Annotated in this window: 61 protein-coding genes and 1 riboswitch (2 of these 62 running past the window's edge); of the genes, 25 read left to right on the forward strand and 36 right to left on the reverse strand. The window is 71.1% G+C overall.

All coding sequences use genetic code 11. The annotated features are described in order from the left end of the window. The 3 genes in view from gcvP to gcvT are tightly spaced (at most 5 nt apart) and all read right to left on the reverse strand, a layout consistent with a single transcriptional unit that may run on beyond the window. On the reverse strand, window positions 1-477 hold the start of the coding sequence (gene gcvP, locus DEI89_RS06855; RefSeq protein ID WP_110903295.1) for an aminomethyl-transferring glycine dehydrogenase. The gene continues 2463 nt to the left of window position 1, outside the view; the window shows 477 of its 2940 coding nt (coding positions 1-477); it begins with the start codon at window positions 475-477; its stop codon lies beyond the left edge, outside the window. Beyond that, window positions 474-851: a glycine cleavage system protein GcvH gene (gene gcvH, locus DEI89_RS06860; protein ID WP_110903296.1), complete on the reverse strand. Its 378-nt coding sequence runs from the start codon at window positions 849-851 to the stop codon at window positions 474-476. Before gcvH ends, gcvP begins: the two co-directional genes overlap by 4 nt. A 5-nt stretch (window positions 852-856) precedes the next feature. Next, window positions 857-1981, reverse strand: a complete 1125-nt coding sequence (gcvT, locus tag DEI89_RS06865) for a glycine cleavage system aminomethyltransferase GcvT (RefSeq protein WP_110903297.1) — start codon at window positions 1979-1981, stop codon at window positions 857-859. Window positions 1982-2159: 178 nt separating this feature from the next. Then, window positions 2160-2267, reverse strand: a riboswitch (glycine riboswitch). Window positions 2268-2382: 115 nt separating this feature from the next. On the opposite strand from gcvT, the gene DEI89_RS06870 reads away from it, so the two are divergent. The 4 genes from DEI89_RS06870 (at window position 2383) to DEI89_RS06885 (ending at window position 4337) form a co-directional block, all read left to right on the forward strand. Next, the gene (locus DEI89_RS06870; protein ID WP_110903298.1) at window positions 2383-2757 is read left to right on the forward strand and encodes a BlaI/MecI/CopY family transcriptional regulator; all 375 of its coding nucleotides are present in this window, start codon (window positions 2383-2385) and stop codon (window positions 2755-2757) included. Then, window positions 2729-3508 (forward strand): M56 family metallopeptidase, encoded by a 780-nt coding sequence (locus DEI89_RS06875; RefSeq protein ID WP_110903299.1) that lies wholly within the window; start codon window positions 2729-2731, stop codon window positions 3506-3508. Before DEI89_RS06870 ends, DEI89_RS06875 begins: the two co-directional genes overlap by 29 nt. Window positions 3509-3588: 80 nt before the next feature. Continuing rightward, window positions 3589-4071, forward strand: a complete 483-nt coding sequence (locus DEI89_RS06880; RefSeq protein ID WP_181421535.1) for an FBP domain-containing protein — start codon at window positions 3589-3591, stop codon at window positions 4069-4071. Next, on the forward strand, window positions 4068-4337 hold the full coding sequence (locus DEI89_RS06885) for a hypothetical protein (RefSeq protein WP_110903301.1): 270 nt from the start codon (window positions 4068-4070) through the stop codon (window positions 4335-4337). Before DEI89_RS06880 ends, DEI89_RS06885 begins: the two co-directional genes overlap by 4 nt. Window positions 4338-4378: 41 nt before the next feature. Here the strand turns inward: DEI89_RS06885 and DEI89_RS06890 are convergent, their stop codons facing one another. Further along, window positions 4379-5275: a LysR substrate-binding domain-containing protein gene (locus DEI89_RS06890; protein WP_110903302.1), complete on the reverse strand. Its 897-nt coding sequence runs from the start codon at window positions 5273-5275 to the stop codon at window positions 4379-4381. A 68-nt stretch (window positions 5276-5343) separates the two neighbouring features. Between DEI89_RS06890 and DEI89_RS06895 the strand changes: the two genes are divergently transcribed. The 3 genes from DEI89_RS06895 to DEI89_RS06905 all read left to right on the forward strand — a co-directional run bounded on the left by DEI89_RS06895 (window position 5344) and on the right by DEI89_RS06905 (window position 7108). Then, on the forward strand, window positions 5344-5850 hold the full coding sequence (locus DEI89_RS06895; protein WP_110903303.1) for a GNAT family N-acetyltransferase: 507 nt from the start codon (window positions 5344-5346) through the stop codon (window positions 5848-5850). 104 nt (window positions 5851-5954) lie between these two features. Next, window positions 5955-6875, forward strand: coding sequence for an SDR family oxidoreductase (locus tag DEI89_RS06900; protein ID WP_110903304.1), 921 nt, complete (start codon window positions 5955-5957; stop codon window positions 6873-6875). 26 nt (window positions 6876-6901) lie between these two features. After that, a complete protein-coding gene (locus tag DEI89_RS06905) occupies window positions 6902-7108 on the forward strand; it encodes a hypothetical protein (RefSeq protein ID WP_110903305.1) in 207 nt (68 codons plus the stop codon). Window positions 7109-7147: 39 nt separating this feature from the next. Here the strand turns inward: DEI89_RS06905 and DEI89_RS06910 are convergent, their stop codons facing one another. Together DEI89_RS06910 and DEI89_RS06920 are read right to left on the reverse strand one after the other, a co-directional pair. After that, window positions 7148-7528, reverse strand: coding sequence for a hypothetical protein (locus DEI89_RS06910; protein WP_110903306.1), 381 nt, complete (start codon window positions 7526-7528; stop codon window positions 7148-7150). Between the two features lie 391 nt (window positions 7529-7919). After that, entirely contained in the window at window positions 7920-9107 is a 1188-nt protein-coding gene (locus tag DEI89_RS06920; protein WP_258366472.1) for a MalY/PatB family protein, read from the reverse strand. Window positions 9108-9227: 120 nt separating this feature from the next. Between DEI89_RS06920 and DEI89_RS06925 the strand changes: the two genes are divergently transcribed. After that, on the forward strand, window positions 9228-10004 hold the full coding sequence (locus DEI89_RS06925) for an isocitrate lyase/phosphoenolpyruvate mutase family protein (protein WP_110903308.1): 777 nt from the start codon (window positions 9228-9230) through the stop codon (window positions 10002-10004). Between the two features lie 86 nt (window positions 10005-10090). Here DEI89_RS06925 and DEI89_RS06930 read toward each other — a convergent pair whose 3' ends face one another. Further along, window positions 10091-11932 carry an amidase family protein gene (locus DEI89_RS06930; protein WP_258368810.1) on the reverse strand — a complete coding sequence of 614 codons (1842 nt, stop codon included), beginning with the start codon at window positions 11930-11932 and terminating at the stop codon, window positions 10091-10093. 68 nt (window positions 11933-12000) lie between these two features. Further along, window positions 12001-12876 (reverse strand): cohesin domain-containing protein, encoded by an 876-nt coding sequence (locus tag DEI89_RS17615; RefSeq protein ID WP_110903310.1) that lies wholly within the window; start codon window positions 12874-12876, stop codon window positions 12001-12003. Between the two features lie 144 nt (window positions 12877-13020). On the opposite strand from DEI89_RS17615, the gene DEI89_RS06940 reads away from it, so the two are divergent. Both DEI89_RS06940 and DEI89_RS06945 read left to right on the forward strand, forming a co-directional pair. Beyond that, window positions 13021-13632 (forward strand): HD domain-containing protein, encoded by a 612-nt coding sequence (locus DEI89_RS06940; RefSeq protein WP_110903311.1) that lies wholly within the window; start codon window positions 13021-13023, stop codon window positions 13630-13632. Window positions 13633-13921: 289 nt separating this feature from the next. Beyond that, the gene (locus DEI89_RS06945; protein WP_110903312.1) at window positions 13922-14209 is read left to right on the forward strand and encodes a hypothetical protein; all 288 of its coding nucleotides are present in this window, start codon (window positions 13922-13924) and stop codon (window positions 14207-14209) included. Between the two features lie 122 nt (window positions 14210-14331). Here the strand turns inward: DEI89_RS06945 and DEI89_RS06950 are convergent, their stop codons facing one another. Then, window positions 14332-14673, reverse strand: a complete 342-nt coding sequence (locus DEI89_RS06950) for a hypothetical protein (protein WP_110903392.1) — start codon at window positions 14671-14673, stop codon at window positions 14332-14334. Between the two features lie 152 nt (window positions 14674-14825). Here DEI89_RS06950 and DEI89_RS06955 point away from each other — a divergent pair, with 152 nt between their 5' ends. Both DEI89_RS06955 and DEI89_RS06960 read left to right on the forward strand, forming a co-directional pair. Then, window positions 14826-15290 carry a nucleotidyltransferase domain-containing protein gene (locus DEI89_RS06955; RefSeq protein WP_110903313.1) on the forward strand — a complete coding sequence of 155 codons (465 nt, stop codon included), beginning with the start codon at window positions 14826-14828 and terminating at the stop codon, window positions 15288-15290. A 134-nt stretch (window positions 15291-15424) separates the two neighbouring features. Continuing rightward, window positions 15425-15667, forward strand: coding sequence for a HepT-like ribonuclease domain-containing protein (locus DEI89_RS06960; protein ID WP_110903314.1), 243 nt, complete (start codon window positions 15425-15427; stop codon window positions 15665-15667). Window positions 15668-15683: 16 nt separating this feature from the next. Here DEI89_RS06960 and DEI89_RS06965 read toward each other — a convergent pair whose 3' ends face one another. The 5 genes from DEI89_RS06965 to DEI89_RS18045 all read right to left on the reverse strand — a co-directional run bounded on the left by DEI89_RS06965 (window position 15684) and on the right by DEI89_RS18045 (window position 18627). Beyond that, a complete protein-coding gene (locus DEI89_RS06965) occupies window positions 15684-15977 on the reverse strand; it encodes a hypothetical protein (RefSeq protein ID WP_110903315.1) in 294 nt (97 codons plus the stop codon). A 37-nt stretch (window positions 15978-16014) separates the two neighbouring features. After that, a complete protein-coding gene (locus DEI89_RS06970) occupies window positions 16015-16719 on the reverse strand; it encodes a TIGR02391 family protein (protein WP_110903316.1) in 705 nt (234 codons plus the stop codon). Window positions 16720-16954: 235 nt separating this feature from the next. Beyond that, the gene (gene ychF / locus DEI89_RS06975) at window positions 16955-18028 is read right to left on the reverse strand and encodes a redox-regulated ATPase YchF (RefSeq protein WP_110903317.1); all 1074 of its coding nucleotides are present in this window, start codon (window positions 18026-18028) and stop codon (window positions 16955-16957) included. Between the two features lie 11 nt (window positions 18029-18039). Continuing rightward, the gene (locus DEI89_RS06980) at window positions 18040-18453 is read right to left on the reverse strand and encodes a hypothetical protein (protein ID WP_110903318.1); all 414 of its coding nucleotides are present in this window, start codon (window positions 18451-18453) and stop codon (window positions 18040-18042) included. Window positions 18454-18492: 39 nt separating this feature from the next. After that, window positions 18493-18627, reverse strand: coding sequence for a hypothetical protein (locus tag DEI89_RS18045; protein ID WP_258368811.1), 135 nt, complete (start codon window positions 18625-18627; stop codon window positions 18493-18495). Between the two features lie 60 nt (window positions 18628-18687). On the opposite strand from DEI89_RS18045, the gene DEI89_RS06985 reads away from it, so the two are divergent. Further along, entirely contained in the window at window positions 18688-19350 is a 663-nt protein-coding gene (locus tag DEI89_RS06985; RefSeq protein WP_110903319.1) for an exonuclease domain-containing protein, read from the forward strand. A 124-nt stretch (window positions 19351-19474) separates the two neighbouring features. Further along, window positions 19475-20233 (forward strand): GntR family transcriptional regulator, encoded by a 759-nt coding sequence (locus tag DEI89_RS06990; protein WP_110903320.1) that lies wholly within the window; start codon window positions 19475-19477, stop codon window positions 20231-20233. A gap of 15 nt (window positions 20234-20248) precedes the next feature. Here DEI89_RS06990 and DEI89_RS06995 read toward each other — a convergent pair whose 3' ends face one another. The 11 genes from DEI89_RS06995 to iolC form a co-directional block, all read right to left on the reverse strand. Beyond that, window positions 20249-20656: a tautomerase family protein gene (locus DEI89_RS06995; RefSeq protein WP_110903321.1), complete on the reverse strand. Its 408-nt coding sequence runs from the start codon at window positions 20654-20656 to the stop codon at window positions 20249-20251. Between the two features lie 160 nt (window positions 20657-20816). Further along, a complete protein-coding gene (locus tag DEI89_RS07000) occupies window positions 20817-22010 on the reverse strand; it encodes a Gfo/Idh/MocA family protein (RefSeq protein WP_110903322.1) in 1194 nt (397 codons plus the stop codon). Window positions 22011-22020: 10 nt separating this feature from the next. Continuing rightward, window positions 22021-23133 (reverse strand): transaldolase family protein, encoded by a 1113-nt coding sequence (locus DEI89_RS07005; protein WP_110903323.1) that lies wholly within the window; start codon window positions 23131-23133, stop codon window positions 22021-22023. After that, window positions 23130-23999 (reverse strand): sugar phosphate isomerase/epimerase family protein, encoded by an 870-nt coding sequence (locus DEI89_RS07010; RefSeq protein WP_110903324.1) that lies wholly within the window; start codon window positions 23997-23999, stop codon window positions 23130-23132. The genes DEI89_RS07005 and DEI89_RS07010 overlap by 4 nt, the downstream gene beginning before the upstream one ends. 3 nt (window positions 24000-24002) lie before the next feature. Next, window positions 24003-25064, reverse strand: a complete 1062-nt coding sequence (locus DEI89_RS07015; RefSeq protein WP_110903325.1) for a Gfo/Idh/MocA family protein — start codon at window positions 25062-25064, stop codon at window positions 24003-24005. Between the two features lie 55 nt (window positions 25065-25119). Further along, a complete protein-coding gene (locus DEI89_RS07020) occupies window positions 25120-26073 on the reverse strand; it encodes a sugar phosphate isomerase/epimerase (protein WP_110903326.1) in 954 nt (317 codons plus the stop codon). 33 nt (window positions 26074-26106) lie between these two features. Beyond that, the gene (gene iolD, locus DEI89_RS07025; RefSeq protein ID WP_110903393.1) at window positions 26107-27996 is read right to left on the reverse strand and encodes a 3D-(3,5/4)-trihydroxycyclohexane-1,2-dione acylhydrolase (decyclizing); all 1890 of its coding nucleotides are present in this window, start codon (window positions 27994-27996) and stop codon (window positions 26107-26109) included. Window positions 27997-28031: 35 nt separating this feature from the next. Continuing rightward, window positions 28032-28925: a 5-deoxy-glucuronate isomerase gene (gene iolB / locus DEI89_RS07030; RefSeq protein WP_110903327.1), complete on the reverse strand. Its 894-nt coding sequence runs from the start codon at window positions 28923-28925 to the stop codon at window positions 28032-28034. Window positions 28926-28932: 7 nt separating this feature from the next. Next, window positions 28933-30474: a CoA-acylating methylmalonate-semialdehyde dehydrogenase gene (locus DEI89_RS07035; protein ID WP_110903328.1), complete on the reverse strand. Its 1542-nt coding sequence runs from the start codon at window positions 30472-30474 to the stop codon at window positions 28933-28935. Next, window positions 30471-31460: a class I fructose-bisphosphate aldolase gene (locus tag DEI89_RS07040; protein WP_110903329.1), complete on the reverse strand. Its 990-nt coding sequence runs from the start codon at window positions 31458-31460 to the stop codon at window positions 30471-30473. The genes DEI89_RS07035 and DEI89_RS07040 overlap by 4 nt, the downstream gene beginning before the upstream one ends. Then, a complete protein-coding gene (gene iolC, locus DEI89_RS07045) occupies window positions 31453-32490 on the reverse strand; it encodes a 5-dehydro-2-deoxygluconokinase (RefSeq protein ID WP_110903330.1) in 1038 nt (345 codons plus the stop codon). The genes DEI89_RS07040 and iolC overlap by 8 nt, the downstream gene beginning before the upstream one ends. 72 nt (window positions 32491-32562) lie before the next feature. Here iolC and rmuC point away from each other — a divergent pair, with 72 nt between their 5' ends. Then, the gene (gene rmuC / locus DEI89_RS07050) at window positions 32563-33900 is read left to right on the forward strand and encodes a DNA recombination protein RmuC (protein ID WP_258368812.1); all 1338 of its coding nucleotides are present in this window, start codon (window positions 32563-32565) and stop codon (window positions 33898-33900) included. Between the two features lie 197 nt (window positions 33901-34097). Here the strand turns inward: rmuC and glpX are convergent, their stop codons facing one another. Further along, the gene (glpX, locus tag DEI89_RS07055) at window positions 34098-35087 is read right to left on the reverse strand and encodes a class II fructose-bisphosphatase (protein ID WP_110903331.1); all 990 of its coding nucleotides are present in this window, start codon (window positions 35085-35087) and stop codon (window positions 34098-34100) included. 156 nt (window positions 35088-35243) lie between these two features. Here glpX and fbaA point away from each other — a divergent pair, with 156 nt between their 5' ends. After that, window positions 35244-36272: a class II fructose-bisphosphate aldolase gene (gene fbaA, locus DEI89_RS07060; protein ID WP_110903332.1), complete on the forward strand. Its 1029-nt coding sequence runs from the start codon at window positions 35244-35246 to the stop codon at window positions 36270-36272. Between the two features lie 108 nt (window positions 36273-36380). After that, window positions 36381-37640, forward strand: a complete 1260-nt coding sequence (locus DEI89_RS07065) for a M18 family aminopeptidase (protein WP_110903333.1) — start codon at window positions 36381-36383, stop codon at window positions 37638-37640. 58 nt (window positions 37641-37698) lie between these two features. On the opposite strand, the gene DEI89_RS07070 is transcribed toward DEI89_RS07065, so the two are convergent. Both DEI89_RS07070 and DEI89_RS07075 read right to left on the reverse strand, forming a co-directional pair. Then, window positions 37699-38487 (reverse strand): DUF6264 family protein, encoded by a 789-nt coding sequence (locus DEI89_RS07070; RefSeq protein ID WP_181421536.1) that lies wholly within the window; start codon window positions 38485-38487, stop codon window positions 37699-37701. Then, a complete protein-coding gene (locus DEI89_RS07075; RefSeq protein ID WP_110903335.1) occupies window positions 38484-39548 on the reverse strand; it encodes a 4-hydroxy-3-methylbut-2-enyl diphosphate reductase in 1065 nt (354 codons plus the stop codon). The genes DEI89_RS07070 and DEI89_RS07075 overlap by 4 nt, the downstream gene beginning before the upstream one ends. Window positions 39549-39672: 124 nt before the next feature. Between DEI89_RS07075 and xseA the strand changes: the two genes are divergently transcribed. The 5 genes from xseA (at window position 39673) to DEI89_RS07100 (ending at window position 44172) form a co-directional block, all read left to right on the forward strand. Next, on the forward strand, window positions 39673-40914 hold the full coding sequence (gene xseA / locus DEI89_RS07080; RefSeq protein ID WP_110903336.1) for an exodeoxyribonuclease VII large subunit: 1242 nt from the start codon (window positions 39673-39675) through the stop codon (window positions 40912-40914). 135 nt (window positions 40915-41049) lie between these two features. Beyond that, window positions 41050-41313, forward strand: coding sequence for an exodeoxyribonuclease VII small subunit (locus DEI89_RS07085; protein WP_110903337.1), 264 nt, complete (start codon window positions 41050-41052; stop codon window positions 41311-41313). Further along, complete coding sequence (locus tag DEI89_RS07090) at window positions 41310-41948, forward strand: DUF4245 domain-containing protein (RefSeq protein WP_110903338.1); 639 nt, start codon at window positions 41310-41312, stop codon at window positions 41946-41948. Before DEI89_RS07085 ends, DEI89_RS07090 begins: the two co-directional genes overlap by 4 nt. 93 nt (window positions 41949-42041) lie before the next feature. Then, a complete protein-coding gene (locus tag DEI89_RS07095; protein ID WP_110903339.1) occupies window positions 42042-42656 on the forward strand; it encodes a carbonic anhydrase in 615 nt (204 codons plus the stop codon). Between the two features lie 103 nt (window positions 42657-42759). Next, window positions 42760-44172 carry an aspartate ammonia-lyase gene (locus DEI89_RS07100; RefSeq protein ID WP_110903395.1) on the forward strand — a complete coding sequence of 471 codons (1413 nt, stop codon included), beginning with the start codon at window positions 42760-42762 and terminating at the stop codon, window positions 44170-44172. 445 nt (window positions 44173-44617) lie between these two features. Here DEI89_RS07100 and DEI89_RS07105 read toward each other — a convergent pair whose 3' ends face one another. From DEI89_RS07105 to DEI89_RS07115, 3 genes are all read right to left on the reverse strand, one after another. Beyond that, window positions 44618-45955 carry a PhoH family protein gene (locus DEI89_RS07105; RefSeq protein ID WP_258368814.1) on the reverse strand — a complete coding sequence of 446 codons (1338 nt, stop codon included), beginning with the start codon at window positions 45953-45955 and terminating at the stop codon, window positions 44618-44620. A 738-nt stretch (window positions 45956-46693) separates the two neighbouring features. Further along, window positions 46694-47806: an aminotransferase class V-fold PLP-dependent enzyme gene (locus DEI89_RS07110; protein WP_110903340.1), complete on the reverse strand. Its 1113-nt coding sequence runs from the start codon at window positions 47804-47806 to the stop codon at window positions 46694-46696. Between the two features lie 151 nt (window positions 47807-47957). Further along, the gene (locus DEI89_RS07115) at window positions 47958-48743 is read right to left on the reverse strand and encodes an isoprenyl transferase (RefSeq protein ID WP_181421538.1); all 786 of its coding nucleotides are present in this window, start codon (window positions 48741-48743) and stop codon (window positions 47958-47960) included. Between the two features lie 75 nt (window positions 48744-48818). On the opposite strand from DEI89_RS07115, the gene DEI89_RS07120 reads away from it, so the two are divergent. After that, window positions 48819-49541, forward strand: coding sequence for a hemolysin III family protein (locus tag DEI89_RS07120; RefSeq protein WP_110903398.1), 723 nt, complete (start codon window positions 48819-48821; stop codon window positions 49539-49541). A gap of 199 nt (window positions 49542-49740) precedes the next feature. Here the strand turns inward: DEI89_RS07120 and DEI89_RS07125 are convergent, their stop codons facing one another. Both DEI89_RS07125 and mca read right to left on the reverse strand, forming a co-directional pair. Beyond that, complete coding sequence (locus tag DEI89_RS07125; protein ID WP_110903341.1) at window positions 49741-50049, reverse strand: hypothetical protein; 309 nt, start codon at window positions 50047-50049, stop codon at window positions 49741-49743. After that, window positions 50046-50936: a mycothiol conjugate amidase Mca gene (mca, locus tag DEI89_RS07130; protein WP_181421539.1), complete on the reverse strand. Its 891-nt coding sequence runs from the start codon at window positions 50934-50936 to the stop codon at window positions 50046-50048. Before mca ends, DEI89_RS07125 begins: the two co-directional genes overlap by 4 nt. A gap of 195 nt (window positions 50937-51131) precedes the next feature. On the opposite strand from mca, the gene DEI89_RS17620 reads away from it, so the two are divergent. Beyond that, entirely contained in the window at window positions 51132-51491 is a 360-nt protein-coding gene (locus DEI89_RS17620; protein WP_181421540.1) for a DUF4307 domain-containing protein, read from the forward strand. A 102-nt stretch (window positions 51492-51593) separates the two neighbouring features. Continuing rightward, window positions 51594-52082 (forward strand): transcription elongation factor GreA, encoded by a 489-nt coding sequence (greA, locus tag DEI89_RS07140; RefSeq protein ID WP_110903343.1) that lies wholly within the window; start codon window positions 51594-51596, stop codon window positions 52080-52082. Window positions 52083-52185: 103 nt separating this feature from the next. On the opposite strand, the gene DEI89_RS07145 is transcribed toward greA, so the two are convergent. The 3 genes from DEI89_RS07145 to DEI89_RS07155 form a co-directional block, all read right to left on the reverse strand. Beyond that, entirely contained in the window at window positions 52186-52419 is a 234-nt protein-coding gene (locus DEI89_RS07145) for a DUF6611 family protein (protein WP_110903344.1), read from the reverse strand. A gap of 92 nt (window positions 52420-52511) precedes the next feature. Then, a complete protein-coding gene (ilvA, locus tag DEI89_RS07150; protein WP_110903400.1) occupies window positions 52512-53756 on the reverse strand; it encodes a threonine ammonia-lyase in 1245 nt (414 codons plus the stop codon). Window positions 53757-53802: 46 nt separating this feature from the next. Further along, window positions 53803-54108, reverse strand: partial view of an AI-2E family transporter gene (locus DEI89_RS07155; protein ID WP_258368813.1) — the final stretch only. 951 nt of this gene lie beyond the right edge of the window; the window shows 306 of its 1257 coding nt (coding positions 952-1257); its start codon lies off the right edge, out of view; the stop codon is at window positions 53803-53805.

Raw genomic sequence — 54108 nt, forward strand, 5'->3', positions numbered from 1 at the left:
GACGGCGGTGCCCTCGTCGAGCATCGACGCCCCGGCGGTCGCCATGCCGGTGAGGTCGGACACCATCGTCTGGAAGTTGATCAACGCTTCCAGCCGGCCCTGCGAGATCTCCGGCTGGTACGGCGTGTAGGCCGTGTACCAGCTCGGGTTCTCGAGCACGTTCCGCTGGATGACCGCGGGCGTGTGCGTGTCGGAGTAGCCGAGGCCGATCATCGCGCGTCGGACGGTGTTGCGCCCGGCGACGGCACGCAGTTCGGCGAGCGCCTCGGTCTCCCCCACCGCGGTCGGCACGGACGAGTGCGCGATCGGTGCGGCGTGGATCGACTCCGGGACGGCGGCCCGGACGAGGGCGTCGAGCGAGGGCTGCCCGACGACGTCGAGCATGGCCTGCTGGTCGGCGAGCGTGGTGCCGATGTGGCGGTCGGCGAACGTGGTCTGCAGGTTCGTCGACGTGGTGAGGTCCTGGTCCGCGGTCATGCGATCGAGGCCCGGTACGTGTCGTGGTCCATGAGGTCCTCCGGGAAGGAGGTGCCGTCGACCTTGAGCTTGACGAGCCAACCGGCGCCGAACGGGTCCTGGTTGACGGTGTCCGGGGTCGCGACGACGGCGTCGTTGACCTCGACGACCTCGCCCTCGATCGGGGCGAAGAGTTCACCGACGCTCTTGGTCGACTCGATCTCGCCGAGCTGCTCGCCCGCCGTCGTGGTGGTGCCCACGGCGGGGAGCTCGACGTAGACGACGTCACCGAGCTGTTCGGCCGCGTGGTCGGTGATCCCGACGGTGACGACGTCGCCCTCGACGAGGATCCACTCGTGGTCCTTGGTGTACTGCAGTGCGGTCTGGTCGGTCATGGGGATCAGCCTCTCGAAGCGCGGCGGTAGAAGGGGAGAGCGGTGACGGTTCCGGGGATGGCGGTACCGCGGACGTCGATGTGGAGGACCTGTCCCCCGTCGGCGCAGTCCGGGTCGACGAAGGCCATCGCGACCGGGTGGCCGAGCGTGGGCGAGAGGGCACCGGAGGTGACGGTGCCGACGACGACACCGTCGCGGAGCACGTCGTACCCGGCGCGGGCAGCGCGGCGCCCCGCCATCGTGATGCCGACGAGCACGCGGGCGTCCGGTGCGGGCTGCACGCCGGCGTCACCGACGAACGAGCCCGAGGTCGCGACGACCCGGCCGAGCCCGGCCTGCGCCGGACGGACGGAGGTGTCGAGCTCGTGGCCGTAGAGCGGCATGCCGGCTTCGAGGCGGAGGGTGTCGCGAGCGGCGAGTCCGGCGGGCACGACCCCGCGCTCGGCACCCGCGTCGAGCAGGGCGTCCCAGAGCACCGGCGCGGTGTCGGTGTCGCTGTACAGCTCGAAGCCGTCCTCGCCGGTGTAGCCGGTGCGGGCGATGAGGACCTCGCTGCCGTCGAAGAGCGCGTGCAGCACCCGGTAGTAGCGCAGTTCGTCGAGCGGGGTCTCCGGCTGCAGGCGGTCGGCGACGACGAGGGCGTCGAGCGTCCCGGCGGCAGCCGGACCCTGGATCGCGACGAGGGCGGTCCGGTCGGAGTCGTCCGTGACCGAGACGTCGTGCCCGGCGGCGCGTTCCCGCATGGCCTGCACGGCGACGTCCCGGTTGCCGGCGTTCGCCACGACGAGGAAGACGTCGTCACCGGTGCGGTACACGACGAGGTCGTCGAGGATCCCGCCGTCCGGGGTCAGGAGCAACGAGTACTTGGCCCGACCGACCGGCATCGTGCCGAACGACCCGGCGAGCGCGGCGTCGAGGTACGGGACGGCGTCGGGCCCCTGCACGCCGATCTCGGCCATGTGCGAGAGGTCGAACACGCCGGCTGCCTGGCGAACCGCGTGGTGCTCGGCGAGGTCGGACGAGTAGCGGACCGGCATGCGGTGGCCGCCGAAGTCGGTGAAGGTGGCGCCGGCGGCGACGTGCGCGGCCTCGAGTGGCGACGAACGCAGCACGGACGATGGGTCTGACATGGACGGAGTTCTCCTGGCATCGGCAGGGCCCGACGACCGTCGTCGGGTGCGGAACTCCCCCTCTGTCATGGGCCTGAGAGCTTCACCGCGGCCCGTGAGGTCCGGCGGCTTTCACCGTGGGCGAGACGACGACGCCGTGGGGGGTGCCCACGATCGGGTGTCTGCTTTTCAGAGTGGCCTGCCCGCTGCGGTGTTGGACCTGAGAGATTGGCGGGGAGCTTGCTCCTTCGGTGCCCTGGCCCGGATGCAGTGCGCTCCGGGTCGGGGGCTCTCCCGCGGCGGGTGGTCGGCCGTCGTGTTCTGTTGTCCGGTGAGCATACCGAGCCCGCGTTACGGGCATGTGTCGCGGGTTCGGACCGCGGCTCCTCAGGTGACCCTTCGACATCACGTAGAGTGACGCCGTGGCAGGACAGCGATCGCGCCCCCGTGGGCAGCTCGAGCAGGCGGTGCTCGAGGCGCTCTGGACCGCCGACGCCGGGCTGACTGCACGTCAGGTCCTCGAGGTCTTCGACGAACCGCGGCCGGCCCTGACGACGGTCCTCACCGTGCTCGACCGTCTCGGCCGCAAGGGGACGGTGCTCCGCGAGCAGCACGACGACGCCCCGCTCACCTTCCATGCCGCGCACTCGCGGGAGGACCACACCGCCTCCCTCATGACGAACGCGCTGGCCGCCTCCTCCGACCGCGAGGCGGCGCTCCTGCAGTTCACCGGCTCGCTCGCCTCCGGGGACCTCGAGGTCCTCCGCCGTGCGATCGACTCCCGAACGCGTCCCTGACCGGTCCGCCCCCGTGGTCGTCACCGGCGCCTGCCTCGTCGTCCTCGCCCTCGCCGTCGTCGCGCTCGCCCCGCGCGTGCTGACGCGGGCGGGATGGACCATCGACCGTCCGCTGACCGCCATCGCCGCCTGGCAGGCATCCGTCGTCGTCGGGGTCGCCGGCTTCGTGGTCGGCATCGCCCTGGTCGTCCTCGCCGGGCGCCCGCTGACCGACCCGTTCGGCATCGGCGACTCCCCGAGTCACGGCCTGAACGTCGGTGTCGCCGTGCTCGCCGTCATCGCGTTCGCCGTCGCCGTCCGCGTCCGGCCCGGCCCCGAGCACGAGGCCGCCCGCGAGGCGATCCGCACCGGCGCCGCTCCCCACCGCGAGGTCGACGGCACCCTCGTCGCCGTCCTGCAGGCCGACACGGCCCTGGCCTGCGCGGTCCCCGGTCGTTCCGGCGGGGTGCTCGTCAGCACCGGGCTCACGGAACAGCTGCACACCGACGAGCTGGAGGCCGTGGTCGCCCACGAGCGCGCGCACCTGCGGCAGCACCACGCGGCCGTCGTCGGCTTCGCCGAGTCCGTCGAACGCGCCGTCCCGTGGGTCCCGGGAGCCCGTGCGATGGCCCGGTCGACCCGGGTCCTCGTCGAGTTCGCCGCCGACGACGCAGCCGCACGCCGGGTGGGCCGCGACGCGTTGCGCCGGGCGGTCCTGGTGGCGGACGCGACGGGTGCACTCGGCGCGGTGCGGGCCTCCAGACTGTCCTGAGCCGGCCGGGAGGGCCGCCCTGCGCCCGCCTGCCGGCGCACGGGGCTACCCTGGTCCGGTCCGCCACCGCGAGGGGAACCGTGCAGCCGCTCACCGAATCCGACATCCGATCGTCCTTCGTCAACGCCACGCCCGACGAACTCGCCCAGCTCCCGATCCCGGGGCTGCACGAGACGCTGTGGAACGAACGCGAGTTCCTCGGCTGGCGTGACCCGCAGGCCGCCCGTCGCGGCTACATGGTGTCCTGGATGGACGGCAAGCCGGTCGGGATCGTCGTCCGGGCAGCCGGGGGTTCACTGCGCGCGGGCATCGCCGCGATGTGCTCGTTCTGCCACTCCCCCCAGCCGGCGACGCAGGTGCGGCTCTTCTCCGCCGCCCGCGCCGGTGAGTCCGGGCGGAACGGCAACACCATCGGCACCTACATCTGCGAGGACCTGGGCTGCCCGATGCTGATCCGCACGGCGCCGCCGCACCTGAACCCACCGGCGACGATCGCGATGCGCTCCGAGTCGTTGCTGCAGCGGTTGCACAACTTCACGGCCGACCTGCGGACGACGGAGTGAACCCGGACCGCTTCCGCACCGCGCGGTGGGCCGTCGTCGAGGAACTCGGGGACGGCCGCTGGCGTCTCACCGTCCGGGACGAGGCCGACGACGAGCTCGGCGCGTTCGGTCTGGGGGTCGAGGGGCCGTGGGATCCGGACGTCGAGCCGCACGTGGGCTTCGTGCTCACGCAGATCGGGCTCGCGCTCACCGGAGCCCGGCCATGGCGTGCGGACGAGCTCGGCGACCAGCGGGCACCGGTGTTGCCGCTGGCACTCGTCCGCTGACGGTCGCGCTGACGACCGCGCTGATGGGCCGTGCCCGCTCGTCAGTCCGCCGCGGCGAAGTTCCGGAGGACCTCGCGGTCGTCGTCCGACCGTGACGCCCAGACCAGCTCGCTCCGGTGTGCGCTGCCCTCGAGCGGCAGGAGCACCACGGTGTCCGGGGCCGCGAGCGCCGCACTCTCCGGCAGCACCGTCACCCCGAGTCCGACGCCGACCAGGTGCAGCACGGTCGCCCACGTCGTCGCCTCCTGCACGATCACCGGCCGTCGACCGCCGGAGGCCACGGGTGCGGTGTTCCGTTCGGTGGCGAGCGCGCCGGCTTCCGCGGGGAAGAACACGAACGGGTCATCGAGCAGCTCCGGGCCGCGCAACGATGCGCGGCCGGCGAAGCGGTGGTCTCGCGGCACGGCGGCGACGAAGGGCTCGCTGCGGAACCGGACGAACCGCACCCCCTCGGCCGGATCCGGGTCGCGGACCACTGCCAGGTCGAGCTCCCCACGCTGCACGGCCGCGACGAGCCGGGAGGAGAACCCCTCCGTCAGTTCCACGCGGACCAACGGGTAGCGCAGCCGGAACCGCTGCACCAACTCGATCGGGCCGAGCGGCAGCGCCGAGACGACGAACCCGACGTCGAGCCGCCCGGCCTCACCGCGCCCGGTCCGGATGGTCTCGTCGAGGTCCCGCCGGGTCTGGGCGAGCAGCGACCGGGCTCGTCCCTGCAGCACCCGACCGGCCGGGGTCAGCGCCACACTCCGGGAGGTCCGGGTGAACAGGTCGACACCGAGAGCGACACCGAGAGCGACCTCGATGCGCCGGATCAGCTGCGACAGGGCGGGTTGGGCGATGCCGAGCCCCGCCGCCGCCCGTCCGAAGTGCAGCTCGTCGGCGAGCGCCAGGAACGCCCGCAGCTGGCGGAGGTCGACCTCGGGAGCACGATCCATGCGCCGAGCCTATCGATCAGACTGAACGAGTATTGGACTTGACTCCGTCGGTTCCGGAGGATGGACACATGCCCGACACCACCACCGAGATCGTCATCGACGACATGTCCTCCGCTGCCGACGCCGCCGCGTTCCAGTCGCTGAACGAGCGGTGGATCACGGCGTTCTTCACGCTCGAGGACGAGGACCGCCGGCTCCTCGGCGACCCCGTGCAGCACATCGTCGACCCCGGTGGCGTGGTCCTCGTCGCCCGCCTCGGGAGTGAGGTCGTCGGCTGCGTCGGACTCGCCCCGCACGGCACCGGACCCGCCCCGCACGACACCGACGAGTTCGAGCTCGTCAAGATGGCCGTCGACCCTGACCACCAGGGACACGGCACCGGCCGCCGGCTCATCCGCGCCGCGATCGACCGGGCGCGGGACCTCGGCGCACGCCGGGTGCTGCTCGAGACGAACAGCGCTCTCACGAGCGCGATCCACCTCTACGAGACGACCGGGTTCCGGCACCTCGGAGCCGACGAGCACCCGCCGAGCCCGTACGTCCGCGCCGACGTGGCGATGGCACTCGACCTCTGACACGGGGCAGGCCGGGAGGCCCGGGACCGGACCGCCCGTCGGCGCGAGCCGGACCACGCAGCGGTTGACGGGCCTCCCGGCCGGTCCGCGTACCGTCCGGCCGCATGCCCCGCGACCAGTACGAGTACAGCGACCCGACCACCCGGTACCCGAGCACCAGCCCCGAGCCGCGGCAGCAGCCCGAACCGGGCCTGGAGTCGCGGATGGACCCGAAGCCGGACCACGGCGAGGACTCGTACCGCGGGACCGGACGACTCGCCGGGCGTCGTGCGCTGATCACCGGCGCGGACTCCGGCATCGGCGCAGCGGTCGCGATCGCGTACGCGCGAGAAGGTGCCGACATCGCCCTGGCGTACCTGCCGGACGAGGAAGAGGACGCGCAGCGGATCGTCGCCCTGATCGAGGCGGCCGGACGGAAGGCCGTCACCATCCCGGGCGACCTGACCGCGAAGAACTACCCTGCCGCCCTCGTCGAACGGGCTGTCGCCGAACTCGGCGGACTCGACGCGATCGTCACCTGTGCCGGCAAGCAGCACTGGCGAGCCGAGGTCACCGACATCCCCGACGACCAGCTCGTCGACACCTTCACCGTCAACGTCCTGTCGCTCTTCCGGCTCGTCCAGGCAGCGCTGCCGCACCTGGAGCCCGGGTCGACGATCATCACCACCGCCTCGATGGAGGCGTACCAGCCGGCTCCCGACCGGCTCGACTACGCCGCGTCGAAGGCCGCGGTCAACAACTTCTCGAAGGGTCTCGCGCAGCAGCTCATCCCCCGGGGCATCCGCGTCAACGTCGTCGCTCCCGGACCCACCTGGTCGGTGCTGCAGGTCTCCGCCGGGGTCGACCCGGAGACCCTGCCAGACTTCGGGTCGAGCGAGTCGCCGATGGGTCGGCCGGGGCAGCCCGCCGAGCTGGCACCGGCGTACGTGTTCCTGGCGTCGCATGAGTCGAGCTTCGTCGCCGGCGAGACCCTCAACGTTAACGGCGGCATGGTCACACCCCGACCGCTCGCCGCCGTGTCCTGAGGCGCTCTCGTTGCTACGCTCACGGCATGGCGACGCACGAGGTCCAGGCCGTCCGTGAGCAGGGCATGTGGCAGGTGTTCATCGACGGGTTCCCCGTGACCGAGGTCCGCCGGTGGCCGTCGGTCGCCTTCGTGGCCCGGGAGTGGATCTCGCTCACCGACCAGATCCCGTCGCGTGAGGTCGACCTGCACGTGACCGTCATCGGTCGCAACCACTTCGCGCCCGTCGCCTGACGGGAGCGAGTCTGACCGGAGCAGGTCGGACCGGAGCGGTCAGTCCGCAGCCGCCACGAGCTGCTGGGCCCGCTGGTACGACACGTCGAGCAGCGGACCGATCTCCCGAACGGTCAATCCGGCATCGTGGAGCTCCTTCGCCGCCGCAGCGGTCTCGTCAGCGGCCGCTCGGCGTGCGCGGTCGGCCTCGTCCCGGAGTTCGACAGCACGGTCCAGGTGCGCGCGCACCGAGTCCGGCAGGACGAACTCGACCTGGACCAAGAAGGCCTCGGCCGGGCGGTCGTGCATGTTCGCCAACCAGTCGCGGGCCATCGGTTCGACCTCGCGCTGCCGTCGAGCTTGCGTCCGGAGCTCGCCGTCGATCCAGACGAGCCAGTAGCGCCCGTCCCGCTGTGCGCGCACGTTGTGCGTCGTCGTCATGATCCGTCCTTTCCGTCATCGCAGTTGCGGATGATCGATCGTGCGAGCATCTCCCGGATCTCCCGGTGCCGGGGGATCTCGATGCGCTCACTGCCGAAGAGGAAGACGTCGTGCCTCCCGCCGTGCCGGAGGAGCACGAAGGGAACGCCACGCCGTGCCGCTCGTTGACGGAGCAGGCGAACGAGGTCCGCGCGCTTCACGGTACCTGTCCAACACCGATTGGACAAGAATGTCTAGCAGCGTTGGACGCCCCGTTGCCCTGTTGTCTGGTCTGCACGCAGCCACGATCGCTCGCCGCCGTGAGGCGGCAGGAGTGATCCGCAGTCCCTGTGGACGGACCACCGCGACGCCCCGCCTGAGGAGGACAGCTGGCAGTGGCTCCCGCAGCTCGTCAGGCGACGTGCCAGACGACAGCCTCCTGCGCACTCGACGGGTACGCGGCAGCGATGCGGAACACCGCCTCGCGGAGGGTCTCCGGCGAGCATGCGAGGTTGATGCGGGCGAAGCCCTTGCCCTCGGTCCCGAACGGCAGCCCCGAGTTCAGCGCGACGAACGCGTGCTCGCGCAGCTGCACAGCCGGGTCGTCGCCGAGGCCGAGCCCGCGGAAGTCCAGCCACGCCAGGTACCCCGCCCGAGGCCGGGCGTAGACCACGCCGGGCAGGTGCTCGGCCAGGAGCTTCGCCAGCAGACGGTCGTTCGCGACGATGCGGTCGACGACGTCGTCGAGCCATCCGACGGCCAGGGTGAACGCGGCCAGGTTCGCGTGCAGCCCGAGGATGCTCGTGCGGCAGGCGACCTCCTCCCACAGGGTGTCGAGGAGCGCCGCCGTCCGCGAGTCCCCGGCGACGATGACCGAGCACTTCACGCCGGCGAGGTTCCAGCCCTTGCTCGCGCTCGTCACGCACACGCTCCGCGCACCGAGTGGTTCGGCGATCATCGCGAACGGGGTGAACTGCACACCGGGGTGCGTCAGCGGAGCGTGGATCTCGTCACTGATCACGAGGACGTCGTACTCGGCCGCCAGACGAGCCAGCGCCTCGAGGTCTGCCCGGTCGTGGACGAGACCGATCGGGTTGTGCGGGTTGCAGAGCAGGAACACGCGGACGCCGCCCGCGAACGCCCGTTCCAGGCCGTCGAGGTCCAGCCGGTAGACGCCCCACTGCTCACGGAGCGGGACCTCTTCCACCTGACATCGGGCCTCTTCCACGAGCTCGAAGAACGGCGGGTACACCGGCGGCGTGATCGCGACCCGTCCGCCGTCAGGCAGCGCGAGCCGGAGCGTCTCGACGATCCCCACGCTGACGTCCGTCGCCAGGTACACGCGCCCGGGGTCGACGTCCCACCCCCATCGGTCGCGGGCGAAGCCGGCGAACGCGGGCGCGAGCGGCCCGGGACCGTCGAGGTAGCCGAGGTCCGACTGCTGCACCCGTTCGACGAGGGCCTGCCGGATCTCCGGCGCGACCTCGTGGTCCATCTCGGCCACGAACAGGGGCAGCACGTCTGGCGCGTACCGCGTCCACTTGATGCTCGTGCGGACCCCGCGGAGCGTGCCGACCGGGTCCTGTTCGTCGCTGGTCATGCGTCCCAGCATGCTCCTGACGGGAGGCCCGGTGCGAGTCCGGACGTCATCGGACGTCGTCTGCCGCCCACTTCCGCCGATCGGGCACGCCCGGATCCGCGCCCGCCTAGTGTCGGCGGCATGACCACGAGCACCGCCGAGAAGGCGACGACCCTCCAGTCCCTGCACACCGCCCCCGAGATCCTCCGCGTCGTGAACGTCTGGGACGCGATCAGCGCGAAGACCGTCGCCGCGTTCCCGGAGACCCGCGCGATCGCGACCGCCGGGCACTCGATCGCCGCGATGTACGGCTACGAGGACGGCGGCATGTCGCTCGACCTCGCCCTCGCTGGCGCGAAGACCGTCGTCGACGCGGTGGACCTGCCGGTCAGCGCGGACCTCGACGACGGCTACGAGGACCCGGCCGAGACCATCCGTCGTGCGATCGGCATCGGCGTCGTCGGTGCCAACGTCGAGGACCGCCTGCGCCCGTTCGACGAGTCCGTCGCCAGGGTGGCCACGATCATGCGCGCAGCCGAGCAGGAGGGCATCGACTTCCAGCTGAACGCCCGGACCGACGCGATCGCCCGTGGCGGCGACCGTCCGATCCAGGAGAGCATCGCGGACGCCATCGCCCGTGGAAAGGCCTTCCTCGACGCCGGAGCCCCGCTCGTGTTCGTCCCCGGTGCCGTCCAGCGTGAGGTCGTCGAGCAGCTGGTCGAGGGCCTGGGCCGCGGCAAGCTCAGCGTCATCGGGCTGCCGGGCGCCCTGCCCGCCGCCGAGTACCAGGCGCTGGGCGTCGCCCGCATCTCCTACGGTCCGCTGACGCAGCGCGTCGCCCTGCGGGCGCTCCGCGACCTCACGGCCGACCTGTACGCGGGCGGCGTGATCCCCGAGGACACCCCGACGCTCAACTGAGCCGTCGACGGACGGGAGGCCCGTGGCGGTGTCGCCACGGGCCTCCCGTCCGTCAGGCGATCACCATCGCGACCGCAGGTCGCGGCCTACCCGAGCGCCGGGTACAGCGTCGGCGAGGTGCGGGCGTGCGTCGCCTGCTCGAAGCCGTAGCCGAGCCCGATGACGGTCCCCTCGTCGTACGAGCGGCCGAGGAACTCCAGGTTGACGCCGGCGCCGGTGATCGTGGCGTCCGCTGCGGTCGCCTGCCCCATCGGGACCGTGACGGCCGGCATGCCGGTGTTCGGGCTGAGGCGCATGTTGGTGCCCTGCGTGCCGTACGGCGTGCCGGACGGGTAGACGAGCGCGTCGAGGTCCTGCGCGTCCATCATCCCGGTGACCACCTGCTTGCCGGTGGCGATCTGCGTGGTGTGCGAACCGTTCGGTCCCGCCCACGCCTGGTACTGCGCGTCGGTGATCGCGTCACGCTGCTGGTAGGTGCTCTTGCGGCTCGGCACGTACTCGCCCGAAGCGAGGATGCCCTGCAGCGACCGTGCGGTGACGTCCGGGTCCAGGTGCTTCGCGACGTACTGGTCCAGGTCGTGCTTGAACTCGTTCGTGCTGCCGCTGCCCTCGCTGAGGACCCGGTTGAACTCCGTCGTCGCGGTGATCGGGACGACGGTGGCGCCCTGGGCCTCGAGGGTCGCCTGCGCCTGGGCGAAGAGCCGCGCGGTGGTGCGGTTCGTGCCGACCATCGAGGTCACGTACCCGATGCGCTTGCCCTTCAGCGCGGTCGGGTCGAGGAACTGCGTGTACGAGGTGGGGACCTTGCCGGTCTGGCCTTCGGTGACCGGGTCGGCGGCGTCGACCCCGGTGACAGCGTCGAGCGCGACGGCCGCGTCGGTCACCGAGCGGGCGAGGGGCCCGCCGGTGTCCTGCGACAGCGCGAGCGGGATGATGCCGTCGCGACTCGTCAGGCCGACGGTCGGCCGGATGCCGACGAGCTGGTTGTACGACGAGGGGATGCGGATCGAGCCGCCGGTGTCGGTGCCGAACCCGATGCCCGCCAGGTTGGCGGAGACGGCCGCACCGGTGCCACCGCTCGAGCCGCCCGCGGTCTGGCTCGTCACGTAGGGGCTGGCGACGAGGAGCGAGGAACCGGCCGGCTGGTTCGAGGAGAACTCCGACACGAAGCCGTACGCGAACTCGTCGAGGCTGGCCTTGGCGAGGACGACCGCTCCGGCGTTCCGGAGGCCTGTGACCATCGCCGCGTCGGTGGCGGTCTGGTTGTCGTCCCAGCAGCCGCAGCCGCCCGTGGTCGGCATGTCCTTCGTGTCGTAGTTGTCCTTCAGTGCGATCGGCACGCCGAGCAGCATGCTCGTCATGCCGTGTGCCGCTCGTTCGGCGTCGGCGGCCTTCGCGGCGGCGACTGCTCCGGCGTTGGTCGTGACGATGGAGTTGAGCGGTCGCCCGCCCGCCCCCGTGTCCGTGGTGGTCCGGTCGTAGGCGGCGATGCGGTCCAGGTAGTCCTGGGTGATCTCGGCCGAGGTCGTGACCCCGGCGTTCATCGCGGCCTGCATGTCGAGCGTCGAGGCCTCGACGAGCTGGAAGGGCCCGTCGTCGTAGATCATCCGCTGGGACAGGCCGGCGACGTCCGCCAGCGTGATGGTGCCGTTGCCGTCCGCGTCGGCGGCCGAGACCGTCGACCAGTCCGGATCGGTGCTGGTCGTGCCGAGGTGGTCGGACAGGACGGTGAGGTCGGCCTGCGTGACCTGGTCGTCGCCGGTGAGGTCGAGCGCCGTGTAGTACGGCGCGAGCATGGCGGCGGGGCTCGCGTCGACCGCGGCCGGTGCCGCGTTCGCGACGAGGGACGGGGTCGCGACGACGGCGGTGCCGACGAGGGCCAGGAGCGCGGCTCCGGCGACGGTGGTGCGGCGACGGCGGGTCGTCACGGGGGTTCCTCCGGGGGTTCGGGATGTCGTGGTGTCGTCTGCCAGGTCACGGCGACGGGGCGTGGCGGTCATCGAGCGTCCTCCGTCGAGGCGGGGCGACGCGCGCGACGGCGGGCGAGGACGAGGCCGGCGCCCGCGAGCAGCAGGGCTGCGCTCGCGGCGATCCAGGGTGCGAGGTCGGAGCCGGTGAACGCGAGCGCGCCGCCGGCGGGCCTGCCGGAGGTGCTGCCCACCGGGTCCGTGCCCGTCCCGGCGTCGGTGCCGGTGCCGGTGCCGTCGGTCCCGCCCGCGATCGGGGTCGCGCTCGGCGTCGCCGTGGGAACGCCGGTGGGGGTGGCGGTCGGCGTCGGCGTCGGTGTCGGCGCCGGCGTCGGAGCTGCGGCGATCGTGACGGTCGTCGATGCCGGGTCGGTCAGCGTGGTGGTGCTGCCGTCGGACGCGACCACGGTGACGCGCGTCACGGCGAGGTCGACGGTGGCGGGGCTCGTCGCGGTCAGCTCGACCGAGGCTGCGAGGTCGCCGGAGATCGCCGGTGAGGTCCCGAGCCGGGTGTGCAGCAGCGAGATCGTGTCGCCGTCCTGCTCGACGGAGTCGAAGCCGCCGTCCGGGCCGGTCACGCTGCCGTCGACGACCTCGAGCGAGTCCGCGTCGGCGGCGAGGTCGATCTGGTACGCGAAGACGTCGGTCGTCGCGGGCAGGGTGAGGTCGACCTCGAGGGTGTCGCCGACCGTCACCGCTGCCGGCGCGGTGATCGTGGCCGTCGTGGCGACCGGGGCGGCCGACGCCGGGGAAGCGGCGAGGACGGCGAGGCCGAGGCCGCCGACGGCGATGACGGCCGTCCGGAACGCGGCGGTTCGGGGCGTCGTGGTTCGGGGCGTCGTGGTTCGGGGCGTCGTCGTTCGGGGCGTCGTCGTTCGGGAGCGGAGCCGAGTGCGGTGCTGCATCCGTGCGGGTCCTTCGTCAGGGTTCGGGCTGAACGCTTGCTCAGTGCTCGAACCGTAACGACGGGGTGTTTCGCGCTCAGGCCCGACCGGTTTCCCGCGTGTTACGCCTTCCGTCCGGGCCGCCGGGGCCACTAGCGTGCGGTCATGGCCCTCGACCTCGACGCACTGCTCGCTCCGCCGACGCCGACCGCGGCCCGGGCGCTGGACGTCGTCCGTGCCTGGTCGTCGCCGGCTCTCGTGCACCACTGCCTGCGGTCCTGGGCGTGGGCGACGCTCCTGGCGCCCACGATCGAGCTCGCCCCGGACCCCGAGCTGCTCTTCGTCGCGACGATGCTCCACGACCTCGGTGTCACCCCGCACTTCGACGCCGTGCAGGTCCCCTTCGAGGTGGCTGGCGGCGCCGCGGGCACTGTCTTCGCGATCGGCGCCGGCTGGCCCGCAGCACGCGCGCGGCGCGTCGGGGAGATCGTCGAGCGGCACATGTGGCCCTCGGTCGACCCGGACCTCGACGCCGAGGGGCACCTGCTCGAGGTCGCGACCTCGCTCGACGTCTCCGGCGTCGGCATGGAGCGCTGGGACCATGACGACCTCCGGATCGTGACCGCCGCCCTCCCCCGCCTCGGCTTCTCCGACGACTTCCACGGGCTCGTGCACGACCAAGCGGGTCGGAAGCCCGAGTCGGCAGCTGCCCGGCTGGACCACTCCGGGAACGTGCTAGCCGGTGGCCAGCGGTGGGCGAGCCTCCTGGCCGGTTGAGGCGCAACGGTGTGCCGGGCGGTCCGGTGACGGGTGGGCGGACTGGACAAGCCCTGCTCTCGTGCGTAGAGTGTCTTCCTGGTGCATTGCAGCGAACCCATCTGACTCGCGCACACCGACCGTCTCGAACCGATCCCCCTGGGTCGCATTCCAGCGAGACCACCGCTCCCCGACTGGCGAGCACTTGCACGTCGAATGCCGACGTGCGCGTCCGCGCTCCTGCGGCCGACGAGACCATCGAGTCCGTCCGGCCCCGCGCGACGCCGAACGACTGAAGAAAGACAGCACCATGACCACGAACGAACGCACCATCATCACCGGGACCGCCATCGCGGCTCCCACCGTCTCCCCCGACCGCATCGCCGAGTTCCCCGTCCGCGAGGACCGCTCGCAGCGCGAGTTCCTCGTGCGCATGCCGGCCGACGACCTCGGGCTGTTCCTCACGCCCGGCGTCCGCGTCGCCGTCGACGGCGAAGCGGGCTGGGTCGTCCCGGGCCGCTCCTGGCGCGGCGAGGCCAGCCGGACCATCCTGCAGGCGCGCGCCGTGCAGGCGCCGGAACTGGCCCTGGCCGCCTGACACCCGCGCACACCGGAACGCCGTCCCTTCGGGGGCGGCGTTCCGTCGTTCCGGGCGAAGGCCCCGGCTCTGGCCCTGGCACCGGCCCTGGCCCTGGCCCTGGCCGGGACCCCGGTTGCGCCCTACCTCGCCTGGTCGCCCTCGGCCGCGCCGACGAACCGTCGGCCACCATCAGCGTTCACCGGCTGCTGCCCGCCGCACTGGTCCGCCGCGTCCCGCAGCCGACGGATGAACGTCGGGTCCTCCGGTTCGAGTTCGTCGTCCGGTGCCTGACGCACCACGATCTCGCTCGACGGTCCGACGAGCATCGTCGTCCGCTCGACCGCCCCGTCCTCGCCGACCGTCGGCACCGCGATCGTGTCCGTGCGGGTGTTCGCCCCGAGCACCGCCGCGTAGTCCGCGACCGCGTCCGCGATCAGGTCCCCCGTCAGGATGTCCGTGCCGTCGTAGTGGATGTACTTCACGATGTGACCTCCCTCGTCCTGACGGTAGGCACCGGGGTGCAGCAGACAGCACAGGATCGGGCGGGAGGCGCGGGCGATGGACAACTCGTGACCTGCGCAGCCGTTGAACGGCCAGAGCCCGACGTCTATAGTCGGTGGCTATAGGAGGAGCCATGCGCCTGGACCACGCCGCAGACCTGATCCGCCTCGCACGTGAGGACATCGGCATGACGCAGACCGCGCTTGCGCGCGCCGCGGGCATGCAGCAGCCGACCATCTCCGCCTACGAGGCCGGCCGGAAGCAGCCGCGCGCTGAGTCGTTCGAGCGCATCATGGCAGCGGCGCAGACCAGGCCGAGCATCCCGCTCACTGTTTACGCGGACGAGATCAGATCCGCTGCAAGTCAGCACCGGCTGCGCGATGTCCGGGTCTTCGGGTCGGCGGTTCGGGGAACGGACACTGCGAGCAGTGACATCGACCTCCTCGTCACCACGGAAGAAGGAGCCGACCTTTTCGATCTCGGCGGCTTCGTCTCGGTGGTCGAAGACATCACCGGTTTCCCCGTCGACGTACTCACCGAGGAGCAGCTCGACGACGAGCACTTCGCGCACGTCCGCGACGACGCGGTGCCTCTGTGAGCGACGAAGCGGAGCGCTTCAGCCCGCGCCCACGAATTGTCCCTGGCGGCGGAGTCGACCGCTGGCCCGGGCTCGAAGCCGCACTCCTCGATCTCTTGGCCGAGTGTTCATCGATCGTCGAACATGGGCGAGCCGTGTTCGAAGCGCCCAGGAGCCTGACCTACCGCGCTGCCGAAGCCGTCGTCATCCACTTCGACGATCTGCTCGGACGACTTCCGGAAGACCGCCTCGGCCGCCTTCCCGGCGGACTGTCTCTCGCTGCCGTGCGTCGGACGCGGAACATCCTGTCGCACGACTACCGGGCGGCGCAGAAGTCGATCATCTGGGACGTCGTCGAACAACGAATCCCAGCGGTGATCGCGGCACTGGTGGAATGACGCGCGTCGACCGACCTCAGAGCACCTCACCGGTGGGGTAGAGCACCCACGGGCCGGGACCGGTCTCGGGGCAGTGCTCGTCCATCACCCGCTTCACCACGTCGTAGTCCGCGGGAGCACGCCGGTACATCAGCGCGACGAGGTCCACTTCGGTCCCCACGCGACCGTCCGGCCAGCGCGCGTCGTAGTGGATCGCACGCCTCGGCCGACGGAGCCACCGTGATGTCCGGATCTCCGCGACGGCGCGGAAGACCGTCGGGAGCTCCTCCGACAGCGGAACCGGTCCGCCTGCTGCTCCATCGTCCCCCATGCCCGCGATCTTAGGACGGAGATGCGGACCAGCCGACTCAGTTGTCGAAGCGGAACTCCACCGCGACCTCCGCGCGCTCGATCCAGCGCGACAGCAGGCTGAAACCTGCCAACGCCTCCATCGATTCTGTCTCTCCGAACTGGTGCACTTCTGCTCCGACGTGATTGATCGTGTTCCGAACCGCAGAGTAGAGCCCACGGCCAAGCAGTGACGCACCGACGTGCACATCCTTGAACAGGTCAGGGTTCGACCGGTCCACGAGCCGAAGACGGGGTCGACCCTCCGCGGGCTCCTCGGTGCTGAACGCCTCCTGCAGAAGCTTCGCTTCCCCGATGTCCTTCCGCCCCATCTTCTTCTGAAGCCGGCTGTTCACGTTGACGCCCGCGGCCCATACCGCGGCGTCGAAGTTGCCACTCGACCAGTGCGACTTCGCGGCGTCCCACACCCACGGGTGCATGCTCTCGCCTGAATACGCCGGCGGTGGTTCGTCCAGCCCCAGCCGGCGGCGCACTTCATCGCCCTCGATCAGCTCCCATCGGAGTTTCGTCGCGAGGTCGCGGTTCAACCAGTGCGGCGCCTTCTCGTAGACCGCTTGCGCGATCAGGGAGACGACGTGCCCGGCCTCTTTGATCTGGCGCTCGCTGCCACGAAACCGCGACTTCTTGTTGGGCCGCTGCTCCTCGACCGGCAGGGAACCCGCTCGGTCAGGCTCAGGTAGTTCTCCAGCTGTTCGAGCGCCCACTCCACGTCCACGGGGAGGAGGCTACTGGGAGCCACCGTCACCGCGATGCCGGCCAGCCGGCGACGGCGTCCGGGCACCGTGTCCTGGATGCTCGTCACCCGACCGGCCGGCACCCGCGTAGGTCATGGCGTCACCGTATCGGTCCGTCGTGCTGTCGGGGTGACCGTGACGAGGAGCACACGTGAGCTTCGCGATCAACTTCCTCGCGTGGCGGCGGTCGCGACAGCCGTGGCGGTCAGTTGTTGAAGCGGAACTCCACCACGTCGCCGTCCTGCATGACGTACTCCTTGCCCTCGATGCGGGCCTTGCCCTGCGCACGAGCCTCGGCGATGGAGCCGGTGGCGATGAGGTCGTCGAACGAGATGACCTCGGCCTTGATGAAGCCCTTCTCGAAGTCCGTGTGGATGACGCCGGCAGCCTGGGGAGCCTTCCACCCCTTGCCGATCGTCCATGCACGGGCTTCCTTCGGCCCCGCCGTCAGGTAGGTCTGCAGTCCGAGGGTCTCGAACCCGATGCGGGCGAGCTGGTCGAGGCCGGACTCGGTCTGACCGGTCGATTCCAGGAGCTCCTTGGCGTCCTCGGGGTCGAGGTCGATGAGTTCGGACTCGACCTGGGCGTCGAGGAACACGGCGTGCGCGGGGGCGACGAGCGCGGACAACTCGGCCTTCCGCGACTCGTCCGTCAGGATCGCCTCGTCAACGTTGAAGACGAAGATGAACGGCTTGGCGCTGAGGAGCCCGAGCTCCTTGATCGGCTCGAGGTCGATCGAGGTCGCGGAGAGGAGCACGCCCTTCTCGAGCTCGGCCTTCGCGGCGTTCGCCGCCTCGAGGACGGCGGGCTCGGCCTGCTTGAGCTTGAGCATCTTCTCGTAGCGCGGGAGGGCCTTGTCGATGGTCTCCATGTCGGCGAGGATCAGCTCGGTGTTGATGACCTCGAGGTCGTCCGCCGGCGAGACCTTGTTCGCCACGTGCACGACGTCGTCGTCGGTGAAGCCGCGGACGACCTGCGCGATGGCGTCGGCTTCGCGGATGTTGGCGAGGAACTTGTTGCCGAGCCCCTCCCCCTCGCTCGCACCCTTGACGATGCCGGCGATGTCGACGAAGGACACCGGCGCGGGCACGGTCTTCTCGGAGTGGAACAGCTCGGCGAGCTGGTCGAGACGCGGGTCGGGCAGGTTCACCACACCGACGTTGGGCTCGATGGTGGCGAACGGGTAGTTGGCCGCGAGCACCTGGTTCTTGGTCAGGGCGTTGAACAGGGTCGACTTGCCGACGTTCGGGAGACCGACGATTCCGATGGTGAGAGCCACGGGAGCACAGCCTACCGGCGGCAGCCTGTCGGGGCCGACCCGAGCCTCCCGTCCGTCTCCCTCGTCACCGCACGCACGGCGTGCTCGACCACGGCCAGGGCCTCGGCCTGGAGGCGCTGCGACGCCTTCCAGTCGCCGGGCACCTCGAGTCGGTGGTCGGCTCGGTCGACGGTCTGGAGTCGCGCCCGCGTCCCGCGCACCAGTTCCGGCCGCCAGACGGGATCAGCCGAACCGCCGAGTGCGGTGTGCGCGTCGTCGGCTGCGGCGAGCGCGGCCCGCACCGCTTCGTGGGTGAGGACCGGCGTCAGCCAGACGCCGGGGACGCTCGCATCGATCGCCCAGGGCAGGGCGGCGCAGCCGAACGACTTGGCGACGACGAGGTCCGGCCGTCGTCCGGCGAGCGCGGTCGTCAGCGCCTGCTGCACGAAACGGACCGGGTCGGCCTCGGCGACGTCGTCGACGACTCATCGGGGCGCGACGACCTCGCAGCCGGCTTGCCGGGCGATGGCGTCCGTCCACCAGAGCAGCGGCGCCTGCTGGCCGTACCCGGCGCCCGCGAGGACCAGGACGAGCGGGGTGCGCTGCGGCGGGTTCTCCATGTCTTCAGGGTAGGAGCGGACATGCCCCCTCGACGCACCACGCCGCGTCCGGTTCCGGTGATGTCGGTTCTCCGTGCAACGATCGAAGGCGTGCTGAACTTCACCGCCATCGACTTCGAGACCGCGAACAACTCGCCCGCCAGCGCGTGTTCGGTCGGACTCGTGAAGGTGCGCGGCGGTCGGGTCGTCGATCGGGCCTCGTGGTTCATCCGTCCGCCGGCCGGGCACGACGACTTCCTCGAGTGGAACACGCGCATCCACGGGATCGTCGCGTCGGACGTCGTGCACGCGAAGTCGTGGGAGCAGCAGTACCCGGACCTGGTCGCGTTCGCCGAGGGGGACGTGCTGGTCGCGCACAACGCCCGTTTCGACATGGGCGTCATCGCCGGCGGTTGTGCGGCGACGGGGATCGAACTGGCCGAGCACCACTCGATGTGCTCGCTGCAGGTCGCCCGCAAGACCTACACCCTCGACTCGTACCGTCTGCCGATGGCGGCGATGGCCGCCGGGTTCTCGGGCTTCCAGCACCACGACGCCGCCGCCGACGCCGAAGCCTGCGCCGCGATCGTCGTGCACGCTGCCGGTCACCACGGGGTGCCGACGGTCGAGGCCCTCGGTGCCGTCACCCGGGTGACGATCAACCCGGTGCGCGCCCGAGTCGAGAAGCCGAAGTCCGCAGTGCAGCCCCGGCTGTCCCGCCGTCCGATGGTCTTCTCCGACTGACGCGGCCCAGCCGGCCGGTCCTGGCCGCGCCGGCCGGTCCTGGCCGCGCCACGCCCGGTGGTATTGTCACGACAATCTGCCCGGCGCTGGTGCTCGGGCCCGTTCTCCCTTGCGAAGGACCGCGATGACCAACGATGGCCAGCTGCCGTCCGACCTGTTCATGGACCTGGACCGGTCGGGTCCGATGCCCCTGTACCACCAGGTCGCCTCACGGATCGAGGAGTCGATCCGCTCCGGCGCGATGCCGCCCGGCGCTCGTCTCGAGAACGAGATCGCCCTCGGCGAGCGCCTCGGCCTGTCCCGCCCGACCATCCGACGTGCCATCCAGGACCTCGTCGACAAGGGGCTGCTCGTCCGCCGACGTGGCATCGGCACGCAGGTCGTGCACGGACCGGTCACCCGCAAGGTCGAGCTGACCAGCCTGTACGACGACCTGACGCAGGGGTCGCAGCAACCGACGACGCAGCTCCTCGACCGCAGCGACGTCCCGGCGACCCAGGCCGTGGCCGAGGCCCTCGGCGTCGAGGTCGGGGCGAGCGTCGTGCACGTCCTCCGCGTCCGGTTCGCCGAGGACGTGCCGATGGCGGTGCTCGAGAACTACCTGCCGCCCGAGTTCGCGGACATCACCGATGAGGACCTCCGCGCCCACGGGCTCTACCAGCTGCTGCGGTCCCGCGGGGTGACGATGCGGGTCGCGAAGCAGCGGATCGGTGCCCGTGCGGCGACCGACGACGAGGCTGGTCTGCTCGAGATCGAGGACGGCGACCCCGTGCTGACCATGAGCCGGACGGCGTACGACGCCTCGGGTCGAGCGGTCGAGTACGGCGTGCACTGCTACCGGCCGGACCGGTACTCGTTCGAGGTCACGCTCGTCGACAAGTAAGACCTGGCAGGCAGGTCAGCTCGCGCTGGGGACCCCGAGTTCTCCGGTCAGGTACTGGGCGCGACCGAAGCCGAACGACCAGTCCTGGGGACCGTTCTCGACGTAGCCGATGAAGACGTCCTCGGAGGCGACGCCCACCCCGGCGAGCGCGTCGTGGATCGCGGCGTAGAGCGCCTGCTTCGCGTCGTCGGACCGCCCACGCTGGGTGAAGACCTGGATCATGACGACGCCCTCGGTGCGTTCGAAACCGAGGCCGGCGTCCTGCGCGATGATCTGCGTCGCCGGGTGTTCGGTGATGACCTGGAAGCGGTCTCGCTCCGGGATCCCGTAGGCGTCGACGATCGCGCGGTGGGTGGCGTCGGCGATCGCGCGGACGGCTTCCGGGGTGCGACCGGTGGCGAGGTCGATTCGGACGAGCGGCATGATGCCTCCTGCTGGTGATGACTTTGTCAGGACATACTATCGCCCAGCCGCTGTGGTGGCGACCAGCGGGCGTCGTGCGTCACCCCATGACGGACGGGAGGCGCGTCACCACCTGGTGACGCGCCTCCTGTCCGGGTCGTGGTCGGTGGACCCGCCGGGATCAGAACACCGGTGTCGGCGCGTCCGCGGTGAGCAGTCCGTCGATGCGTGCCACCTCGTGCCAGGCCCCGTCGACGAGCGAGGCCTCCGCCGCTTCCACGATCGACGCTGCTGCCAGCCCGTCCGCCACCGACGGCGCGAGTTGGCGGCCGCTCCGGACGCTCGCCAGGAACTGCGCCGCCTCGATCGTCTTGAGGTCGTCGTACCCCATCGCGGTCCCGGCACCCGGTTGGAAGCGGGCGAACTCGCCGTCCCCGGGCGCGACGTACACGGTCGTGTAGCCGTGCGTCTCCTGCCCGTCGAGGCAGACCTGCAGTTCGTTCATCCGCTGGAAGTCCCAGCGGATCGACCCGGCGGTGCCGTAGACCTCGATCGTGTACTCGGCGTGCGGACCGCGCATCACCCGGCTGGAGTCCATCGTCCCGACCGCACCGTCGTCGAAGCGGAAGAGCAGGGCGGCGTAGTCCTCGTTCTCGACCGACCTGCGGTCACCCGTCGCGGCGGCGCTGCGGTCGACGATCCCGGCGCCGGGCAGCGGCCGCTCCGTGATGAACGTCTCGGCGAGTGCGGTGACGCTCGCGATCCGGCCGACGAGGTACTGCGCCAGGTCCAGGCCGTGCGACAGCAGGTCACCGAGCACGCCGGACCCCGCTCGGTCGCGCTCGAAGCGCCAGGTCAGCGGGGCCGCCGGGTCCGACGAGTAGTCGGCGAGCAGGGAGCCGCGGACGTTCGTGATCCGGCCGAGCCTCCCGCTGCGGACGAGCTCACGCGCCCGCTCCACCGCGGGTGCGTGCCGGTAGTTGAACCCCACGCTCGTCACCACCCCCGCCCGTTGCACGGCGTCGTGGATGTCGCGGGAGTCGCTGGCGTACCGGCCCATCGGCTTCTCGATCCAGAACGGCTTGCCCGCCGCAGCCGCCGCGACCGCCATCTCGCGGTGCAGGAAGTTCGGGGAGCAGATCGAGACGACGTCGACCTCCGGGTCCGTGAGGACCTCGTGCCAGTCGGCGACAGCGCGCTCGTAGCCGAGCCGTTCCGTGGCCTGCTCCCGCGCCGCAGGCACCGGGTCGGCCGCGACCACCAGGCGCGGACGGACTCCGAGTTCCGGGAAGTGGTCCGGCAGCGCTCGGTAGGCGCGGGAGTGCAGGCGTCCCATCCACCCCACCGAGATGAGCCCGACCCCGACCGCGTACATCGTCGACGACCTAGGCGGCCGGGACGATGATGTCGCGCACGAGGGCGTCGAGCTGCGCATCGGCGTCGAGGAACTGGCGGAGCGTCGTGACCGTCGCGCCGAACCGGTCGAACTCGTCGATGGTCATGCCGTCGACGTCGTGACCACGGGCGAACTCCGGCGTCGCACGGCGGAGGGCCTCGACGATGTGTGCCGGTACCTCGTCGTCGATCGCGTCCGGACGGAACGGGAACGCGTTGTCGTTGATGTCCTTCGTCCACTGGAACGGCGGCGACACGACGAGGTCACCGCCCTGGAACTCGGACCACTGCAGTGCGTTCCGGAAGGCCGCCACGAGGACCCGGGATCGGAAGCCGCGCTCCTGGAACACCCGGTACGCGTTCTTCACCGCGGCGACCCCGGCCCACTCGAGGTACCCCGGGTCGATCATCACGTGGTCGCGCTTGACGACGGTCTTCAGCCAGTCGTCGAACCGACCGGCCATCAGGGTGACGACGTGCCCGAACTCCTGCTCGGGTAGACCGTCGGCCGCCCGGCGGTCCAACGCTCGCTCGATCGCCTCGCCGACCGCGACGACCTGCGCCACCGTGAACGACACGGTCGCGTTGATCGAGACGCCCCGGTACGCCGCTTCCTCGATGGCCGCGATGCCGACCTTCGTCGCCGGGATCTTCACGATGATGTTCGGCGCGAGGCCGGAGAAGCGCACGGCCTGCTCGACGAGGGCGTCCCGGTCTCGGTGCAGGCGCGGGTCGGTCTGCATGCTGAGCCGGCCGTTGCGACCGCCCGATGCCTCGAACGCCGGCAGCAGCTGCGCGGCAGCGTTGACCGAGAGCTCCTCGACCGCCATCCACCCGAGTGCGGACTCCCCCGCGGTCGGGTGTTCCTCGGCGAGCTGTCGGATGCGCGGGACCCAGACCTCCGGGTCCTGCCTGATGCACGTGTAGGCGATGACCGGGTTGCAGGTCGCCCCGACCGCTCCGTACTCGGAGATCGCGGTCGCGAGCTCGTGCGGGTCGGCGGAGTCGTTCCACAGCGCAGTGGGCGTTTGCTCCGTCGCCTGCAGGGTGACCGGGCGGACGTCAACCACAGCCGCGTCCTGGGCCTCGAGCGTGCTCGTCATCGGTGGAGTCCCTTCGTGATCTGGTCGAGCTGGAACCGCGACACCGCGTCGGCGTTCTCGTCCTCGGCGAAGACGCTCGACACCGCGACGGTGTCGTCGCGGCCGGAGAAGCCCACGCGGTCGAGCGCGCGCCAGAACGCGTCGAAGTCGACGTCGCCCTGCCCGACCGGCAGGTGCTGGTGCACCCGGACCGGGTTCCCGGGCGGGTTCGTGATGTAGCGGAGGCCGTGCGAGCGACGGTGGTCGTACGCATCCGCCACGTGGATGAGTTGGAGGGAGTCACCGGCGGCGTCGATGACCGCGTCCATGTCCCCGCCGTAGTGGAAGGTGTGGCAGGCGACGTAGACGAAGCCGACGTTCTTCGAGTTCAGCCCGCGGATCACCCGGAGTGCTTCGAGACCGTCCTCGACGAAGTCGTCGGGGTGCGGGTCGATGAGCACCCGGAGGTCCGCGTCCTCGATGATCGGCAGGAGCTCCTCCATCGCCCAGTAGAACTGTGCCTCGGACTCCTCGGCACGTTCGGGTCGGCCGGAGAACTCGGTGTTGATGGTGTCCACGCCGAGCCGCTTGGTGATCTCGATGACGCGCTTCCACTGCTTGACGGCGGTCTCCCGCGTCTCCCGGTCGGGCCCGGACCAGCGGAGCACCGGCAGCACCGACGCCACCTGGACGCCGGCGTCGACGCAGGCTGCCGCGAACGCGTCGACGAGGTCGTCGTCCGCCTTCGGGTGCCGGTGGAACGGGATGAAGTCGCGGTGCGGGGTCAGCTGCAGGTACTCGTAGCCCAGCTCGGCGACCTTCCGGGGGAACTCGAGCAGGTCGAGGTCGTGGTGGAACGGGGTCGGATCGAGGGCGATCTTCGGCACGGGCTACGCTCCCGCGAGGACGTCGGCCGGTGCGGCAGCCGCGTCGTAGAACGCCGGCTTGACCACCGCGTACTCCACGGGCTCGGTTGCGCCGGACTGCTGCGCGCGGACGGCGACCTCGGCGACGACGGATGCCGTGTAGCCGTCCCAGGCGCTCGGCCCGTCGATGCCGCCGTCGCGAGCGGCATCGACCCAGCGCTGCACCTCTTCGTCGTAGGCCGCCGCGAACCGTTCCTTGAACGACGGCGTGACGCCCTGACCAGAGACCCCGGCGGACACGATCGTCTGCGAGGTGTCGCGCCCGATGTAGGCGACACCGGACTCGAACACGGCGTCGGTGGTGACCTGGTACCCGAACTGGGCGTTGACGTTGATCTCGACGATCGCCATCGTCCCCGACTCGGTCGTGAACAGCACGAACTGCGGCTCGGGCAGGTCGGCCGGTGCCAGCGAGTTCTTCCGCGGCTTCTTGACCTCGACGCTCGTGATCGCTTCGCCCGTGAGGAACGGGATGATGTCGATCTCGTGGATCACCGAGTCGTGGATGAGCATCGACTCGCTGAAATTCGGTGGCGTGGTCGGGTTGCGGTGGGCGTGGTGCAGCGCGAGCAGAGCCCCGTTCGCGCCCGACTCCCGCAGCGCCTTGAGCTCCTGGTACCCGGCGTCGAACCGTCGCATGAACCCGACCTGGATCGTCGGACGGCTGGCGTGTTCCTGCTCGAGCTGCACGATGCGCAGGCTGTCCTCGGCGCTGGTCGTCAGCGGCTTCTCACAGAGCACGGCGAGACCGCGCTCGAGAGCGGTCACGAGGATGGGCTCGTGCAGGAAACCGGGGGTCGCGATGATGACACCGTCGATGTCGGTGGAGTCGAGGGCTTCCTCGAACGAGGCCGCGGTGATCGCACCCGGGGCCAGCGCAGCAGCGGCGGCGGCCCGGGACGCGTCCGGCTCGACGACCGCGACGACGTCGGCGTTCGAGATCTTCGCGGTGATGCGTCGGACGTGGTCCGCGCCCATCATGCCCGCGCCGACGACGGCGACGCGGAGGTTCTGCGTGGTGCTCATGGCTGTCTTCCTCTGTGTGGTGGACGTGGTCGTGGTGACGGTGGCGTTCGCGACGTCAGTCGGTCCGCGCGGCCGCGGTCGAACCGAAGATGTGCTGGAAGGTGCGCTCGGCGATCGGCCCCGGGGCGTCGACGGAGCAGCCGTACATGTCCTGCTCGACGATGCCGAACACCTCGGGGTTGATGCGGGCGACGGCCTCGATGATCGGCGCGAGCGCCGGGGTACCGTGCGGCGGCTCGGTCATGATGCCCTGCGACACCGCGGTGGCGAACGGCACGTCGTTCTTCAGCACGTCGAACAGCAGATCGGTGTCGACCTGCTTGAGGTGCAGGTACCCGATGCGGTCCGGGTGCTCGGCGATGAGCTTCAGGTTGTCGCCGCCGTAGTAGGCGAAGTGGCCCGTGTCGAGGCACAGGTTCGTGTACCGCTGGTCGGTGACCTCCAGGAAGCGCACGGTCTCCTTGAACGTCCCGACGTGGCTGTCCGCGTGCGTGTGGAACTGCTGGTGGACACCGAACTCCTCGAGCAGCGCCTTGCCGAGTCGGTCGTGCCCCGTGCCCAGGCGCTCCCACTGCTCGTCGCTGAGCGTCCGGGGCTCGAGGACCTCCTCGGTGGCGTCCGAGCGCCACAGGTCCGGGATCGTCACGAGGTGTTCCGCCCCGAGGGCCGCTGCGAGTCCGGCGACAGCGACCGCCTGGTCCCAGGCACGCTGGAACTGGTCGTCGCCCTTGTGGAACCCGGTGAAGACGGTGCCGGCCGACAGCTGCAGGCCTCGGGACTCGAGCTCGTCGGACAGCTGCGCCGGGTCGGTCGGCAGGTAGCCGTACGGGCCGAGTTCGATCCACCGGTACCCGGCGGCCGCGGCCTCGTCGAGGAAGCGCTGCCACGGCACCTGGTTCGGGTCGTCCGGGAACCAGACGCCCCAGGAGTCGGGAGCGGTGCCGATGCGGATGCCGGCGGTGGTGGTGTCCTCGTCGGGGACCCCGGTGGGGGTGGCGGTGTCGGTCATGACGTCGCTGTCGCTTTCTGTCTCGGATCGGTTTCAGCCGAGCAGCGGACGCTGCGCGGCGACCTGCTGCTCGTACTCGGCGCGGGCGGCCTGCGTGCTGGGGAGCGTGGAGGTCTGTGCGACCGGCACGTCCCACCAGCCGTCGCCGTCCGGCGCGTACACGAGCGGGTCGGAGTTGATGTGCACGAGCGTGGTGTGCTGGTTCGCCTTCGCCTGGCGGAGCGCTGCGGTGAGGTCGGCGATGCTGTCCGGTCCGGGCTGCACCTCGATCACGTCGACGCCGTAGGACCGGGCGTTCGCAGCGAGGTCGACGGGCAACGGCTCGCCGTTGTCGAACGACTGCGTCTCGTCCAGGTAGCGGTACTTCGTGCCGTACCGCTCCGACCCCACGGTCTCCGACAGGTGGCCGATCGAGGCGTACCCGTGGTTCTGGATGAGCACCACGATGATCTTGATGCCCTCGGCGACGGCGGTCACGAGCTCCGTGTGCAGCATCAGGTACGAGCCGTCACCGACCATCACGATGGCATCGCGGTCCGGTGCTGCGCGGCGGACACCGATGCCGCCGGCGATCTCGTAGCCCATGCACGAGAAGGCGTACTCGACGTGGTAGCCGAGGGCGTCGCGGACCCGCCAGAGCTTGTGCAGGTCGCCGGGCAGCGACCCGGCGGCCTGGATGACGACGTCACGCGGATCGCTGGCAGCCTGGACGGCGCCGATGATCTCGGCCTGCCCGGGCAGATCGGCGCCGGACGGGGCGAACGCCTCGTCGACGATGGCGTCCCACTCGCGCTTCCGGTCCCGGACCTCGGCGACGTAGCCGGCGTCGACCGCGTACGACGAGTCGGCGGTGAGGGCCGCGGTCAACGCGACCAGGGCCTCCCGGGCGTCCGCGATCACCGGCAGCTGCGTGCCGTGCTTGTAGGCGTCGAAGGACGCCACGTTGACGTTGACGAAGGTGACGTCGGGGTCCTGGAAGGCCGTGCGGGACGCCGTGGTGAAGTCGCTGTACCGCGTCCCGATCCCGATGACCACGTCGGCCTGCGCGGCGACGGCGTTCGCGGCGGCCGTGCCGGTGGCCCCGATGCCGCCGAGGTACTGCGGGTGGTCCCAGACCAGGGATCCACCTCCGGCCTGCGAGGTGCCCACCGGGATGCCCGTGGCCTCGACGAAGCGACGGAGCTCGTCCTCGGCGCCGGAGTAGAGGACCCCACCACCGGCGACGATGACCGGACGCTTCGCCTGTCGGATCGCGGCGACGGCACGCGCCAACGGACCGGTCTCCGGGATCGGACGCCGGATGTGCCACTCGCGGGGCTGCAGGAACGCGACGGGGACGTCGAGTTGTTCGGCCTGGACGTCCTCCGGCAGGGCGATCGTCACCGCACCGGTCTCGGCCGGGTCGGTGAGGACCCGCATGGCCTGGAGCGCGATCGAGAAGAGCTGCTCCGGTCGGACCACCCGGTCGAAGAAGCGCGAGAGCGGACGGAACGCGTCGGTCACCTGGATCGACGTGTCGTGGGGCATCTCGATCTGCTGCAGCACCGGGTCGGTCGTCCGCGTGGCGAAGGTGTCCGAGGGCAGCAGCAGTGCCGGCAGCCGGTTCGTCGTGGCGAGCGCGGCGGCGGTGAGCATGTTCGCAGCGCCCGGCCCGACCGACGCCGTCGACGCGAAGGTCGCACGACGGCGGTGCATCCGGGCGAACCCGACGGCCTCGTGCACCATCGCCTGCTCGTTGCGGGCCTGGTGGTACGGCAGCAGTCCGGGCTGCTCGACGTGCAGCTGCTTGATCGCCTGGCCGAGGCCGGCGACGTTGCCGTGACCGAAGATCCCGAAGACCCCCGGGATCGTGCGCTCGCGGACGTCACCGTCCACCGTCCACTGGTTCGCCAGGAACTCGACGAGCGCCTGGCCGACGGTCATGCGGCGCGTCGGTCCGGGCTGGCGCTGTGTCGTGGTCACACGTCCTCCTTCAGGTAGGGCAGGCGGGGGTCGAGCGACTCGGACTCCCAGAGCTGACGGACCCACCCGTGGGCGGGGTCGTCGGTGATGTTCCAGACGCGTTCCGGGCCGGGCCCGGCCATCACGTTGAGGTAGTACATGTCGTAGCCCGGGGCGGCGACGGCGGGTCCGTGCCAGCCGTACGGCACGAGTGCGATGTCGCCCGTGCGGACCTGCCGGAACTCGTCGATCGGCCGGTCGTCCGAGGCCGAGGTCCGGTGCAGCGCGAACGGGTCGGCGGCGTCGGGAGCGACGTGCTCGGAGCCACGGGCGACGGCGGACTCGTAGTAGTAGATCTCCTCGAGCTCGGACTCCTGCCCGGGCCGTTCGGTGTCGTGCTTGTGCGCCGGCCACGACGACCAGTTGCCCGCGGGCGTGATCACCTCGCACACGATCAGCCGTGCGGCGTCGAGCGCCGCCGGGGTCCCGAAGTTGTGGACCTGGCGGCTCGACTGCCCGGCACCACGGAGTTCGACGGGCACGTCCTGCCGCGGGATGTACACCGTCGGCTCGACCACGTCGGTGGGGGCCTCGGCGACCGCGAGTCGGCCGGTGCCGGTGATCACCGCGGCGGTCCCCGAGCCGAGGTAGAGGACGTCCGTGGGGCCCTCGAAGACGCTCGTGCGACCCTCGAGCTGCTGCACGGCGTCGCCATGGGTCACGGTGAAGCTGCCGGCGAGCGGCACGACGATCCGTTCGACCGGGGCGGAGTCCAGCCGCAGCGAGCCACCGTCCGTCAGAGTCCCGGTCCGGAGGCCGGTGTGCGCCCACCCCGGCACCCGGCCGTCGACCACGTCGGTCCAGCCGTCTTCCGGCCGGCTGCCCCGCGGGTTGAACCAGTTGTCGGTCATCGTCGGATCAGCCGTTCGAGGGGAAGCCGAGGTTGATGCCGCCGTGCGAGGGGTCGAGCCACCGGGAGGTGATCGCCTTCTGCCGCGTGAAGAAGCTGACGCCGTCCGCGCCGTAGGCCTTGTGGTCGCCGAACAGCGAGTTCTTCCACCCGCCGAACGAGTAGTAGGCCACCGGCACCGGGATCGGCACGTTGATGCCGATCATGCCCACCTGCACGTCCCGCTGGAAGCGCCGGGCGGCGCCGCCGTCGTTCGTGAAGATCGCGGTGCCGTTGCCGAAGGCGCCCGAGTTGATGAGCTCCAGGCCCTCTTCGTAGGTGGCGACCCGGACGACGGCGAGCACCGGACCGAAGATCTCCTCGGTGTAGACGCGGCTCGAGGTCGGCACCTCGTCGATGAGGGTCGGGCCGAGCCAGAAGCCGTTCTCGTCGCCGTCCGGACGGACGGTGCGGCCGTCCACCACGATGACCGCACCGTCCTGCTCTGCGACCTCGATGTACGAGGCGACCTTGTCCCGGTGCTGCTCGGTGACGAGTGGTCCCATGTCGCAGCCGCGGCGGCCGTCACCGATGCGCAGCGTGGCGGCGCGCTCGGCGATCTTCGCGACGAGCTCGTCGGCGACGGGCTCCACCGCGACGACGACGGAGATCGCCATGCAGCGCTCCCCCGCTGAACCGAAGCCCGCGTTGATGGCGTTGTCCGCGACCAGGTCGAGGTCGGCGTCCGGCAGCACCAGCATGTGGTTCTTCGCGCCGCCGAGGGCCTGCACGCGCTTGCCGTGCTTCGTCCCGGTCTCGTAGACGTACTGCGCGATCGGGGTCGAACCGACGAAGGAGATCGACTCGACGTCGGGACTGGTCAGGAGTCCGTCGACCGCGACCTTGTCACCGTTCAGGACCGTGAACACCCCGGGCGGCAGTCCGGCCTCGGTGAACTTCGACGCCAGCCAGATGGCCGCGGACGGGTCCTTCTCGCTCGGCTTCAGCACGACGGTGTTGCCGGCGGCGATGGCGATCGGCAGGAACCAGAGCGGCACCATCGCCGGGAAGTTGAACGGGCTGATGATCCCCACGACACCGAGTGGCTGTCGGATCGAGTACACGTCGATGCCGGTCGACACCTGGTCGGAGAACTCGCCCTTGAGCAGCTGCGGGATGCTCGTCGCCAGCTCGACGACCTCTTGCCCGCGGGCGATCTCGCCCAGCGCGTCGGACACGACCTTGCCGTGCTCGCTCGTGATGATCTCGGCGAGCTCGGCCTTGTCGCGGTTCAGGATCTCGCGGAACGAGAACATGATCTGCTGGCGCTTCGTCAGCGACAGCTCACTCCAAGCGGGGAAGGCGGCCTTCGCGCTGGCGATCGCCGTCTGGATCTCCTGCTCGTCTGCGAGGGCGACCTGCTTCGTCACGACTCCGAGGGCGGGGTCGTAGACCGGCGCGGTGCGTCCGGACGTGGACGCGACGTGCGCGCCGTCGATCCAGTGCCCGACGACCGGGCTGTCGGTGCTGGTGGAGTCGGACACGGTCGTGGTGGATCCCGTGGTGGTCATGCGTTGCTTCCTTCCGAGACGGGCTCGTTGATGCTCGCGGAACCGACGGGCCCCGCAGAGGAGTCATGGGGATCTGTGGAGAGATCCGTGTGCTGGGTCCCGCTGTGGACGAGCCCTGCGGCCACGTCGACCGCTCCCGCCACGTCGCCGTCCGACGGGTAGAGGAGCGTCCTGCCGACGACCAGGCCGCGGACGCCCGGCAGCGCGAGGGCATCGGCCCACTTCGCGTAGGTCTCGAGCGGACGGGCCGACGGGTCACCGCCGAGCAGGAGCGTCGGCAGCGTCGTCGCGGCCATCACCCGCTCCATGTCGTCGACGACCGGGATCTTCAGCCAGCTGTAGGCGCTCGACTCGCCGAGGCCCGCGGCGATCGCCATCGAGGTGATCACCGCCTCCGCCGACAGGTCGTTCACGACGGCGCCGTCACGACGGTCGGACATGAACGGCTCCAGCATGATCGGCAGGCGGCGTGCGGCCGACTCCGTCACGGCCTTCGCGGTGGCCTCCAACGTCGGGGCGGTGCCGGCGTCCGACAGGGCCACGCGGATGAGCAGCTTCGCGAAGTCGAACCCGGAGTCCGCGATCGATGCTGCCGAGTACGCCGTGTAGCGGTCGTCCATCTCGAAGGTCGCTCCCCGGAGTCCTCCGCGGTTCATCGACCCGACGACCACCTTGTCGTCGAGTGCCCCGAGGAGCGCCAGGTCCTCCAGGATGTCGGGGGTCCCGAGCACCCCGTCGACGCCGGGGCGGCCGAGGGCCACGACGAGGCGTTCGAGCAGGTCGTAGCGGTCCGCCATCGCGGCCGGGTCGTCCCGCACCGCGAGCGCGCCACGGGCGGGGTGGTCCGCTGCCACGATGAAGAGCTTGCCGTCCTCGCCCAGGAGGGGGCGCCTCCGTCGCGACGCGAGCACCGAGGCGATCCGCTCGGGGTGACCGGCGCGCGTGTCACGCAGGCGGTCGAAGTCGGAAGTGGTCAGCTCAGGCACGGAGAGCCTCCTCGGTGCTGGTTCCCTCGGTGTTGCTTCCCTCGGTCGCCGTGCCCTGCGTCGGGTTGCTCCGCAGGAAGGCGTCGATCTCGTCGCTCGTCGGCATCGCCGTCGAGCACTCGAACCGGGTCGCGACGATCGCACCGGCCGCGTTCGCGAACGACAGGATCCGTTCGAGCCCCCAGCCCTGCAGCAGCCCGTGGGTGAGCGCGCCCCCGAAACCGTCGCCCGAGCCGAGCCCGTTGACGACGTCGACGTGGTGCGGACGGACCTCGACGAACTCGTCACGGGTCTTCGCCAGGACGCCCTTCGGCCCCTGCTTGACGATCGCGATCTCGACCCCGCGCTCCAGCAGGGCGTCGGCCGCGCGCACCGGGTCGGTCTCACCGACGGCGACCTCGCACTCCTCGCGGTTGCCGACCGCGACGGTGGCGTGCTCGAGGGCGACGGAGACCTCCCGCGTGGCGGCGGCCGGGGTCAACCAGAACATCGACCGGTAGTCGAGGTCCAGGACGGTGTGCACCTTCGTGGTGTGCTCGGACGCGCTCCGTGCCGCGTACGCGACGTGGTGCGCGGTCCGGCTCGGTTCTTCGCTGAGTCCGGTGACGGTCGTCCAGAACACCCGCGCCCGCTCGATCTCGTGCAGCGGCAGGCTCTTCGCGGTGATCATCAGGTCCGGCGCCTTGGGCGCACGGTAGAAGTAGAGCGGGAAGTCGTCCGGCGGGAACACCTCGCAGAACGCGACCGGTGTGTTCAGGCCGTCGACCGTGGCGACGAAGTCGTTGGCGACGCCGAACTCGGGCAGCGTGCGGGCGATGTACCGGCCGAACGGGTCGTCACCGGTGCGGGTGATGACGGCGGTGTCCGCGCCGTGCCGGGCCGCCGCGATCGCGACGTTCGTGGCGCTGCCACCCACTGACTTCGAGAACGTCTCGACGTCTTCGAGGGGGCCGGTCTGCTGCGGGTAGATGTCGACGCTGACGCGTCCCATCGTGATCACGTCGTAGGCGTGCGGTGCTTCGATCGTCATGCGACAGCAGGACCTTCCGTGCGGCTTCATCGTCGGACGAGCACGACTGTACACGACCCTTGGCCTAATGTCATGACATGGGTTGCGATCCACGTCGCCGCCGCGCCGGACGGGAGGCCCGGTGTCGGTGGGTCCTGCCAGGGTCGCGTCATGCAGATCCTCGCCCTGGTCATCGGCCTCGTGCTCGGCGCCGTCGTCGGTGCCCTCGTCGCGTGGACGCTCGCCAAGTCCCGTGCCGGCGTCGACGCGGCGGTAGCCCGCGCCACCGCCGAGGCGCTGCGGTCCCAGCTCGAGGAATCGCGGAACGACGCCGACGACCGGCTCGACGCGCAGGACACGCAGTACCGACGGCAGGTCGAATCCCTCGAGCGCCGAGCCGCCGAACTGGAGCACCTCGTACAGCGGTTGCACGGCGCGGAGTCCGCTCGGGCGCAGGACGAGTCGAAGGTGCTCACGGCGCTGAGCCCGGTCGCCGACACCCTGCAGGTGATGCGCGAGAAGATCGCCGAACTCGAACGCTCCCGCAGCGAGCAGTACGGCGCGATCTCGGCCCAGCTCCGGTCTGCCGCCGAGTCCGAGGAACGGCTCCGAGCGACCGCCGAGACCCTCGCCGGCGCCCTGTCGTCGAACAGCACCCGTGGGGTGTGGGGCGAGACGCAGCTCCGCAACGTGGTCGAGGCGGCCGGTCTGCTCGAACGCGTCGACTTCGACGTGCAGTCCGCCGTGACCACCTCCGCCGGCGCTGCCCGACCGGACATGATCGTGCACCTCCCCGGCGGCAAGTCGATCGCCGTCGACGCCAAGGTGCCCTTCGCCGCGTACCTGCAGGCGTCCGAGATCCCGGCCAGCGCCACCGGTGCCGAGGCCGCACGTCGTGACCAGCTGATGGCGCAGCACGTCAAGGCGCTCCGGGGCCACGTCGACGCCCTCGCCGCTCGGGAGTACTGGTCCGGTTACGACGCCTCACCCGAGCTGACCGTGGCGTTCATCCCGTCCGAGTCGCTCATCGCCAGTGCACTCGCCGCCGACCCCGGACTGCTCGACCACGCCTTCCGGAAGCGCGTGGCGCTGGCGTCCCCAGTGACGCTGTGGTCGGTGCTGAAGACCGTGGCGTTCTCGTGGCAGCAGGACGTCGTCACGCAGGAAGCCCGAGAGCTCTTCACGATCTCCCGCGAACTGCACGGGCGACTGGCGACGATGGCCACCCACGTCGACAAGCTCGGCCGGTCCATCCGGGGCAGCGTCGTCGACTACAACCGCTTCGTGGGCTCGCTCGAGCGGCAGGTGCTGCCGAGCGCCCGACGGCTGTCACTGCTCGACGAGTCCAAGGTGATCGCGGACCCGACGAGCATCGAGGATGAGCCGCGGTTGCTGACGGCGCCGGAGCTCGTCAGCGCGACGGAGGACTGAGCGCGGCGGCGCGACGCCCGCGCCGGGTGCCGTTGCCCAGTGCCGTTGCCCGATGCCGGCCGGCCCCAGCACAACAGGAACCCGCTCGAACCACGGGATGCCGTGGCGCGAGCGGGTTCCTGTTGTGCGCAGCTGATCGGCACCGCGGGCCGCAGCGGCAGCCGGTGGCGGGGCCGGGGCGCCGTCGACTCAGCGGATCAGAACCACTTCTCGGCGCGGTGGTCGGCCTGGATACGACGGATGGTGTTCGAGCGGGACCGCAGCACGAGCGAGTCGGTGTGGATGACCCCGCGGGACCGACGCACACCGTCGACGAGCACGCCGTCGGTGACACCGGTCGCGACGAAGAAGGTGTTGTCCCCGGTCACCAGGTCGTCCTGGTCGAGGACCTTGTCCAGGTCGTGGCCGGCGTCGATCGCCTTCTGGCGCTCCTCGTCGTCCTTCGGCTGGAGCTTGCCGAGCAGGACCCCGCCGAGCGCCTTGATCGCGCAGGCCGTGATGATGCCCTCCGGCGTGCCGCCGACGCCGACGCACATGTCGATCGCCGAGCCGGGGAGCGCCGCCGCGATGCCGCCGGCGACGTCACCATCGAGGAGCAGTCGCGTCCCGGCGCCCGTGGCACGGATGGCGCGGATGAGTTCGTCGTGGCGCGGACGGTCGAGCACGGCCACGACCATGTCCTCGAGGTCCTTGCCCTTCGCCTCTGCCAGCGCCCGGATGTTGTCGCCGATCGGCTTGTCGAGGTCCAGGACCCCGCGGCCCTCGGGACCTGCGGCGATCTTGTCCATGTAGAACACGGCCGACGGGTCGTACATCGAACCGCGGTCCGAGACGGCCATCACGGAGATGGCGTTCTGGCGGCCAGCGGCGGTGAGCGAGGTGCCGTCGATCGGGTCGACGGCGATGTCGCACGCGGGACCGTGGCCGTTGCCGACGTGCTCGCCGTTGTAGAGCATCGGGGCGTTGTCCTTCTCGCCCTCTCCGATGACGACCACGCCGTCGAAGTTCACTGTGCCGAGGAACTTCCGCATCGCGTCCACCGCGGCACCGTCGGCGAGGTTCTTCTCACCCCGACCGACCCACGGCTGCGCACGGATCGCGGCGGCCTCCGTCGCACGCACGAGCTCGAGCGCGAGGTTGCGGTCGGGCTGGAGGAACAGGGAGCCGGTCTCAGTCGTGGGAGTCACACCCCCCAGCGTACCGAGCGCCGACCGTCCGGCCTCCCCTGCGGACGGATGTGCAGAGCGCGATCCGTCCACAGGCACCCGTCACACCCACCACGCACCAACCGGCCCTGACTAGCATCGACCGGGACATCACCGAAGAAGTCGAAGGAGATCCCAGTGCCCATCGCAACGCCGGAACAGTACGCCGAGATGATCGACCGCGCGAAGGCCGGGAAGTTCGCCTACCCCGCGGTCAACGTGTCGTCCTCGCAGACCATCAACGCGGTCCTCCAGGGACTGACCGAGGCGGGCTCCGACGGCATCATCCAGGTGACCACCGGCGGGGCGGACTACTTCGCCGGCCAGACCGTCAAGAACCGTGCCGCCGGTGCGCTCGCGATGGCGGCCTTCGCGCACGAGGTGGCGAAGAACTACCCCATCACCGTCGCGCTGCACACGGACCACTGCCCGAAGGACGCCCTCGACGGCTTCGTCCTGCCGCTCATCGCCGCGAGCGAGGAAGAGGTCCGCCAGGGTCGAAACCCCATCTTCCAGTCGCACATGTGGGACGGTTCGGCCGTGCCGCTCGACGAGAACATCGACATCGCCAAGACGATGATCGAGAAGACGCGCAACATCAACGCGATCCTCGAGGTCGAGATCGGCGTCGTCGGCGGCGAAGAGGACGGCGTGCAGCACGAGGGCACGAACGACGCCCTGTACACGACCGCGAACGACGTCGAGCGTGTCGTCGAGGCGCTCGGCATGGGTGACCAGGGCCGCTGGATCGCCGCGCTGACGTTCGGCAACGTGCACGGCGTCTACAAGCCGGGCAACGTCAAGCTCCGCCCCGAGCTCCTCGGCGAGATCCAGGACGCCATCGCCCAGAAGCACGGCACCGGCCAGAACCCGCTCGACCTCGTCTTCCACGGCGGGTCCGGGTCGACCGACGACGAGATCCACGAGGCCGTCCGCAACGGCGTCATCAAGATGAACATCGACACGGACACGCAGTACGCGTTCACACGCTCGATCGCCGGCTCGATGTTCACGAACTACGAAGGCGTCCTCAAGCTCGACGGCGAGGTCGGCAACAAGAAGCAGTACGACCCGCGCGCCTGGGGCAAGGTCGCCGAGTCCGCGATGGCCGCTCGTGTCGTCGAGGCGACGAAGGTCCTCGGTTCGGCGGGACAGTCCCAGAGCTGACGACGGACCGGCCAGGAGGCACGGGGGCGCGTCCGGCGGACGGGCCCCCGTCTGCGTCCGGGGACGCCCACTGCATGCCGGCTCACGACGGCGTGCCACGATGGTCGGATGACCGTCGACGCCATCGCCAGCGAGTTCGCCCACTTCGTCACGGAGTCCCCCACCGCGTTCCATGCGGCCTCGGTCGCCCGTGACCGTCTGGTCGCCGCCGGCTTCACCGACCTCGACGAGACCCAGGCGTGGCCGACTGGACCAGGTGCCTACGTGGTGGTCCGCGACGGTGCCGTGATCGCCTGGCGCCTCCCGGACGGGGCGACCGCGACGACGCCCTTCCGCATCCTCGGCGCACACACCGACTCCCCCGGCTTCCGGATCAAGCCGAACCCGACGGTCCGCGTCGGCGGCTGGGAGCAGCTGAACGTCGAGGTCTACGGCGGCCCGGTCCTGTCCACCTGGTTCGACCGTGACCTCCGCATCGCCGGACGGGTCGTCCACCGCGACGGCACCACTTCGCTCTTCGACACCGTCGACGGGGTCGCCCGCATCCCGAACCTCGCGATCCACCTCGACCGCGGTGCCAACGACGGTCCGGCACTCGACAAGCAGCGGCACACGCTGCCGATCGTCGGCACCGACGCCGGCACGGGTGGCACCGACGTGATGGAGTGGCTGCGCTCCCGCCTCGGCGAGACCGCCGTCTCGTGGGACCTGTTCTTCGCGGACACGCAGGCCCCGTCGCGGATCGGCATCGACCGGGCGTTCCTGGCCTCGGGCCGGATGGACAACCTGACGAGCGTGCACGCCGGACTGCGCGGGCTGCTCGAGGCCCCGGGTGACGGTGACCACATCCCGGTGTTCGCGGCGTTCGACCACGAGGAGATCGGGTCGTCCTCGCCGTCGGGTGCGGGTGGGCCGTTCCTCGAGGACGTGCTGGCCCGCGTGCAGGAGGGCCTCGGTGCCACCCGGTCCGAGTCCGCCCGTGCCTTCCGTGCCTCGTGGCTGCTCTCGAGCGACGCCGGACACCTGGTGCACCCGAACCACTCCGAGAAGCACGACCCCACCAACCGCCCGCGGCCGGGTGGTGGTCCGCTCCTGAAGATCAGCGCGAACCAGCGCTACATGACCGAGGCGAGGGGCACGGCGGTGTTCGCTGCCGCGTGTGGAACGGCCGGTGTCGACCACCAGCCGTTCGTCAACGTGAACACCATCCCGGGCGGATCGACGATCGGCCCGATCGCGGCGACCCGGCTGGGGATCCCCACGATCGACATCGGCGTCGGCCTGCTGTCGATGCACTCGGTCCGCGAACTGGTGCACGTCGACGACCTCGCCGACCTGCACGCTGCGGTCGCGGCGTTCCTGGCCTGACGTGGGCGGACCCGGGTCACCAGGTCCGGGTCCGGAAGCCCGGTCCGGAGACCCGGGTTCAGCCGCCCGAGGCCTGACGCATCATCGCTGCGACGAAGCCGTCGTCCTGGAACACCACGATGACGAAGACGATCGAGCTGAACACCGTCGCGACGGCACCGCCGAGCAGCGGCACCCAGAAGGTGCGCCTGCCGGCCCGGAGCCGGACGACGGACCACCAGAGCACGAGGGCGAAGACCACGAGCATGCCGATGGCGCTGATCATCGCGGCGCCGTTCAGCGTGCCCGGGTCCTGCAGTTCCGTGTAGTTCGTCTCGAGGGTCTGGCGGACGGTGGAGGCGACCGAGCCGATCGACAGCGACTGCACGACGCTGACCAGGCCCATCGCCAGGAGCACGAACGTCAAGAGCACGTCGACCGGCGATGCACCGAGTCGGCGGATCGGCGCGCCGTCGCGCGGAGTCGTCGCCGTGCGTCGCTCCCCCTGCGGCGAACGCTCCGCCGTCCGCTTCGGGCGCTCCGACGTGCCGTTCGAACGGGCAGCGGACGCCACGGCCGACGCGGCGGCGTGATCGCGGTCCCGCTGCTCCTGCCGTTCCTGCTCGACGAGGACGGGGTTGACCCAGCCCTCGGGTGCGTACTCCCCGTACTGCGGAGCCGGACGACCGGCCGCGCTGGAGACACCCGCCGTACCGGCTGTACCGGCCGCACCGGAACCGGCGGCGGCACCACCCGCGGGGTCGACGGACGCGTCGGGGTCGACCCGGGCCTCCCGGCCGTCCACCGCCGTCGTCGTCCGCGGCGGGACCCCGGACCAGCCGTCCGTCCGCGGATCAGGGCCGTTCATCGGGTGCGCCCGCCGAGCGGACGCGTCGGCTTGCCGTCCGCGTCGGTGCGGAGTTCGCGGGGCAACGAGAACATCAGGTCCTCGTGCGCGGTGACGACTTCCTCGACCGCACCGTAGCCGGCGTCGGCGAGCTGTTCGAGGACCTCTGCGACCAGGACCTCCGGCACGGAGGCGCCGCTCGTGACCCCGACGGTCTGCACGCCGTCGAGCCACTCCTGGCGGATCTCCTCGGCGTAGTCCACGCGGTGTGCGTCCTTCGCGCCGTACTCGAGGGCGACGTCGACCAGACGGACGCTGTTCGACGAGTTCGCGGAGCCGACGACGATGACCAGGTCCGCTGCCGGCGCGACCTTCTTGACCGCGACCTGGCGGTTCTGGGTGGCGTAGCAGATGTCGTCGGAGGGCGGGTTCTCGATCGACGGGTACTTCTCGCGCAGGAGCCGCACCGTCTCCATGGTCTCGTCGACGCTCAGGGTGGTCTGCGACAGCCACACGAGGTTGTCCGGGTCGGGGACGTCGAGCGCAGCGACGTCGGCCGGACCGTTCACCAGGATCGTCCGGTCGGGTGCGTGGCCCATGGTGCCCTCGACCTCTTCGTGGCCGGCGTGCCCGATGAGGATGATCGTGCGCTCGGCCTTGGCGAACCGGGTGGCTTCGCGGTGCACCTTGGTGACGAGCGGGCAGGTCGCGTCGATGGCGTGCAGGTCGCGGTCCGCGGCACCGGCCACGACGGCCGGGGAGACGCCGTGCGCGCTGAAGACGACGTGCGATCCACGGGGAACTTCGGCGACGTCGTCGACGAAGACGGCTCCGCGCTGCTCCAGCGTGGACACCACGTGGACGTTGTGGACGATCTGCTTGCGGACGTAGACCGGCTCGCCGTACTGCTCGAGCGCCTTCTCGACGGCGACCACGGCCCGGTCGACGCCGGCGCAGTACCCACGAGGTGCGGCGAGCAGGACCCGCTTGGGTCCGCTCACCGGGACGTCGCGCAGTCGACCGCGCGCTGCGGGGACCCGCGGCGGGGCGAGCGGGACCGAGTGGCCGTTGGTGATCGTCACGTCCCCGATGATAGGTGAGCAGGACCCGCGCAGCCTGGGCACCGACGAGCCTGTGGAGGAGCGTCGCCGCCCGGGATGTCCCCGGTGTCCGGCAGCATGGACCGCACGACGAGAGAGGGGCGCCATGGCGATCGAACAGGGGCCGCCCACGGCAGAGGACCCGTGGCCCGTCGCGCTGCTCGGCGCGAAGCTCCGGGACTGGATCGACCGACTCGGGGTCGCCTGGGTCGAGGGTGAGATCACCCAGTGGAACGTCGCCGGCGGCAACGTCTACGGCAAGCTCAAGGACGTCGAGGTCGACGCCACCGTCTCGTTCTCCATCTGGTCGAGCGTGCGCTCCCGGGTGCCGTCGGACCTCAAGCAGGGCGCCCGTGTCGTCGCCGCCGTGAAGCCCAACTACTGGGTCAAGGGCGGCTCGTTGACCATGCAGGTCGTCGAGATGAAGCACGTGGGGCTCGGGGACCTGCTCGAACGCCTCGAGCGGCTGCGTCGGGCCCTGGCGGAAGAGGGGCTCTTCGACCCCGCGCGCAAGAAGCGTCTGCCGTTCCTGCCGCACCGCATCGGTCTGATCACCGGCAAGGACTCCGACGCCGAGAAGGACGTCAAGCGGAACGCGCAGCTCCGGTGGCCCCAGGTCGAGTTCCGGACCGTGCACACCGCGGTGCAGGGCGACCGAGCCGTCGCCGAGGTCACGGCAGCCATCCAGGAGCTCGACGCCGACCCCACGGTCGACGTCATCATCGTCGCGCGCGGCGGCGGCGACTTCCAGAACCTGCTCGGTTTCAGCGACGAGGGCCTGGTCCGGGCCGCCGCGGCCGCGACGACGCCGATCGTCTCCGCGATCGGGCACGAGGCCGACCGACCGATCCTCGACGAGGTCGCGGACCTCCGCGCCTCCACCCCGACCGACGCGGCGAAGCGCGTGGTCCCGGACGTGGCCGAGGAACTGGCCAACGTCCGGCAGGCCCGCGCCCGGCTCGGGCTGCGGCTCTCGCACACGCTCTCGGTGGAGGCCGACCGGATCGCGGCCCTCCGCTCGCGTCCGGCACTGGCGTCCACCGCCTGGCTCGTGGACACCCGCGCCGAAGAGGTCGCTCGTGACCTCTCGCGCGCCCGGGAACTCCTGGACCGGCGCATCGAGCGCTCCCACTCCGAGGTCGGCCACCTGACCGGTCGGCTCCGCGCCCTGTCCCCGCGGGACACCCTGCGCCGCGGGTACGCGATCGTCCAGACGGACACCGGGGCGGTGGTGCGCGGCGCGACCGACCTCCACGGGGCGACACCGGTGCACGTCACGCTCGGCACGGGGACCGCGGTCGGGACGCTCGAGGCGGACGGGCCCGGTCCCGACGGCTCGGGTTCCTGAGCCGGGAGGCCCGTCCCCACTCCGCCAGGACGCATGACACCGCCCCTCCACCGCTGCCGTCCTCCACAGGCGCCGTGTCCTCCACGGAGCTGGGCGGCAGCGGCCACGTCGGTGGCGGCTCGGTAGGATCGGCATGTGTCTTCCGAGCAGCAGTCCGAGCAGTCCGACGTCCGCTCGCTGAGCTACGAAGCGGCGCGTGACGAACTCGTCCGTGTCGTCTCCGAGCTCGAGCAGGGGTCGGCGACCCTCGAGCGGTCCCTGGGCCTCTGGGAGCGCGGCGAAGCCCTCGCCGCGCGGTGTGAAGAGTGGCTCGTCGGCGCCCGCGCCCGACTCGACGCGGCCCGCTCCGCGACCGAGAACGGCAGCGCGGACCAGTCCGCAGCGGGAGACGCCCGATGAGCGACCCGGAGACCGGTCGCCCGATCGTCGCCGAACTCGGGCGCCCCGAGACGGCGGAGGAGACCTGGGCGCGCAAGGACACCGCCCGCCGAGCCCGCCGTGAACACCAGACGGCGTTCAACCTCGTGCTGGCGCTCATCGCGTCGCTCGGCATCGTGCTGTTCCTGGTCGCCGTCGTGGTCCGCCCCGACCAGGCCGTCGACCGCTCGGTCGACTACCGACAGGTCGCGCAGCAGGCCGACGTCTCCGGGGCGCAGCTCCTCGTGCCGGACCTGCCGTCGTCGTACACCTCGAACCACGCCGAGTACCAGTCCGGTTCGGCGCGGGGGGTCGCGGTGTGGACCATCGGCCTCCTGACGCCCGACGACCAGTACATCGGCATGCACCAGGGCATCGACGCGAACGACACCTGGATCGCCGACCAGCTCGAGCAGAAGCCCGCGACCGGGTCGCGCACGATCGCCGGGACGAAGTGGACCGTCTACGACCGCCGTGACGAGGGCAAGGGCGCGGGCAACAACGCGTACGCCCTCGTGACCACCTCCGGCAAGGACACCGTGGTGCTCGCCGGCACCGCCGACCAGAAGTCCTTCACGACGGTGGCGACGGCGGTCGGCAAGGAACTCACCCGCTAGGCAGCACCTCCGCCGGCAGTAGCACGCGACCCCGCACACCACCGAGAACCCGAACACCCCCGCGAACCCGAACAGCCCGAGGAACGACACACGATGACCGACCGCGCCGCCTCCACCCCCGCCGACGCCCTGCGACTCCTCGTCGAGGGCAACGCCCGCTTCGCCGCCGACAAGCGCCGCACCGGCCGGATCGACCCCGAGCGCCGCTCCGAGCTGCAGGGCTCCCAGGCCCCGTTCGCGACCGTCCTGGGCTGCTCGGACTCCCGCGTGCCGTTCGAGCACGTCTTCGACGCCGGCATCGGCGACGTCTTCGCGATCCGCAACGCCGGGCAGATCGTGGACGACGTCGTGCTCGGCTCGATCGAGTTCGCCGTCGTCGCGCTCGGCACCCCGCTGGTCGTCGTGCTCCGCCACACCCAGTGCGGCGCCGTCGCTGCCGCACGGTCCGGCGAGCCGGTACCCGCCCCGCACCTGCAGGCCCTCGTCGACGCGATCACCCCGAGCGTCGAGCGGGTCCGCGCCACCGATCCCGACGTCGCCCAGGAGGCCGTCGGGTCTGCGCACCTCGAGTCCAGCCTGAAGGCGATCCTGGACCGGTCGGGCGCCGTCTCCGACGCGATCGCGGACGGTAGGTTGGCCGTGGTCGGCGCGACCTACGACCTCACCACGGGCGAGGTCACGATCGACACCGTCGTCGGACAGGCCTGACCCGATGACGTGACCGCTCCGGCAGCGACGAGCCGCCGGAGCGCCACCGACACCGCCGCGACCGCGACCCGGTGTGAGCACCACGAGGAAGGACCACGACGACGTGACCGACACCACCACCCCCGCTGACGGCGAGTTCCGCATCGAGCACGACACGATGGGCGAGGTGCGGGTCCCCGCGTCGGCCCTCTACCGTGCCCAGACGCAGCGGGCCGTGGAGAACTTCCCGATCTCGGGCACCGGCCTCGAGTCGGCGCAGATCGTGGCCCTCGCCCGCATCAAGCGGGCCGCGGCGCTCGTGAACGGTCGCCTCGGCATCCTCGACGACGCCGTCGCGCAGGCCATCGCCACCGCGGCCGACTCGGTGATCGGTGGCGAGCACCACGACCACTTCCCGGTCGACGTCTACCAGACCGGCAGCGGCACCTCGTCGAACATGAACATGAACGAGGTCCTGGCGACCCTGGCCTCTCGCGTCGCCGACACCGAGGTCCACCCGAACGACCACGTCAACGCGTCACAGTCCTCGAACGACGTCTTCCCCACCTCGGTGCACGTCGCCGTCACCGATGCCCTCATCCGGTCGCTCGTGCCGTCGCTGGAACACCTCGCCGAGTCCCTCGAGCGCAAGGCCGTCGAGTGGGCGGACGCGGTGAAGTCCGGCCGGACGCACCTGATGGACGCCACCCCGGTGACTCTCGGGCAGGAGTTCGGTGGCTACGCGCGACAGATCCGCCTGGGCATCGAGCGGGTGAACGCCACGCTCCCCCGAGTCGCCGAGGTCCCGCTCGGCGGCACCGCCGTCGGCACCGGCATCAACACGCCGAAGGGGTTCCCGCAGCAGGTCATCGCCCAGCTCGCCGAGGACACCGGCCTGCCGATCACCGAGGCCCTCGACCACTTCGAGGCGCAGGGCGCCCGTGACGCCCTCGTCGAGGCCTCCGGCGCGTTGAAGGTCATCGCGGTCAGCCTGACGAAGATCAACAACGACCTGCGCTGGATGGGCTCCGGGCCGAACACGGGCCTCGGCGAGCTGCACATCCCCGACCTGCAGCCGGGCTCGTCGATCATGCCCGGCAAGGTGAACCCGGTCATCCCGGAGGCCACGCTCATGGTCGCCGCCCGGGTGATCGGAAACGACGCCACCGTGTCGTGGGCAGGCGCCTCCGGCTCGTTCGAGCTGAACGTCGCGATCCCGGTGATGGGGACGGCGCTCCTCGAGTCGATCCGACTGCTCGCGAACAGCTCTCGGGTGCTCGCCGACAAGACGGTGGACGGGCTGCAAGCGGACCTCGAGCGGGCGCGTGCCTTCGCGGAGTCCTCGCCGTCGATCGTGACGCCGCTGAACCGGGTCATCGGCTACGAGTCGGCCGCGAAGGTCGCGAAGTACGCCGTCACCGAGGGCCTCACGGTCCGCGAGGCCGTGGTCGCCCTCGGGTTCGTCGAGCGCGGTGAGGTCTCCGAGGAGCAGCTCGACAGCGCCCTCGACGTCCTGAGCATGACCCACCCGAACTGACCCGTCCGCAGGACGCCGCCGAGTGCACGAGACGCCGCCGACTTCGGCGGCGTCTCGCACGTCCAGCGGCGTCCCGGGAGCCCGGCGGCGTCTCGCACCTCCACCGGCGTCTCACACCTCCGGCGCCGTCTCACGAGCCCGGCACCGTCTCACGAGCCCGGCGCCGTCCCTCGAGCCCGACGGCGTCTCGCCAGCCCGGCGCAGTCTCGCGAGTCCCGGCGGCGTCTCGCACCGCGACGGACGGGAGGCACGGTGCGGGCCCGCACCGCGCCTCCCGCCCGTCCTTGCTCGCGTCCACTGCGCCGCGGCTCGAGGCGGCTGCGCACAACGGAAACCGCTCCGAACCACGGCATCCCGTGGTTCGGAGCGGTTTCCGTTGTGCCTGTCCGGCCAGCGCCGGCGGACCGGCCGGCGCGGCGCCGGCCGGTCCGCCGCCGCCTGCCCGCTACGCGAGGTCCGGCGAGTCGAGCATCTCGGTCACGAGTGCCGCGATCGCGGACCGCTCCGAGCGTGTCAGCGTCACGTGCGCGAACAGCGGGTGCCCCTTGAGCCGCTCGATCACCGAGGCGACCCCGTCGTGCCGCCCGACGCGCAGGTTGTCCCGCTGGGCGACGTCGTGGGTGAGCACGACGCGGGAGTTCTGTCCGATCCGGGACAGCATGGTGAGCAGGACGTTCCGTTCGAGGGACTGCGCCTCGTCGACGATGACGAACGCGTCGTGCAGGGACCGTCCGCGGATGTGGGTGAGGGGCAGGACCTCGAGGATGCCGCGCTCGACGACCTCCTCGAGGACGTTGTCGGAGACGAGTGCCCCCAGGGTGTCGAACACCGCCTGCGCCCAGGGGTTCATCTTCTCGGAGGCATCGCCCGGCAGGAACCCGAGCTCCTGCCCGCCGACGGCGTACAGCGGGCGGAACACCATGATCTTCTTGTGCTGCTGGCGTTCCAGGACGGCTTCGAGTCCGGCGCACAGCGCGAGCGCCGACTTGCCGGTGCCGGCGCTGCCGCCGAGTGAGACGATGCCGATCTCCGGGTCGAGCAGGGCGTCGATCGCCAGTCGCTGTTCGGCGGAGCGGCCGCGGAGGCCGAACACCTCGCGGTCGCCGCGCACCAGCGACACCGCGCCGGCGGAGTGCACACGGCCCAGCGCTGAGCCACGTTCGGAGTGGATGACCACGCCGGTGTTGACGGGCACGCCGTCGAGGTCGGGGGTCCGGATCTCCTCGGTCTCGTAGAGGTCGGCGACCTGGTCGCCGGACACCTGCAGGGTCGTGATGCCGGTGTAGCCGCTGTCGACGGCGAGTTCCGCGCGGTACTCCTGCGCGGCGAGGCCGATCGAGGCGGCCTTCACCCGGAGGGGCAGGTCCTTCGACACGACGACGACGTCGAGCCCGTCGTTCGCCAGGTTCGACGCGACGGCCAGGATCCGGGAGTCGTTGTCACCGAGCTGCAGTCCGGACGGCAGGACGGACTGGTTGGAGTGGTTGAGCTCGACGCGCAAGGACCCGCCGTCACCGACCGCGACGGGGAAGTCGAGTCGTTCGTGTTCGATGCGCAGCTCGTCGAGGATCCGTAGCGCCTGCCGGGCGAAGTACCCGATCTCCGGGTCGTTGCGCTTCGACTCGAGTTCGCTCACGACCACGACCGGCAGGACCACCGCGTGCTCGTCGAAGCGGAACAGGGCGCGCGGATCGCTGAGCAGCACCGAGGTGTCCAGCACGTAGGTGCGCTGGGCGACCGGCGTGGACGAGTCCGCGGCCCGACTGCTCGCAGCGGTGTGCAGCGGCGAGGTGGAAGACGTTCCGCGAGAGACGTTCTGAGAGGTCACGACCACTCCATCCCCGGGCCGCGCTCGGCCCGGTCATGTCCTTCGACGCGGCCACTGGAGCGGTCCCGGAGCACCGACCGTGGCCGCTCCGACCGGGCGCGTTGCCCGATGTCGCCAAGCTACGACGCGCGGTGCGACGGCACCAGCGACACGCCTGGTCCTGCGGTTACGGTCGTGTGTCGTCCGGCTGAACGTCCGGGAGGCGCGGTGCGGCCCCGCCACGCGCCTCCCGGCCGTCCCGCCACGCCCAGCACCCCGCGCCGAGCGGTCACAGGACGTCGCTCCCACCGCCCCAGAGCGACACGACGTGACCGCTCGGCGCAACGCAGACGGGGAGTCGTGACCGCTCGGCGGACGCAGACGGGAGGCGCGGTGCGGCCCCGCCACGCGCCTCCCGCCCGTCCCGCCACGCCCAGCATCCCGCGCCGAGCGGTCACAGGACGTCGCTCCAGCCACCCCAGAGCGACACAACGTGACCGCTCGGCGGAGTGCCGACGGGAGGCGCGGTGCGGCCCCGCCACGCGCCTCCCCGCCCGTCTCGCCACGCCCAGCACTCCGCGCCGAGCGGTCACAGGACGTCGCTCCAGCCACCCCAGAGCGACACAACGTGACCGCTCGGCGGAGTGCAGACGGAGAGTCGCGACCGCTCGGCGCCGGACGAGGCCGAGCAGCGCCGGGCCAGAAGCGCCGGCGTCAGCCCATCGTCGCGTACGAGATGCACGCGTCGCGGAACATGCCCAGCGTCTCGTCCGTGGTGGACGCGAACGCGGACACCCGCACCTCGCCGAGACGAGCGGTCGCGGTGACGCCGTGGTTGTGCATCGCCGCGGTGAGCGCCGTCAGCCGTCCGGCGGCTGGTCGGAGGACGACGATGCCGGCACGCTCGCGGGGGTCGCGGCTGGACTCGACGGGCAGCCCGAACTCGTCCGCCATGTCGATGATCCGGTCCACCCGGTCGGCGATGCGCTCCTGCACGGCGGCGACGCCGACGGCGGTGAGGCGTTCGAGCGAGACGGCGAGGCGGGCCTGCGAGACCGGGTCCACGCGCGACATGGCGAAGGCGGCGGCTGCGGGGCGGACGCTCGGCACGTCGGTGGGCCAGCCGGTCGTGCCGTGCGGTCCGGACAGTGCCGGCTTGACGCGCTCCAGGGCGCGGTCGCTGAACGCGGTGAACCCGGTGCCCCACCCGGCGTGCAGCCACTTCTGGCCGCCGGTGGCGACGACGTCGGCGACCTCGTACGGAGCGTCGACGATGCCGAAGCCCTGGATGGCGTCGACGATGAGCAGACGGTCACCGATCACATCGCGGATGGCGGCGAGGTCGGCGAGGTACCCGGTGCGCCAGTCGACGAGGGACAGCGCGACCGCGGTGACGTCGTCCGACAGACGCTCGCGGATGAGGTCGGGCGTGAGCCAGCCGGCGCCGGACTCGATGACGACGGGCTGCACGCGGCCGCCGGTGGCCGAGGCGGCGCTGGCGAGGGCGAGCGGCAGCGACGGGTACTCGTCGGCGGCGACGAGCACCCCGCCGGTCAGGCCGAACGCGGTGTGCAGCAGGCCGGGGGTGGTGGCGGTCTGCGAGACGACCTGGTCCTCGCGGCGGCGGACGAGCCGGGCGGCGACGGCGCGGACGCGGGCGTTCTGCTCGTCGAGCGTCTCCATGGCCCCGAAGCGCATGTGCTCCTGGATGTGGCCGAGGACACGCTGCTCCTCGAGGACGGCGGTCTGCACGGGACCGAAGGCAGCGTGGTCGAGGTATCCGGGCTCCTCGGCGAAGCCGGCGACGTACTCGTCGATCGTGGTCACGGGGGCACCTTCCAGTGGGCAGAACCCTGTGAGCCTACTGGGACCCGTGCATGCGGGCGAATGCAGTCCGCGGAACGCCAGGAGGCGGATGCTGGCGACCGGAAGCCATGAGGACGTCTCGCTTCCTGTGCGGGCGCTCAGACCTGTCCGGTCAGCCGCCGAACCGGCGCGACCGCAACCCGAAGTCGCGGACCGCCCGGAGGAAGTCGACCTCCCGGAGGTCCGGGTAGAACGCCTCGACGAAGTAGAACTCGCTGTGCGCGCTCTGCCACAGCAGGAAGTCCGACAGCCGCTGTTCCCCCGAGGTCCGGATCATCAGGTCCGGGTCCGGCTGCCCCTGCGTGTACAGGTGGTCGCCGATGAGCTCGGGCGTGAGGACCTCGGCCAGGGTGTCGAGCGTCCCGCCGCCCTCACCATGGCTCCGGACGATGCTCCGCATGGCGTCGGCGATCTCCCGCCGGCCGCCGTAGCCGACCGCCAGGTTGATGTGCAGCCCGGTGTGGTCGGCGGTGCGCTCCTCGGCGGCTGCGAGTGCCGCGACGAGCTCCGGCGGCAGGCCGTCGTTCGAGCCGACGTGCTGGACACGCCAGGTGCGGTGGTGCGAGAGCCGCTCGGCCAGGTCCGCGATGATCCCGACGAGTTGGTCGAGCTCCTCGCCGCCACGGCCCTTCAGGTTGTCGGCCGAGAGCAGGTAGAGCGTGACGACCTGGATGTCGAGGTCCTCGCACCAGGACAGGAACTCGGGGATCTTCGCCGCGCCAGCCCGGTGCCCGTGGGCGGCGGTCTCCAGGCCCAGCTGCCGGGCCCACCGCCGGTTCCCGTCGACGATCATCGCGACGTGCCGGGGCTTCTGCGCCCCGTCGATCTGGCGGCGGATGCGGTTCTGGTAGGCGCGGTAGAGGAGCCCGCGTCCCGCCCATCCCAGCTTGCCCGTCACGCGTCGACTGTAGTGCAAGCACCCCTCGTGCTGACTCTCAGCCACCGTCCCGTCCGCCGGCCGTACGGTCGGAGCATGCAGTCAGACCAGGGCGTGCCCGCCCTCCCCCACGTGCCGTTCACGGAGGAGGCCGAGACCACCCCGACCACGACCGGTCCCGCCGACGCCCGCCCGGCATGGCGCGGTTGGATCCACGCCGGCACGTTCCCGTTCGCAGCGGCCATGGGCATCGTGCTCATCACGCTCGCGGCGACCCCGGCGGCGAAGGGTGCGAGCGCCGTGTTCATGGCCACGTCGTTGATCATGTTCGGCGTCTCGGCGACCTACCACCGCTTCCCCTGGCGACCGGTCGTCAAGCGCGTGCTCAAGCGCATCGACCACACGAACATCTTCCTGCTCATCGCCGGCACCTACACACCCGTCGCGGTCTGCGCGCTGCCGCACGAACTGATGGTGATCGTCCTGTGGGTGATGTGGAGCGGCGCGCTGCTCGGCGTCGCGTTCCGCGTCTTCTGGATCGGTGCACCACGGTGGTTGTACGTGCCGCTCTACCTGGCGCTCGGCTGCGCGGCGTTCCTGATCCTGCCGCAGCTCTTCGCCGCCAGCGTGCCGATGACGGTGCTCGTGCTCGCCGGCGGACTGGCCTACATCCTCGGCGCGGCCGTCTACGGCTTCAAGCGTCCGGACCCCTCGCCGACGTTCTTCGGCTTCCACGAGGTCTTCCACGCCCTCACCGTCGTCGCCTTCGCGGCGCAGTGGGCCGGCATCCTGGTGATCGCGCTGCACCCGGTGCGCTGACCCGGCCGCCAGGGGCCCGTCTGCGCCAGACGCCGCCGTCCGAGCCAGACACCGCCGTCCGAGCCAGACTGCGCCGATCTCGGCGGCGTCTCGCGCACACGACGGTGTCTCCCGCAGACGGCGGGGCGCGACCACACGGACACGGACGGGAGGCTCCCCACCAGCCGGTGGGGAGCCTCCCGTCCCTCAGCGCGTCGCGTCAGCCGCGCTCGGTGTCGTCGCCGACGTCGGCCCGGCCGTCCTCGGCGACACGACGCGCCGGCTCGTCCGTCACGGCACCGTCGCCGGAGTCGCCGGCGACCTCGGCCTCCAGGCGCTCCCGGATCTCGGCGCGGTAGCGGGTCCGGCGGATGCGTCGGGTCATGTCGACCACCAGCAGGATCGTCACGATGGCGACCAGGGCGATCGCGACGAAGCCGGCGACCCCCGGGGTGACGTCGACGTCCGGGACACCACTCGGGCTCGGACTGGGGGTGGTGGCGGCCAGTACCGCGGCGATGGTGCTCACGCGTGTGCGTCCTCTTCGGATGGGATGCCTGCGAACAGGTCGGACTCGGGGAGCTCGGTGGGGACCCGGGACTCGACGAGCTGGTAGTCCTCGGTCGGCCAGACCTCGGCGAGCAGGTCGTTCGGCCAGAAGAAGAAGGGACTGTCCGGCGGCACCTGGCTGGCGTGTGCGCGGAGCGCGGCGTCGCGCGCGTCGAAGTACTCGTGCACGTCGACGTGCGACGTGGCGAGGTCCGGGCGGTCCGCGAACCGCTCCACCCACTCGCCGAGCTGCTCGAGGAGCGGGTTGTCGGGCTCCCGCTCGCGCAGCGCCTCGTGGAAGGCGGTGATCCGGCGCGGGTTCATCGTGCGCTCGTAGTAGAGCTTCGAGACCGACCAGGCCGGGCCGGCATCCGGGTACGTCTCGGGGTCGGCGGCATCGCGCCAGGCGGCGACCGAGACCTCGTGCGTCCGGATGTGGTCCGGGTGGGGGTACCCGCCGTTCTCGTCGTAGGTGACCAGGACGTGCGGACGGAAGCGCCGGATGACGCGGACCAGTGCCTCGGTGCTGTACTCCAGCGGCACGGTCGCGAAGGTGCCGGGCCGGACGGTCTCGCCCTTCTCGGCGTCGGGCAGACCGGAGTCGTGGTACCCGAGCCACACGTGGTCGATGCCGAGGGCTGCCTGCGCTGCGGCCATCTCGGTACGCCGGAAGCCGGCCATGTCGCGGTGCGCCCGGGCCTTCGCGGTGTCCGGGAGCTGCTCGTTGAGGATGTCTCCGGCCTCACCACCCGTGCACGAGACGACGAGGACCTGGGCGCCGTCGGCCACGTACTTCGCCGCCGTGGCCGCTCCCTTGCTCGACTCGTCGTCGGGGTGGGCGTGCACGGCCAGCAGACGATGGGGCACGGCGTTCCTTCACAGCTCGCGGACTTGCGGTCGCGGGTGGCGCACGGCGAGCGTGAACTACCCTTGGATCAGGATAATCACCCCGGGAGCCCCGAACTGTCCGATCAGCACCACGCCCCAGCAGGCGGAACCGAACGCGGTACGTCCGCCGTCCTCGACGACCGGACGTCGCTCGACGACCGGTACGGACGCAGCGTGGACACCCGGCGGCGCGGCAAGCTGCTCGCCGTCGTGATCGCGGCGGCCATCGCGGTCGTGTTCGCCGTCTGGGTGATCTGGGCAGGCCCCGGTCAGACCACGCACGGGCTCGACACCGACGACGTCGGGTACGAGGTCCTGTCCGACCACAGCGTCGTCGTGCACACCCAGGTCGCCGTCGACCCGGGCACCCGTGTGGAGTGCGCGGTGCAGGCGCTGGACAAGTCGTACACGATCGTCGGATGGCGGGTCGTGACGCTGCCCGCGGAGGATCAGCGTGACCGCTCGATCTCGACGCAGGTGAAGACGACGACGCGGGCGGTCACCGGGTTGATCCACTCGTGCTGGGTTCCCTAGACTGCTCGGAATCACGAATCGAGACCGGCCGCCGGCCGGTCTCGATTCTTTTGCGCCACACGCCGTGACCGGTCCCGACCACCACGGCCGAAGGGAAACGACATGAGCAACGACACGCAGGGCACCTGGCTGACCCAGGAGGCGTTCGACCGTCTCACCGCCGAGCTCGAGCAGCTCACCGGCCCGGCCCGCATCGAGATCGCGAGCCGCATCGAGGCCGCCCGTGAAGAGGGCGACCTCAAGGAGAACGGCGGCTACCACGCCGCGAAGGACGAGCAGGGCAAGATCGAGGCCCGCATCCGGTCGCTGACCGAGCTCCTCAAGCACGCCACGGTGACGGAGGCCGAGTTCGACGGCACCGTCGAGCCGGGCACCGTCGTCACGGCCACCATCGCCGGCGACCCGTCGACGTTCCTGGTGGGCAACCGCGAGATCGTCGCCGAGGGCTCGGACCTCACCGTGTACAGCCCGGTCAGCCCGGTGGGCGCCGCGATCCTCGGCCTCCGCACCGGCGGCAAGACCTCGTACACCGCGCCGAACGGCAAGGAGATCGCGGTCGAGGTCACGAACGTCGAGCGCTACGAGCCCTAGGCCGTCGCTGCCGTCCGGCACCTGACACTCCAGCCCGGCGTGCGCTCTCCCTCGCGCACGTCGGGCTGTTGCGTGTGCGCGCTCGTGCCTGCCCATCGAGTGGTCACCTCACCCCGGTCCAGGCCACCGTGGCCGCTCCCGCCACCACCAGGCCCGCCAGCGGCCATGCGTGCGCGAACCGGAGCAGCAGGCGTTCGTGTCGGTCCGTGCCGGGCGGGTGGACGACGAGTGTGCGGGTCTCCCACGTCGTGCGGCCGACCGGGCGGACGTCGAGTCGACCCGAGCGGTGCGCTCCGTCGACGATCCGCGTCCGGACCCCGTCGACCGTGGCCGACATCGATCTGGAGGCCCGTGGCACGTCCGGCGTGAGCCGGACGCCGGAGCCGGGGCGGGCCTCCAGGACGGCCGCTGCCGCCGCGCGGCGATCCGTCAGTTGGTGAGCTGCTCCGGGCGGAACCCGGCTTCTTGCAGACGCGCCATCACCTCGTCCGCGTGGCCGGGTCCACGCGCCTCGATGGACAGGTCGAGGGCCACCTCGTTGATGACGAGTCCCTGGCCGTGGCGGGTGTGCAGGACCTCGACGACGTTCGCACCGGCGTCCGAGATGATCTGGGACACGCGGGCCAGCTGGCCCGGGCGGTCCGGCAGCATGATCCGGATGCCGATGTAGCGCGACGCCGCGACGAGGCCGCGGGTGATGATCCGCTCCATCATGAGGGGGTCGATGTTGCCGCCACTGAGCAACACCACGGTCCTGCCGGTGTCGTGCACGGCGCCGGACATGATCGCGGCGACGCCGACCGCTCCGGCGGCCTCGACCACGAGCTTCGCGCGCTCGAGGAGCACGAGCAGGGCCCGGGCGGTGTCGTCGTCCGAGACGGTGACGATCTCGTCGACCAGGTCGCGGATGATCGGGAAGTTCATGTCGCCCGGACGTGCGACCGCGATGCCGTCGGAGATCGTCGGCGAGGTCGTGATCGTCAGCGGCTCCCCCGCGACGATCGACGACGGGTAGGCGGCGGCGTTCTCGGCCTGCACGCCGATGACCCGGATCTCGCGGCCCAGGCGTTCGGCGAGGCCCTTGACGGCGATCGCGATGCCGGAGATGACGCCGCCGCCGCCGATCGGGACGACGACCGTGTCGACGTCGGGGACCTGGTCGACGATCTCGAGTCCGAGCGTGCCCTGGCCGGCGATCACGGCGGGGTGGTCGAACGGCGGGATGAAGACCGCTCCGGTGCGGGCCGCGAACTCCTTCGCGGCGGACAGCGCCTCTTCGACGGAGTGCCCGCGGAGCACCACGTCGGCGCCGTAGCGGCGGGTGGCCTGCAGCTTGGGCAGGGCGACGCCCACCGGGGTGAAGATCGTGGCGGGGATGCCGAGTTCACGGGCGGCGAAGGCGACCCCCTGCGCGTGGTTGCCGGCGCTGGCGGCGACGACGCCGGCCTCCCGTTCGGCCGCCGACAGGGTCGACAGCCGGTTGTAGGCGCCGCGGACCTTGTACGCACCGGTGCGCTGCAGGTTCTCGCACTTCAGGTGGACGGGCGAGCCGAGCAGTCCCTCGAGGAACTTCGACGTCTCCATCGGGGTGACCCGTGCGACCCCGGCGATCGTCGCGCGCGCCGCCTCGATGTCGGCGAGCGTCGGGATCGGGGGCGCAGTCGTGTCGGTCACGATCCCATCATCGTCGGTCGCGGACTCCGCGGCTGCCACGTGACGCTCAGTTGGTGCTGGCGGTGCCGGGCTCGGCGGCTGGCTGCGCGTCGCTGCCGGGCGCCGGGACGTCGTCGCCGACCTGGTGCCGTCGTCGCCGCAGCAGCTGGATCCTGCCGTGCTGACCGTGCTTCGGGGTCGCCTCGAGCACGTGGTCCGAGTCGAGTCCACGCCAGCGACCGCTCGCGATCGTGGTGACCATCGCGTTCAGGGTGGCGATCAGCGGGACGGCGAAGAACGCACCGGCGATGCCGGCCAGACCGGAGGCTGCGGTCACGCCGAGCACGACGGCCAGCGGGTGCACCTTGACCGC

The sequence above is a fragment of the Curtobacterium sp. MCBD17_030 genome (genome assembly GCF_003224255.1).
GTDB lineage: Bacteria > Actinomycetota > Actinomycetes > Actinomycetales > Microbacteriaceae > Curtobacterium.

What these genes read in the sequence shown, in the direction of transcription:
- gcvH (WP_110903296.1), bottom strand. Translation starts at nt 851, where the DNA reads ATGACCGACCAGACCGCACTGCAGTACACCAAGGACCACGAGTGGATC.
- gcvT (WP_110903297.1), bottom strand. Translation starts at nt 1,981, where the DNA reads ATGTCAGACCCATCGTCCGTGCTGCGTTCGTCGCCACTCGAGGCCGCG.
- DEI89_RS06890 (WP_110903302.1), bottom strand. Translation starts at nt 5,275, where the DNA reads ATGGATCGTGCTCCCGAGGTCGACCTCCGCCAGCTGCGGGCGTTCCTG.
- DEI89_RS06895 (WP_110903303.1), top strand. Translation starts at nt 5,344, where the DNA reads ATGCCCGACACCACCACCGAGATCGTCATCGACGACATGTCCTCCGCT.
- DEI89_RS06900 (WP_110903304.1), top strand. Translation starts at nt 5,955, where the DNA reads ATGCCCCGCGACCAGTACGAGTACAGCGACCCGACCACCCGGTACCCG.
- DEI89_RS06905 (WP_110903305.1), top strand. Translation starts at nt 6,902, where the DNA reads ATGGCGACGCACGAGGTCCAGGCCGTCCGTGAGCAGGGCATGTGGCAG.
- DEI89_RS06910 (WP_110903306.1), bottom strand. Translation starts at nt 7,528, where the DNA reads ATGACGACGACGCACAACGTGCGCGCACAGCGGGACGGGCGCTACTGG.
- DEI89_RS06920 (WP_258366472.1), bottom strand. Translation starts at nt 9,107, where the DNA reads ATGACCAGCGACGAACAGGACCCGGTCGGCACGCTCCGCGGGGTCCGC.
- DEI89_RS06925 (WP_110903308.1), top strand. Translation starts at nt 9,228, where the DNA reads ATGACCACGAGCACCGCCGAGAAGGCGACGACCCTCCAGTCCCTGCAC.
- DEI89_RS17615 (WP_110903310.1), bottom strand. Translation starts at nt 12,876, where the DNA reads ATGCAGCACCGCACTCGGCTCCGCTCCCGAACGACGACGCCCCGAACG.
- DEI89_RS06940 (WP_110903311.1), top strand. Translation starts at nt 13,021, where the DNA reads ATGGCCCTCGACCTCGACGCACTGCTCGCTCCGCCGACGCCGACCGCG.
- DEI89_RS06945 (WP_110903312.1), top strand. Translation starts at nt 13,922, where the DNA reads ATGACCACGAACGAACGCACCATCATCACCGGGACCGCCATCGCGGCT.
- DEI89_RS06955 (WP_110903313.1), top strand. Translation starts at nt 14,826, where the DNA reads ATGCGCCTGGACCACGCCGCAGACCTGATCCGCCTCGCACGTGAGGAC.
- DEI89_RS06965 (WP_110903315.1), bottom strand. Translation starts at nt 15,977, where the DNA reads ATGGGGGACGATGGAGCAGCAGGCGGACCGGTTCCGCTGTCGGAGGAG.
- DEI89_RS18045 (WP_258368811.1), bottom strand. Translation starts at nt 18,627, where the DNA reads ATGGAGAACCCGCCGCAGCGCACCCCGCTCGTCCTGGTCCTCGCGGGC.
- DEI89_RS06985 (WP_110903319.1), top strand. Translation starts at nt 18,688, where the DNA reads ATGTCGGTTCTCCGTGCAACGATCGAAGGCGTGCTGAACTTCACCGCC.
- DEI89_RS06990 (WP_110903320.1), top strand. Translation starts at nt 19,475, where the DNA reads ATGACCAACGATGGCCAGCTGCCGTCCGACCTGTTCATGGACCTGGAC.
- DEI89_RS06995 (WP_110903321.1), bottom strand. Translation starts at nt 20,656, where the DNA reads ATGCCGCTCGTCCGAATCGACCTCGCCACCGGTCGCACCCCGGAAGCC.
- DEI89_RS07000 (WP_110903322.1), bottom strand. Translation starts at nt 22,010, where the DNA reads ATGTACGCGGTCGGGGTCGGGCTCATCTCGGTGGGGTGGATGGGACGC.
- DEI89_RS07005 (WP_110903323.1), bottom strand. Translation starts at nt 23,133, where the DNA reads ATGACGAGCACGCTCGAGGCCCAGGACGCGGCTGTGGTTGACGTCCGC.
- DEI89_RS07015 (WP_110903325.1), bottom strand. Translation starts at nt 25,064, where the DNA reads ATGAGCACCACGCAGAACCTCCGCGTCGCCGTCGTCGGCGCGGGCATG.
- DEI89_RS07020 (WP_110903326.1), bottom strand. Translation starts at nt 26,073, where the DNA reads ATGACCGACACCGCCACCCCCACCGGGGTCCCCGACGAGGACACCACC.
- iolD (WP_110903393.1), bottom strand. Translation starts at nt 27,996, where the DNA reads ATGACCGTCGGCCAGGCGCTCGTCGAGTTCCTGGCGAACCAGTGGACG.
- iolB (WP_110903327.1), bottom strand. Translation starts at nt 28,925, where the DNA reads ATGACCGACAACTGGTTCAACCCGCGGGGCAGCCGGCCGGAAGACGGC.
- DEI89_RS07035 (WP_110903328.1), bottom strand. Translation starts at nt 30,474, where the DNA reads ATGACCACCACGGGATCCACCACGACCGTGTCCGACTCCACCAGCACC.
- iolC (WP_110903330.1), bottom strand. Translation starts at nt 32,490, where the DNA reads ATGACGATCGAAGCACCGCACGCCTACGACGTGATCACGATGGGACGC.
- rmuC (WP_258368812.1), top strand. Translation starts at nt 32,563, where the DNA reads ATGACATGGGTTGCGATCCACGTCGCCGCCGCGCCGGACGGGAGGCCC.
- DEI89_RS07065 (WP_110903333.1), top strand. Translation starts at nt 36,381, where the DNA reads ATGACCGTCGACGCCATCGCCAGCGAGTTCGCCCACTTCGTCACGGAG.
- DEI89_RS07070 (WP_181421536.1), bottom strand. Translation starts at nt 38,487, where the DNA reads ATGAACGGCCCTGATCCGCGGACGGACGGCTGGTCCGGGGTCCCGCCG.
- xseA (WP_110903336.1), top strand. Translation starts at nt 39,673, where the DNA reads ATGGCGATCGAACAGGGGCCGCCCACGGCAGAGGACCCGTGGCCCGTC.
- DEI89_RS07090 (WP_110903338.1), top strand. Translation starts at nt 41,310, where the DNA reads ATGAGCGACCCGGAGACCGGTCGCCCGATCGTCGCCGAACTCGGGCGC.
- DEI89_RS07095 (WP_110903339.1), top strand. Translation starts at nt 42,042, where the DNA reads ATGACCGACCGCGCCGCCTCCACCCCCGCCGACGCCCTGCGACTCCTC.
- DEI89_RS07120 (WP_110903398.1), top strand. Translation starts at nt 48,819, where the DNA reads ATGCAGTCAGACCAGGGCGTGCCCGCCCTCCCCCACGTGCCGTTCACG.
- greA (WP_110903343.1), top strand. Translation starts at nt 51,594, where the DNA reads ATGAGCAACGACACGCAGGGCACCTGGCTGACCCAGGAGGCGTTCGAC.
- DEI89_RS07145 (WP_110903344.1), bottom strand. Translation starts at nt 52,419, where the DNA reads ATGTCGGCCACGGTCGACGGGGTCCGGACGCGGATCGTCGACGGAGCG.